Below are 55,192 nucleotides of genomic sequence, written 5' to 3' on the forward strand. Positions count from 1 at the left end.
AGCATCAGACTACGAATCTGAGGGTCGGACGTTCGAATCGTTCCGGGCGCACCACTCTTCCTTCCGGGGGTGATGTGGTCCTTGTTTGGGTTGAAAATGGTAGGCGCCCGTAGCTCAGCTGGATAGAGCATCAGACTACGAATCTGAGGGTCGGACGTTCGAATCGTTCCGGGCGCACCACCATCCAAAACGAAAAACCCCGCCCTCACCGGCGGGGTTTTTCGTGTCTGCTCTTAGCTCTGTTGCCGCTCGCGCCGCACGAAAAGACCGGATGCAGCCATTGCCGCACCCGGTCCTTGCTGCGCCCCGCCAGAGCGACGGGGCGGCATATGCGAAAGCTTACTGAGCTTCGGGCGTGGTGGCCGCAGCCGCGCCACCGGCAGTCGCAGCGGCGTCGGCGCCCGGCTGACCGGCAGCGGCCGACTGGGTCGCCTTGGCGAAGTCGGCAGCGCTCATGCCCAGGGCCAGCGAACCGTCGGCACCGAGGCCGAGGTAGGACTTCTTGAGCTGCGCGGCCGAACCACCGCTAAGGGCCACTGTGACGTTGTCACCTTCCACCTTGCTGACGGTGCCGAGCACGATGCCGTCGCTGCTCTTGATCGGTGCGTCGGCGACGATCGCAGCGTCCTTGGCGGCGGTGTTCTCGGCCTTCGCGCCGTTGACGGCGGATTCCAGTTCGGCCTTGGTCATGCCGATGGTGAGGCCCTTGTCGCGCATGACGAAGGCGTTCTGGGGGAGACCAGCGCGCGCGGTGCCGGTGGAGACGGTGACGATACCGCCCTGAACCGCTTCGACGGTGCCGACTTCTGCGCCTGCGGCGTCGAAGACCTTGGCGCCGGTGGTCGGATTGACCGCAGCGGTCGCCGACGCGGCGGGAGCAGCTGCCGGGGCAGCCTGCGCCATCACGGCGGCGGGAGCGAGGGCAGCCGCAGCGATGGCGGCGGTGATGAGGGTTTTCTTCATGGCGTACTCCTTGTTTGCCGGACCCGCGGGAGGACGAGCCCGGAACAAGCCCCCTGAAGGGGCGAGAAATGCGGCCCGGCGAACCCGGGCTGAGGTTACCCCGTCCGACTTTCGCCGGCCCCGCCGCAGCGAAACTTCGCACACGGCAGACGGGGTGAGGGACAGGTATAGTCAGGCAAATCCATCGCAGGGTGAACGGTTGCCTGAACAAGGGGCGAGCCGAGCCATTCCCGCGATGAGCCGGTCCAGTCTTGTGGAAAAGTGCGGATTTCAGCCGTTCCTGTCACCGGGCCATGCACGTCTGGTTGTTGATATGACCACCAGGCGAGAATTCTGGGCCGAATCCCCGGGCGCCGCCGGTGAGGCGCCACCCTGCACCGTGCACGGCGAAGCGGTCCTTTGGCGCGCAGCGGGACGGATCGCCAAGAGTGGTGAGACGAACGCTTCTTCGTATCGGGCGAAGTCCCGTTCCATGTGCACAAGTTGACATTCGGGCGGAACATTCGCGCGTGTCGGCGCTTGAACCGGCCGTGGTGGAAGCTCCGGCAGGATCGACGATGGATGAACAGAGCGACGAGGGTGCCAAGCCCTCGGTCTGGCGCTATGCGAAGGCTTCGCGCGCTTACGTGGTGATCGATGCGGCAGACTATTTCGAGGTCATCCGCGAAACGATGGAGAACGCGCGCCAGCGCATCTTCATGATCGGCTGGGACTTCGATTCCCGCATCCTGCTGACTGCCGGGCGGCGCTGGTGGCAGCGCGGGCGCAAGCGCAGGTTTCCGGCGCGGCTGGGTTCCTTCATGCTCTGGATGGTGCGGCGCAATCCGCAGCTGGAGATCAGGCTGCTCAAGTGGAACGTCGCCATGCTGAAGTACCTGTTCCGAGGTACGATGCTGTTCGACGTGGTGCGCTGGGCGAAGCATCCGCGCATCGACTTCAAGTTCGATTCCGCCCACCCGGTCGGCTGCAGCCATCACCAGAAGATCGTCGTGATCGACGATAAGGTCGCGGCCTGCGGCGGCATCGACATGACGTCCGACCGTTGGGACACGCCCGACCATCTGCCGCATGACCCGCGCCGCAAGCGGCCGACCGGGCGGCTCTACGGTCCCTGGCACGACGTCACGATGATGATGGAGGGCGAAGTGGCCGCGACGCTTGGCGAACTGGGACGCGAGCGCTGGAAGGTGGCAGGCGGCGAGGAGATCGCGCCCTGTCGCCCGCAGCAGGAAAGCCCCTGGCCCGAGGGCCTCAAGGCGGAGTTCGAAAATGTCGAGATCGGCATTGCCCGCACCCGCGCCGAATATGGTGACTGCCCGCAGGTCAGCGAGATCGAGCAGCTCTTCGTAGAGCAGATCGCCCGCGTGAAGCGCTTCATGTACGCCGAAACGCAGTACTTTGCATCGCGCGCGATAGCCGAAGCCATCTGCAAGCGTCTGACCGAGGAGAATCCGCCGGAGTTCTTCATCGTCAATCCCGTCACCGCGGACGGCTGGCTGGAGCAGAAGGCGATGGATACCGCGCGCGTCGAACTGGTCGAGACGCTGCAGGCAGCGGACACGCACGGCGCTTTTCGCATCTTCACGCCCTCCAACGCCGCGGGGGAGCCTATCTATGTCCATGCCAAGCTTACCATCATCGACGATGAGGTGCTGCGCGTGGGCTCGGCCAACATGAACAACCGGTCGATGGGGCTCGACAGTGAGTGCGACGTGTTCATCGACGTCACCCGGCCCGCCAACGCCCATGTCGATCCGGCCACGATCACCGCACTGCGCTTGCGCCTGCTGGCCGAACACTGCGGGATCGCGGAGGGCGAAGTCGCCGTCGGGATCGACAGGCACGGCTCCATGGCGGCCATGGTCGACGCGCTCAACAGGGACGGACCCAAGGCCGGAAGGAAATATCTCGAACCCTTGCCCTTGAAGAACTTGTCGGAAGCTGAAAGAGCACTCGGCCAAAGCGGGGTGCTCGATCCGGAACGCCCCGGCGAAATGTTCGAGCCCATCGAGCGACGCGGGTTGTTCCGACGCAAGGGACACCTGATGCGTATGCGCCTGATGAAGAGATTGAGAAGGAGCAAGTCGGATGAGCAGCCTGGTCGGTCCTGATGAGGACAACCCGCTCGGCAAACCGGACGTGCCCGGCCACGTTCAGGATGCCATCCGCACGCTGATCGAATGGGCGGGCGACGACCCCACGCGCGAGGGCCTGATCGACACGCCCAAGCGCGTGGCGCGTGCCTGGCTTGAATATTGCCAGGGCTATCAGGAGGATCCGGCGATCCACCTGTCGCGGATATTCGAGGAAGTGGGCGGCTACGACGAAGTCGTGCTGCTCAAGGACATTCCGTTCCAGTCGCACTGCGAACACCACATGGCGCCGATCATCGGCAAGGCGGCGATCGCCTACCTGCCGCGCAACCACGTCGTCGGCATCTCCAAGCTGGCGCGCGTGCTGCACGGTTTCGCCCGCCGCCTGCAGATCCAGGAGCGCCTGACCGCCGAAGTCGCGCAGTGCATCTGGGAGCACCTCAAGCCGCAGGGTGTCGCCGTCGTCATCGAGGCCAACCATGCCTGCATGACCGCACGCGGCGTGCGGACGCCGGGCGTGGGCATGATCACCAGCCGCATGATGGGCACTTTCCTGGAGGACGAGCGTTCCCGCAAGGAAGTGCTCAGCCTGATGGGCTACTGAGGCGGAACTGCAGGGAGGATGCCATGGGCCATGCGCAGGTTCTCGAGGGCGGCTGCCGCTGCTCGCGCCTGCGTTTCCGGCTGACGGCGCCTCCGCTGATCGAAGGTCTGTGCCACTGTACCGGCTGTCAGCGGATGACTGGCAGCGCCTTCTCGACGACCATCGCGGTACCGCTGCCGGGCTTCGAGGTCGTCACCGGCGAGACCGAGATCGGCGGCATCCATGGCGACGAGGCGCATCACCACCACTGCATCTGGTGCAAGTCCTGGGTCTTTACCCGCGTCGATCCGTCGATGGGCTTCGTCAACGTCCGCGCGACGTTGCTGGACGATGCCCATGCATTCACGCCCTTTATCGAGATGCAGGTGGCGGAAAAGCTCGCCTGGGTCGAAACGCAGGTAGAGCGGCGCTACGACCGCTTTCCCGCGCTGGAGGATTACCCGGCACTCATCGCCGACTACGCGGCATGGCGGGCAGCACGATAATCCCGAAAGATTGCGCTTGAACCGGGCCGTGTCTGAGGCAAGAGACGCTTCACTCCGGGGCGGACAGGCAGATGATCGAGAAAGGTAACGGGGCAGTTCGCGAAAGGTCTGGCGAATGGCCTCGGGAGAGGGGGGCGGGCGTCCGCCTGCTGTTGCCGCTCGTCCCGGCGGCGATGCTGCTGGTGCTCCTGTTGCGTCCGGTCTGGGACGTCGACATCTTCTGGCAACTGAAACTGGGCGAGCTTATCCTCGACCGGCCGGGACCTGTTCCTACCGAGCCCTTCGCCGCGCTTCATGCCGGTGAGCCGCTGCCTGCCGTTGCCTGGGCCGGGCAGGCGACGATGGCCATGGTGCGAAGGATCGGCGGCTGGGACCTGCTGCGCGTGTTCGACGCCCTGTGCTGGCTGGGCGGCTTCTGGGCCGTCGCCGCCGCGTCTCGCTGGAAGGGGGCGAGCCTGCAGGCGGTCATGTTCGCGCTCGCGCTCGTCTTCGTGGCCGCTCTGCCGACCGCCAGTATCCGTCCGCAGAGCTTCGGATGCCTGTGCTTCGGACTTCTGCTGGCGCTGCAGCGGCTGGACTTGCGCCCGGTGACGATGATCGCGCTTGGCCTGCCGGTACTGTTTGCGTGGCAGAACCTGCATCCGTCCGTGAGCGTGGCGGTGGCGGCCCTCAACCTGGCGGCGGTGCCGGGCTGGTATCGCTGGCTGCGCGGTCGCAGCGCTTCGAGGCCGATCGGATTGAGCGCGCTCGGCTTGCTGTCCGTGGTCGCGATCTTCGCCACGCCGGACGGCGCTTCCGTCGTGGCGACTTCCGCTGCCAATGCGCAGGCGAGCATCGCCATCGGCGCGAGCGAGTGGTTCCCGATATGGATACCGGCCAACCATGCCAACGCTGTCCCGGTGCTTGTGGTCAGCGTGCTGACCATCTGGCTGCTGGTGCGGCATCGCGGACGGGTCGATGCGGCCGAACTGGCCGTTGCCATCGGTCTTTCGATCATGACGCTGACCGCCTATCGCTTCGTGCTGTTCTGGGCGGTGGCGATGGTGCCGGTAATCGCCCGCGCCGCGAGCGGGGAGGGCGCAAGGCCCTCGCACTTCGAATGGCGGCGCGAATGGCTGGCGCTGATCGCTCCGATCATCCTGGTGGCCGTCGCCGCGCCCTTGCTTGCCCCGACCCGCTTTGCGCCGAACCTGCCGCTGGGTGCGGCGCAGCACTTGCGCAAGGCCGGGGTGAGGGGAACCGTCTACGGCGATTTCCCGTTTGGCGGCGTCCTCGTCGATACCGGCTATCCGGACTGGAAAGTCGCCTACGACGGTCGCTACTATCGCTACTCGCGCGAGGAATGGCAGTACAACGGCGGCATTGAGAACGGCATCGTCCCGCTGGTCGACGTCGTGCGAAAGTGGAACCCGGCCGCTTTCGTGCTCGACGAGGATCACAACGCGCCGCTCGTCGAAGCGCTCGGCCGCAGCCGCGCCTGGCAGCGCATTTACGCGAAGGGCGGGATCGTCGTCTACGTGCCCCGGATCATCCGCCGCGCGTCACCGGGATCAGCGCGCCGCTGATCGCCCGCGCGGACGGGGAGGCAAGGAACACGATCACGTCCGCGATCGCAGCCGGCTGCACCCAGGTCGAGAAGTCGGCGTCGGGCATGTCGGCGCGATTGGTCGGCGTGTCGATGGTGCTGGGCAGGATCGCGTTGACGGTGACGGCGGTGCCGGACAGTTCCTCCGCCAGCGCCTCGGTCAGCCTGTGCACGCCGGACTTCGACGCGGTGTAGGCGCCCATGCCGGCGGCTGCCTTTCCGGCCGCGCCGGCGCCGATGTTCACCACGCGGCCTGCCCCGGAGGCCTTGAGCGCGGGCAGGGCGAGCTTGGTGATGGTGGCCCCGGTCAGCAGGTTCATGGCCTGCATCCTGACCCAGGCATCGATCGAGCCGTCTTCCAGCGTCTCCCAGGTGAAGCCGCCCGCAACGTTGACGAGCACGTCCACGCCGCCATGCGCCGCTGCGACCCTGTCGAGCGCGTCTTGCGTCGATGCTGCGTCGGTGAGGTCGATCCCGCCGATGTCGAGCGAGCCGGTCAGCGGCTCATGAGGCTCATTCGCGAAGTCCACGCGGGCCACCTTGTCCCCCGCTGCGGTGAAAGCCTGCGCCACCGCCTGTCCCAGAACTCCGAAACCACCGGTGACGATAACCGAGCGCGCCATGATCTACCCCTGACTTGAATCGTAAGGGAGCGTGCTAGCCGCAGACGCCCCGGCCGCCAAGTGCGCGCCCATTCCAACGCCCCGCCGATCAACATAGAGCCCGATACGAAAAAGGCGCCCTTCCGGGGAAGGACGCCCTTTCGGTAACGCAAGATGTTTCCGGCTCAGAGCTGGCCGAGCATGTGCTCCGCCGAGCTGACTTCGAACGAGCCGGGTGCCTCGACGTTGAGCTGTTCGACGACGCCGTCGTTGATGACCATGGAATAGCGCTGGCTGCGCGTGCCCATGCCGAATCCGGTGCCGTCCATGGTAAGGTCCACGGCCCTGGCGAAGTCGGCGTTGCCGTCAGCCAGCAGCGTCACGTCCGAAGCCTCTGCGGCCTTGCCCCAGGCGCCCATGACGAAGGCGTCGTTGACCGAGGTGCACACGATCTCGTCGATGCCCTTGGCCTTGAAGTCTTCGACCTTGTCCACGAAGCCGGGCAGGTGCTTTGCCGAGCAAGTCGGCGTGAAGGCGCCGGGGACCGCGAAGAACGCGACCTTCTTGCCCGCGAAATATTCGGCGGACTGCACCGGCTCGGGGCCGCCTTCACCGACCTTGATGAGCTTTACGTCAGGCAGCTTCTCGCCAACGGAGATGGTCATTGCATTCGTCCTTTCCATTAAGGTGAATCGCTTCGCGCGCCAGATATAGGGCTGGACCGCAAGGCGGCAACGAGTGAGCATATAAAGATATCTTTATATTTGCTTCGATCGGGTCGAACGGGTAGGGAGGCGCGATTGTCGGCGTCCTGTACCGTTTTCGATGCCGACCCTTCACGACCAGGAGTTTCCCCCGTGGCCACCACCACCGCCCCCGACTACGCCATCGCCGACATCGCGCTCGCCGATTACGGCCGCACCGAGATCGCCATTGCCGAAACCGAAATGCCGGGCCTGATGGCGCTGCGTGAGGAATTCGGCGCCGCGCAGCCGCTCAAGGGCGCGCGCATCACCGGCTCGCTGCACATGACGATCCAGACCGCAGTGCTGATCGAGACGCTCGTGGCTCTCGGCGCCGACGTGCGCTGGGCCACCTGCAACATCTTCTCCACGCAGGACCACGCCGCCGCCGCCATCGCGGCGCAGGACATCCCGGTCTATGCCATCAAGGGCGAATCGCTGTCGGACTACTGGGACTACGTCGGCCGCATCTTCGACTGGGGTACGGACGAGAATCCCGACCAGACGTGCAACATGATCCTCGACGACGGTGGCGACGCCACCATGTTCGCGCTGTGGGGCGCGCGTGTCGAAGCGGGCGAGAAGCTGTTCGAGCCCAGCAACGCCGAGGAAATCGAGTTCGTTCGCGCACTCAACGCCTTCCTGAAGGCCAAGCCGGGCTACCTCTCGCGCACTGTCAACGCGATCAAGGGCGTCTCGGAAGAGACCACCACCGGCGTCCACCGCCTGTATCACCTGGCGAAGGACGGCAAGCTGCCGTTCCCCGCGATCAATGTGAACGACAGCGTGACCAAGTCGAAGTTCGACAACCTCTATGGCTGCAAGGAATCGCTGGTCGACGCGATCCGCCGCGCCACTGACGTGATGCTGGCCGGCAAGGTCGCCTGCGTCGCCGGCTTCGGCGACGTCGGCAAGGGTTCGGCCGCTTCGCTGCGCAACGGCGGCGCCCGCGTGATGGTGACCGAGATCGACCCGATCTGCGCCCTGCAGGCCGCCATGGAAGGCTACGAAGTCGTCACCATGGAAGAAGCCGTGACCCGCTGCGACATCTTCGTCACCGCGACCGGCAACGATTCCGTCATCACCGGCGAGCACATGGCCGCGATGAAGGACAAGGCGATCGTCTGCAACATCGGCCACTTCGACAGCGAGATCCAGATTGCGGCTCTCGACAACTACGAGTGGAAGGAAGTGAAGCCGGGCACCGACCTTGTCACGTTCCCGGACGGCAAGCAGATCATCGTCCTCGCCAAGGGCCGCCTGGTGAACCTGGGCTGCGCCACCGGCCACCCCAGCTTCGTGATGTCGTCGAGCTTCACGAACCAGACGCTCGCGCAGATCGAACTGTTCACCAAGAACGACGAGTACGAGAACCGCGTCTACGTCCTGCCCAAGCACCTCGACGAAAAGGTCGCAGCGCTGCACCTCGAAAAGCTGGGCGTGAAGCTCACCAAGCTGTCGAAGAAGCAGGCCGACTACATCGGCGTGCCGGAAGCGGGTCCGTTCAAGCCGGACCACTACCGCTACTGATCACGGTTTGATGTCGATGCAGAAGGGGCGTCTCTTTAAAGGAGGCGCCCTTTTTGCGTTTCCGCAGTCATTCGAAGTGCAAAAGCCTAAATAATGGCTGATCAATTCTTACATATGAATACGGTGAACGGTCCGATGTCATCAAGGCGGACGAGTGACATCGCGCGGGGTAAACAATCTCCCGGCAAACGTTCGGATTGGTCCACCTGGAGGTGCGCCAACGCGAAATCGCGCGCGGCCTCCTGCCGATTGTTCTTTCCCATACGCACAATGGCTTCTCGCAGGTGATTATCCACCGTCGATGGCGAAAGATCGAGTTGCCGGGCGATCTCCTTTGAGGTCATCCCCTGATTTACCAGGGCCAGGCACTGACTTTGCCGGCGTGTCAGGCCGTTGTAGCCGCGGTTGTTCGTCATTACCCATGGGGTTCCCTTATGATTTTGGGAACATTGGAAATTTTTATCCGTGAGACACAGTGAAGATTTATTAACTGTTCCATCAAAATGAAAATTCTCTTTTGATGATATAGTCTTATTTCGATTGCCTAGTTATTTTGCCTATTCATTTGGGCAGCCGCAGGCTTCGACGCCGCACCATGCTTTCTCCATATTGTGCGTGGCGATCGGCGGATTGGCCATAGCTCCGGAGGGGTAAGGAAAGGCGAGGGCGTCTTCCTGACCTGCTATCCGTGGGAATCCACTTTCCCACCCGCCCTAACCTGTCGCCGATAATTTTCGTGAATGTCACGCATGATGGACGGGAGGGGCTTATGACGGTGTCGTAAACAAGAGGGCGTGAACGTCCATCCGTCGGCCACCCCGCGTATCTACCGCTTTCGCGCCATCCCCCATTGTCAGGGCCATCCGCGCGCAGCATAGCCTGTGGCGATGGAATTCTCGCGTTTCCTGCCTCTCCTGATCGGTCTGCTGCTCGGCGCCTGGACGATTGCCGCCGCCTGGGCCGTGCTGTCCGCCCGCTCGCGCCAGAACCGCGCCGAGGCGCAACTGCGCTCCGCCCGCCGCCTCGGCCGCATGGTCGAGGAATCGCCCGCGCTGCCGCTGCTGGTGCGCACCGACGGCCGGATCGAGGCTTCTCCGCGCCTCGCGCAGTGGCTGGGGCTGGACGAAGTGCCGCAGTTCCTCTCCGAACTGGATGGAAATGATCGCGGCCTGCCCGCCGAGAAACTCGCCGAACTAACCGAGGCCGTTCGCCGCTGCCAGAAGACCGCCGCGCCGTTCCGCATGGCAGTCACCCCGCATGGCTCCAGTCGCAGCCTCGCCCTGCGCGGGCATCTTTCCGACCCTCAGGTCTCGCCCGGCGGCGCTGCGCTGGTCTGGGTCTTCGACTTTTCCGACAGCGAGACCGAACTCGTCCGCCTGCGCGACGAAGCCGCCCGCGCGCGCGGTGACTTCCACGCGCTCGTCTCGCTGATCGAGGCCGCGCCGATGCCGATGTGGTTCCGCCGCCCGGATGGCGAGTTGCAACTGGTCAACCACGCCTACGTCGCCGCCGTGGGCGCCAAGAACGCCGACGACGTGGTCGTCAAGGGAATCGAACTGATCGAATCGGTCGATGGCCTCGCCCCGGGACAAGTCGCCCGGAAGGCGGCGGAAAAGGGCATCCCGATCGAGCGTATCGTCTCGACCACCATCGACGGCCAGCGCCGCGCCCTGCGTGTCAGCGACCTGCCGCTGGGGGACGACGGCGTCGCAGGCTATGCCGTGGACATCGAGGACCTGGAGGAGATGTCCCGCTCCTTCCGCGCCTTTCGCGAGGCGCAGCGGGCCTTGCTCGACCAGCTTTCCGCGGGCGTGGCGCAGTTCGACGCCAAGCGGCGGCTCGCTTTCGCCAACCAGCCGTTCCAGCGCCTGTTCAAGCTCGACGGCCGTATCCTCGTCGACCCGCCCGCCTTCGAGCGCCTGCTCGATGCCGCGCGCGATGCGGGCCGCGTGCCCGAGGCGCGCGATTTCCCGGCATGGCGGCGCGAGAAGGCGGGCTGGTTTTCGGCAGGCTCGACGCAGGAGGAAAGCTGGACGCTGGCGGACGGCACGCACTTGCGCATCGTCGCCCAGCCGGTGCCTGACGGCGGGCTGCTGTTGATCGTCGAGGACCGCACCGAACAGCTGCGCCTTTCCGCCGTGCGCGACACCCTGCTGCGCACCCGCACCGCCACGTTCGACAGCCTGTTCGAATCGGTCGCGGTGTTCGCGCCCGATGGCCGGATGCAGATCTGGAACCGCCGTTTCGCCGCCGACTGGGGGCTGGAGAGCGAATTCCTCGACACCCATCCGCATGTGGAAGCGCTGCTCAAGAAGATCGCCTCGCGCCTCAAGCGCCCGGTCGAGGCGGAAACCGTGGGCAACGTCGTGCGCGCCGCGACGCTCGACCGCACGCAGACCGGCGGGCGCATTACATTGGCGGATGGGCGCGTGCTCGAATATGCAGGCGTGCCGCTGCCGGACGGCAACGGCCTGCTCGCGGTGCTCGACATCACCGATTCGATGAAGGCCGAGCAGGCCCTGCGCGAAAGCAACGCCGCGCTGATCGAGGCGGATGCGATCAAGACCCGCTTCCTCGCCAACATGAGCAAGGAACTGCGCACGCCGCTGACCTCGATCGGCGGTTTCGCCGAGATGCTGGACCTCGGCATAGGCGGCGACCTCAACGATTCAGGGCGCGATTACGTCGGCTCGATCATCGAGGCGTCGCAGCAGCTGGGCGATCACATCGACAGCCTGCTCGACCTGTCGCAGAGCGAGGCGGGCCTGCTCCCGCTCAAGTTCGAGGAGATCGACCCGATGCCCTTCGTGCGCGCGGTGGTCGAGGAGAGGGCAGGGCGGCTGCAGAAGGCGGGCCTCACGCTGGACCTTCAGGCGAAGGGTCTGCTCCGCCCGCTCGTTGCCGACCGGCGAAGGCTGGCGCGCGCGGTCGGGCATATCGTCGATAACGCCATCGCCGCATCGTCGCGCGGTGGGCGGATCCTTGTGCAGATTTCGCGTCGCAAGGCCGGAGAAGGCGATGCGATCCAGATACTCGTGCAGGACAAGGGGGCCGGAATGGACAGCCGCACGCTCGCCCGAGCGCTCGACGGGATGAAGGTCAGCGCCGACGGGAAGGTGGAGAGCCGCGACGGCCTCGGCCTGCCGCTCGCCCGCCAGCTGGTGGAGGCGCACGGTGGCAGCCTGCGACTCGAATCGGAGCCGGGCAAGGGCACCAGCGCGCTGATCGAACTGCCATGAGACTCGCGCTGCCCGACCTCGCGGCGATGGACGCATGGGGCCGCAAGCTCGCCGATGCGCTGCTCCCCGGCGACGTGATCGCGCTGACCGGCGGGCTCGGCGCGGGCAAGACCACGCTGGCGCGCGCGATCATCGCCGGGCTCGGGCACGAGCGCGAAGTGCCGTCGCCCAGCTTTGCGATCATCGAGCCTTACGACCCACCAGCGGTTCGCCTGCCGCTGGTCCACGCCGACTTCTACCGCCTGAACCACCCCGACGAAGCGCAGGAGATCGGCCTCGACGACTACCGCGAAGGCGCGGTGCTCATCGCCGAGTGGCCCGACCACGCGGGCGGCTTCGCACATGAGCCGGGCTGCCTCTCCATCACGCTGGAAGTTGCGGAAGAGGGCAGGATCGCCATTGTCGAAGGCGGGCCGGATTGGCTAGGGCGTATACCTGTATGACGCCAAGCACCGTTGATCTTCCCGAGGGCCTTGATGCCTTTCTCGCCGCCGCCGGTTGGGGAGGCGCGGCGGTCGAGCCGCTGCCGGGCGATGCCTCGTTCCGCCGCTACTTCCGCATCCGCAGCCTCGATGGCGCCACCGCGATGCTGATGGACGCGCCGCCGCCGCAGGAGGACATCGGCCCGTTCCTGCGCGCCGCGCACTGGCTCGACGACAACGGCATGCGCCCGCCGCGCATCCTCGCGGAGAAGCCCGACAAGGGGCTCATCCTGATGGAGGACTTCGGCGATGCGCGCATGCGCGACTATCTCGACCAGTGGCCAGCGGACGAGGCGGCGGTCTACTCCGCCGCGATCGACGCGCTGGCGAAGCTGCACCAGCTGCCCGCCGGGCCGTTCCTCGATTACTCGCTGGCGGAATATATCCGCGAGGTGAAGCTGTTCATCGACTGGTACTGCACCGCGCAGAGCCTCTACGTCGATGCCGCAGGCTTCGTGAGCGCGTGGGAGCAGGCGCTCTCGCCGCTGCTGCCGCGCCAGCGTCCCGGCGTCACCGTGCTGCGCGACTACCATGCCGAGAACATCATGCTCCTCGGCAGCCTCGAAAAGCAGGGCCTGCTGGACTTTCAGGACGCGCTCGTCGGTCATCCGGCCTATGATCTCGTCTCGCTGCTGCAGGATGCCCGGCGCGAAGTCTCGCCCGAGCTGGAAGCGCAGATGTTCGACCGCTACGTGCAGAAGACGGGCACGGACGTCGATGCCTTCCTCGCCGATTATGCCCGCCTCGGCGCGCAGCGGAACGCCAAGATCGTCGGCATCTTCGTGCGGCTGTGGCGGCGCGACGGCAAGCCGCGCTACCTCGACCTGATCCCGCGCGTCTGGGCTGCGATGGAGCGCGACCTTGCGCATCCCGCGATGGCGCCCGTCGCCGCGTGGTTCGACGCCAATATCCCCGCCGCCTTGCGCGAGGCGAACGGCGGGGAGTTCGTCCGGTGAAACAGCTCGCCAGCGATACCGCGATGGTCCTTGCCGCGGGCCTCGGCAAGCGCATGCGCCCGCTCACCGCCACCCAGCCCAAGCCGCTGGTGCGCGTCGCGGGCAAGTCGCTGATCGACCATGCGCTCGACAAGCTCGGCAATGCGGGCGTGACGAAGGCGGTGGTCAACGCGCACTACATGGCCGACGCGCTCGAAGGCCATCTCAAGGTCCGCAAGACCGCGCCTGCCGTCACCCTGTCCGACGAGCGTGAACTGCTGCTGGAAACCGGCGGCGGCATGGTCAGGGCGGCCTCGCTGCTGCCCGACCCGTTCTTCTGCCTGAACAGCGACAACATCTGGCTCGACGGCCCCAAGGACGTCTTCGCCGAACTCTCGCAGGCGTGGGATGCGGAGCGGATGGACGCGCTGCTGCTGATGGTACCGCACACCCGGGCGCTGAACTATCGTGGCGAGGGGGACTTCCACCTCGATCCCGAAGGCCGCGTCTCGCGCCGCCGTCAGGGCCGGGTGGCGCCGTTCATCTACACCGGCATCCAGCTCGTGTCGAAGCGCCTGCTGCGCGATGCGCCGGAGGGTGCGTTCTCCACCAACCTGCTGTGGAGCCGGGCGATCGAGGAAGGTCGCCTCTACGGCATCTCGCACCAGGGCCTATGGTTCGAAGTGGGCGAGCCCGCTGCCATCAGGCCGACCGAGGAATGGCTGACCCGTGCCTGACCGGACAGGTCCGAAAGTCTACTCCATTGCTGCGCATCGTGGTTTTGCCGACGCCCTCGTCGCCGGGCTCATCCCGCGCTATGCGAAGGACGAGATCGCCCTTGCGCGGCTGACGCTGCTGCTGCCGAGCCGCCGCACGGTGCGCACGATGACCGAGGCTTTCGTGCGCCACTCCGGCTCGGGTATGCTGCTGCCGCGCATGGCCGTGGTGGGTGACCTTGACCTCGATGAGGCGCTAGGCCCGCTGCTCGATCCGCTGGGCGCGGCGGACATACCGCCTGCCGCCGATGCCACGCGCCGCTGGCTGCGTCTTGCGCACTACTTGCGCGACGTCGAAGGTGATGCTGCGGGAACCGGCGCAGCATTGCTGCGCCGCGCCTTCGAGATCGGCCGCACCATGGACCGCCTGATGGCCGAGGAGATCGCCCCGATCGATCTCATGTCCGAGCGCGTCATCGGCATCGTCGGCGACCTTGCCGGTCACTGGAGCGACAACACCCGCAGCTTCCTCAAGGTGCAGCAGCACTGGATCGCGGAGCTGGCCGCGCGCGGCGAGATCGACGCGCCGGACCGGCGCAACCGGCTGTTCGATCACGCTGCGGCGCGCTGGCAGGACCAGCCTCCGCCGCACCCGGTCATCGCGGCGGGCGTCACCGGCGCCTCGCCCGCGCTGGCGCGATTGCTGCGCGTCGTTAGCGAGATGCCGCAGGGCCTCGTCGTCTTGCCCGACCTCGACTTGTCGCTGGCGGACGAGGTCTGGGGGGAACTGGGCACCGCTGGCGCTCCTGCGCAGCCGGATGACCCGCCGTTCGGCCGCGCCGATGCGGTGACGCACCCGCAATATCACCTCAAGCTGCTGCTCAATCGGATGGGGCTTGCGCGCGGGGAAGTGCAGCCGTGGCACCGCTCGGGCCTTGCCGCCGCGCCGCCCGAGCGCAGCCGCGCGATCTCCAACCTGTTTTTGCCGCCGCGCGCGTCCGCCGCCTGGGTCGATCTGCCCGCCGAGCAGCGCCGCCTGAGCGAAGTGCGCCTGATGGAAAGCACGCATCCCGGCGAGGAGGCGCAGGCCATCGCCGTGCTTATCCGCGAAGCGCTGGAAACGCCGGAGCGCCGCGTCGCGCTCATCTCACCCGACCGGGGACTGGCGGCGCGCGTCGTCAGCCATCTGGAGCGCTGGGGGATCGAGGCGGACGACACTGCCGGTCGCCCGTTGCCGCAGACCGCCGCCGGTCGCCTGCTGCTGTTGCTGGCCGAAGTGGTCGCGCAGCAGGCCGCGCCGGTGCCGCTCGTCGCGCTGCTCGTCCATCCCCTCGCCGGGAACGGGCCGGGGCGTCCGCGCTGGCTGGAGAATGCGCGCAAGCTTGACCTCGCGCTGCGCGGGCCGCGCCCCGGTGCCGGACTGGCACCGCTGGCGGCCAGGGCGGAAGCCGCGAAGCTGGGCGGATGGTGGGCCGGGATCGAGGCGATCCTGACGCCACTGTCGGAACTGGGCGAAGCGGAACCGCTTGAGCGCCTGCTCGGCCTGCTTGCCGATGCCGCCGAAACGCTGTGCGGTGAGACGCTGTGGGGCGGTGCGGATGGCCGCGCGCTCAGCGCCTTCGTGGAGGAATTGCGCGGGGCAGCAGGAGCGGCAGGCACCTTGCTTGACCCGCGCGAGATCGGCGCCGTGCTGCGCGATGCGATGGACCGGGTCTCGGTGCGCCCGCCGTGGGGCGGGCATCCGCGCGTGTCGGTCTATGGCCTGCTTGAAGCGCGCATGAGCCGCGCCGACCTCGTTATCTGCGGGGGCCTTGTCGAGGGGGTATGGCCGGGCAGTGCGGCGCTCGATGCACTGTTGCCGCCCGCCGTCCTGCGCGCGCTCGGAGTGCCGGGCGCGGACTTTCGCATCGGTCTTTCCGCGCATGACCTTGCCGCCGCGCTCGGCGCGCCCGAGGTCGTGCTGAGTTGGGCGCAGCGGGATGAGGGCGGGCCGGTGATCCCCTCGCGCTTCGTGCTGCGTGTGCGCGCGATGCTGGGCGACCAGCTGGAACGCCATCTCGAGAGCGAGGCCGTGCGCCTCGCGCGCCTGCTCGACGATGCAACGCCGGTCGCGGCACATCCGCGCCCGCAGCCGATGCCCTCGGCCGAGCAGCGCAAGGTGGACGTCTCGGTTACCGGGCTCGACCGTTTGCGCGGCGATCCCTACCAGTTCTACGCCAGCGCTATCCTCGGTCTGCGCAGCCTCGACGGTCTTGATGCCGAGCCGAGCGCTGCCTGGAAGGGCGAGGTCGCGCACCTCATCATGGAGCGCTGGCACAAGGCAGGTGAGCCAGCGGGCGGCCTCCATGCCATCGCGCAAGGCGTGCTGACCGAGCAGAACGCGCATCCGCTGATGCGCGTGTTGTGGTGGCCGCGTCTTTCCGCTGCGCTGGAAACGTTCGAGAGCATGATTCTTGAAGGCAAGGGCACCGGCCGCAAGGTCGCCGCGGTCGAGAAGTCGGGCGCCATGCGCCGCCGCGACGTGCGCATCCACGGCCGCGCCGACCGCATCGACCGGCGCGAGGACGGCAGCCTCGCCGTGGTCGATTACAAGACGGGCCAGCCGCCGACCGGCAGCCGCGTGCAGGAAGGCTTCGCGCTGCAACTCGGCCTCATCGCGTTGATCGCGAAGGACGGTGGATTCGATGGTGTCGAGGGCGTGGCCGATTCGTTCGAATACTGGTCGATGGCCAAGGCCAAGGATGGCACCATGGGCTACATGTTCGAGCCGGTTCTGAAAGGCCGCAAGAAGTCCGGCATCCCGCGCGAGGACTTCCTGCCCGAGACGCTGCGCTACCTCGACGACGCGCTCGACCGCTGGATTCTGGGCGATCAGCCCTTCACCGCGCGCCTGAACCCGGAACTGGGCAGCTACGCCGATTACGACCAGCTGATGCGGCTGGACGAGTGGATCACCTCGCTCGGCAACAAATCCGAGGGTGCAGCATGAGCGGTCCCGCCGCCGTCCATCCGCTTCACGGAAACCAGATGCGTGCGGTCGATCCGCGGGAGACGGTGTGGCTTTCCGCATCGGCCGGGACAGGCAAGACGCAAGTGCTGTCCTCGCGCGTGCTGCGGCTTTTGCTGCAGCCGAGCGTGGACCCCTCGCAGATACTGTGCCTGACTTTCACCAAGGCTGGCGCCACCGAAATGGCGGCGCGCATCAACGGTACGCTGGCCGAATGGGTGCGCCTTGGCGAGTTCGACCTGCGGGCGCGCCTTGCCGCGATCGGCGCGCAGGCGAGCGAGGAGAACCTCGCGCGGGCGCGCACGCTGTTCGCCTCGGTGCTTGACAGTCCGGGCGGGGGGCTGCGGATCGACACGATCCATGCCTTCTCGCAATGGCTGCTGGCGACTTTCCCGCTGGAAGCCGATCTCATCCCCGGCAGCCGCCCGATGGAGGATCGTGAGCGCGACCTCCTGGCGCGGCAAGTGCTGGCCGACCTGCTTGTGGATGCCGAGAACGGTCCCTTCGGCGACCCTGCCTTGCTGCAGGCGGTGGAGCAATTGTCGCTGCGGCATGGTCCGGACGCGGTGATGGCCTTCCTGCTGCGCTGCGCTTCGGCGCGCGAGGCGTGGTTCGGCCCCGGCAGCTGGCAGGCAGGCGACATGCGCCTCAATGTGCTGCGCCTCCTCGGCCTGCCTTCCGACGCGGATCGCGAATGGCTTTGTGCGCGGTGCGAGGATGCGGCGTTCGACGTGCGCTCGCTTCGGCACTGCATGGCGGTAAACAATGAGTGGGGGACCAAGACCGGGCTCGCCGCCGTCGATGCGATCAGCGAGTGGCTGCTGGGCAATGGGGCGCAGCGACTGGACAGCCTCGACGCGCTGGCCAGGGAGTTCCTGACTCAGAAGGGTGAGCCCAAGGCCAGCAAGTCGCAGGATAAGCTTGACCCCGGCTACGCGGATTCCGCCGCGCGGGTGGTTGAGTGCATCGTTGAGATCAGAGCGATGCGGGCGCTGCTGGCGCTGGCGGACAGGCTGGTCCCGGCACTGCGGCTCGGCCGTGCCTTTTCGGTGGCTTGGGACGCGGCCAAGCAGCGCGAGGGGCTGATCGACTTCGACGACCAGATCCGCCGCGCTGCCGACCTGCTGGCCAATCAGGCGCAGGCGGACTGGATTCGCTACAAGCTGGACCGCCGGTTCGACCATATCCTCGTCGACGAGGCGCAGGATACCAACGCGGCGCAGTGGGACATCATCTTTGCGATGGCCGGCGAGTTCTGGGCGGGTCTGGGTCAGCATGAGGACCTGATGCGTACCCTGTTCGTGGTCGGGGACTATAAGCAGGCGATCTTTCGGTTCCAGGGCACAAGCCCGGAGAACTTCCGCCGCGCCGCCGATCGCGTGCGGCGTGAGATGGGCGAGGCGGCGCAGAATGCGGCGATGCTGCGCGACCGCTTCGAGCCGCCCGAGTTCCGCGAATACGGCCTCGACCGCTCGTTCCGCACCGCGCAGACGGTGCTGGACTTCGTGGACCGGGCCATCGCCGGGATCGGGCACGAGAATTTCGGCCTCGACCGTCCCGCTGAACGCCATCAGGGGCAGGAGCGTCCGGGGTACGTCGCGCTGTGGCGCCCGGTGAGCGATCTCGCCGACGACGAGGATGACGACGCTTCGGGCGACGAGGAGGGCACCGCGCCCGACTGGCTCTCGCGCCCCGACCGCCAGATGGCCGAGCGCATCGCGCTGCAGGTGCGCGACTGGCTGGACGATCAAGGGCCGGGCTTCACCCTCGTCAAGGGCACGCCGCGCCGGGCGCGGGCGGGCGACATCATGGTGCTGGTTCGCCAGCGCAAGGAACTGGCCGGGCTCATCGTCGCGCGGCTTCATGCGGCCGGTGTGCCGGTGGCGGGCGTCGATCGTCTGCGCCTGGGTGCGCCGCTGGCGGTCAAGGATCTCGTCGCCGCGCTGCGCTTCGCGGTGCAGCCGCTGGACGACCTCAACCTTGCCGCGCTGCTGGTGTCGCCGCTGGTCGGCTGGAGCCAGGAACAGCTTCTTGCGCATGGCTATCGGGAAAAGCACACGCGGCTGTGGGATCACTTGCGCCGCTCGCGCGAGCCCGAGGTCGCGGCGGTGATGGAGCAACTGGGCGAGGTGCTGCGGCTTGCGGATTACGAACCGCCGCAGGACTTGCTGCAGTGGCTGTTGGTCGGCCCCTGGCAGGGGCGGCGGCGACTGGTGGCGCGGCTGGGCTCGGAGGCGAACGATCCGATCGACGAACTGATCAACGCCGCCAAGGCCTATGCCGTCACCGACACGCCAAGCCTTGCCGGATTCCTGGCATGGTTCGATGCGGGCGATGGCGAACTGAAGCGTGAGGCGGACAATGCGGCGGGCCTCGTCCGGGTGATGACGGTGCATGGCTCCAAGGGCCTGCAGGCGCCGATCGTTATCCTCGCCGATGCGACCAGCAATCCCGACAACGCGCGCGAGCGGGGCATCGACTTGCCCGATCCCGCCAACGAAGCGCGCACGATCCCGCTGCCGCCGCTCTCGAAGGATGAGAAGCAGGGCCGCATCGCCGACCATCTGGAGGAGGGCAGGCGCGGCGACGAGCAGGAGCATTGGCGCCTGCTGTACGTCGCCATGACCCGGGCGGAGGAAGCCCTGTTCGTCGGCGGCGCGCTAAGCAATCGGGACAAGGGCGAGCCCAGTCCCAAGAGCTGGTATGCCCGGCTGCGCGCCCTTTTCCCGGTCGAGGCGGAACTGGGCGATCCCATTTGGGGTGCGCGCTGCGAACATGGCGAGCCGGCCGCTCCGGTGCCGGTTCGCGCGGCGAAGGGCGCGGGCGGCCCGATGCTGGACTTGCGCGAGCCGTTGCCGCGCTGGCTGGAGCGTGCGCCGCCCGCCGAGCCGCGTCCGCCGCGTCCGCTGGCGCCGTCATCGCTGGGTGAGGAAGACGCGCCCGATCCCCCGTTCCCACCGGGTGCGGGGCGCGATGCGGCGCGGCGTGGTACGCTGGTCCACAAGCTGCTGGAGCGATTGCCGGATGTGGCGGCAGCCGCGCGCGAGGATGCCGGACGGGGCTGGCTGGAGCGGCACGCCGCCGATCTTCCGGCGCAGGATCGCGATGCACTGCTGGGGAGCGCGCTGGCGGTGCTCGGCAATCCGGGCTGGGCAGACCTCTTCGGCCCCGACAGTCTCGCCGAAGTGCCCGTCGCGGCAGTGGTCGGCGGTCAGGTCGTGGCGGGCACGATCGATCGGCTGGTGATAGAATCGGGCCGTGTGCGGCTGGTCGACTACAAGAGCGCGCGGCGTCCTCCCGACCGGATCGACGCGGTGCCGCGTGGTGTGCTGCGCCAGATGGGCGCCTATGCCGCCGCGCTGGAAGCGACCTTCCCGGGGCGGGCCGTCGAGGTGGCGCTGCTCTACACGGCCGTACCGCGCCTGATCGCGGTTCCGGCCGATGTTCTCGCAGTCCACAAGCCGGACTTGGCGCCGCGCGAGTAAAGCTTTCACCGCTCCGGCGTTGCGTCGCCGGGTTTCGTCCTTAAATTGTCGCCCAATTCTAAAGTTCAGGAGTCAATCGATGTCCACCATTGCCGTCACCGATGCCAGCTTCGAGGCCGACGTCCTCAAGTCCGACAAGCCCGTCCTCGTCGATTTCTGGGCGGACTGGTGCGGTCCGTGCAAGATGATCGCCCCCGCCCTCGAGGAAATCGCCGAGGAACTGGGCGAACAGGTCACCATCGCCAAGATGGACATCATGGCCAACACCGACACGCCCGCCGCGATCGGCGTGCAGTCGATCCCGCTGCTGGTGCTGTTCAAGGACGGCCAGCCGGTCGCCAAGAAGCTCGGCGCGGCGCCCAAGAGCGCGCTCAAGGGCTGGATTGAAAGCGAGCTCTGATCGCTTTGGTTTCGGTTTGAAGAGGCCCCCTGCCGTGCGAACGGCGGGGGTTTTCTTTTGCGTAGCGCGCGCGGCTGGGGGCTTCGACAAGCTCAGCCTGAGTGGAATTTGAAGACCTGCTCTCAACACCGGTCAGGCTGAGCTTGTCGAAGCCCTCGCCGCAAAGGCTGCCAAGGTATTTATGCCAGCCTCGCCACTACGTCCGCAAAGGCATCCCACAGCGCCGGGCTCGACGCGCCGATCAGGTCGCGGCGTTCGTATTCGTCCACGCGGTAGGCGCTGCCGTCCGGCCTTGCCGCCTTGCCGCCTGCTTCGTTGAGGAACAGGACGCCCGCCGCGTGGTCCCACGGCAGGGTGCGGTTGAACACGGATATGTCGTTGGTGCCGTTTACGAGACGGGGGTACTGCTCCGCCGCGCAGCGCGGGATGTCGACGAGGGTGTAGTGCGGCGCGATGTGCGTGAGCACCTTCTCCCGCGCGCCGTCATCGAGGAAGATCGTCGAGATCGCGGCGACCGGTGGTTCCTGTCCGGTGGTGCGCGCGGTGATCCGTTCCCCGTCGATCCACGCGCCGCCGCCGAGGTCGGTGCGGCAGAAACGTCCGGTCAGGCAGTCGAGAATCCAGCCGCCGATCGTCTCGCCCTTGTCCGCCAGCGCGACCAGAACGCCGAAAGGCGGCTTGCCGGCGGCAAAGTTGTTGGTGCCGTCGAGCGGATCGACGATCCAGCACAGGCGGTCCTTCAGGCACTCCATCACCGATGTGTCGGCGAAGACCGCTTCCTCGCCCACCACGTCCGCTTCGGGGAGCAGTGCGGAGAGCCGTTCGGTCAGCAGCGCCTCGGCCTGCTTGTCGGCGATGGTCACGACGTCGTCCGGGGCCTTGGCGTCGATCTGGCTGGCGGCGAGCTTCTGGTAATGCGGGAGGATCGCGTGCTCGCTCGCCTCGCGTATGACGCTCTCGACGGCGGCGTGGAGACTGGGCGTGATCATGTGAGGGGGATCATCACCTGCTCGGCGAAGCCGGGACGCTTGACGACGCGCGCGTACCAGTCGGCAATGGCGTGAAATTCCGGTCGCTCGATCCCGAAGGCGTCGAACTTCAGGTTGAACCAGGTGTAGGCGTAGACACCCATGGGAATGTCGCCGATGCCGAACTGCGCGCCCGAGAGCCAGGGCTTTTCGGCGAGGTATTTGTCCATCACCGCCAGCTGTTTTGCGCAGTCGGCGATGCCCTTGGCGATGGCAGCATGGTCCCACTGATCCGGCGACTGGCGTGCGGTGGCGAGGAACGGGGCGCGCTGAGCGTCGGCATAAGTGAACTGCCAGTCCATCCAGCGGTCGGCGAGGGCGCGGTCGATGGGATCGGCGGCGAACCATGCCGGGCCGCCGTATTCGGCCGCCATGTAGCGCAGGATCGCGTTCGATTCCCACAGCATCACCTTGCCGTCCTCGATCGTGGGGATCAGGCGGTTGGGGTTCTTGGCGAGGTATTCCTCGGTGAAGCCGAACTTCCCGCCGATGTCGTGGCGCAGGTACTTGAGGCTCAGTTCCTCGGCGAACCAGGCCACCTTCTTGACGTTGTGCGAGTTCAGGCGGCCCCAGATCGTGAAGAATGGTGCAGTCATGTCAGCTCCGGTAGTCCGCGTTGATCGAGATGTAGCCGTGCGTCAGGTCGCAGGTCCACACGGTCGCGGTGCCTTCGCCGAGGCCGAGATCGACCTCGATCGAGATGTCCTGACCCTTGAGATGCGCGGCGACGGGGGCCTCGTCGTAGTCCGCCAGCGGCAGCCCCTGCTGCGCGGCCCAGGTGCCGCCGAAGCCGATCGAGACCTTGTCACGGTCGGCGGGCTCGCCCGCCTTGCCCACGGCCATGACGACGCGGCCCCAGTTGGCGTCCTCTCCGGCGATTGCGGTCTTGACCAGCGGCGAGTTTGCGATCGCCATGCCGACTTTGCGTGCGCTTTCATCCGACACGGCGCCCGAGACCGAGACGGCGATGAACTTCTGCGCGCCTTCGCCGTCACGCACGACGAGGTGGGCGAGCTGGCGGCAGACGTCATGGATCGCGGCGGCGAAGGCGTGGGCACCGGGGCTGTCGAAGCCGGTTATCGGCCCATTGCCTGCCTTGCCGGTGGCGAAGGCCAGCACGGTGTCGCTGGTCGAGGTGTCCGAATCGACGGTGATGCACGAGAACGTGCGCAGGTTCGCGGCGGAGAGGCAGGCCTGGAGGAAGCCCGGCTCCACGGCGGCGTCGGTGAACAGGTACCCCAGCATCGTCGCCATGTCGGGCGCGATCATGCCGGAGCCCTTGATGATGGCGCTGATCGTGACCTTCGTATCGCCGACCATGGCGGTAGCCGTTGCGCCTTTCGCGAACGTATCGGTGGTGGCGATGGTGTTCGCCGCGTCTTCCCAGCTGCAGGGCTGCGCAGTGAGGGCCTTTTCCACGCCCTCGCGCGCCTTGTCCTTGGGCAGCGGCACGCCGATCACGCCGGTCGAGGAAACGAAGACCTGCTCCTTCGGACAGCCGATGTGCGCGGCGACCTGCTCCATGATCTGCTCCACCGCCTCGCGCCCGCGATAGCCGGTGAAGGCATTGGAATTGCCCGCATTCACCACCAGCGCGCGGGCACGGCCGAGCTTCACGTTCTCTCGGCCGAGATCGACCTCGGAGGAACAGCATACGTTCTTCGTGAACACACCCGCGACGGCGGTGCCTTCCTCGAGCGTGACGTAAGTGAGGTCGCAGCGGCCCCAGTCCTTGTATCCGGCGCGCACGACATGCGGGGTGACGCCCGCGATCTCGGGCAGGGCGGGGAAGGGCGAGGCGAGCGGGGAGACGGGGTAGGCCATGGCCGGTGCCTAGCGCGTGGACGTTGCAGGTCAAGGGTGGTTGAGCGCGCAAGGTGACAGGGTTTACACGGTTGACACGGTCCAGAGGGAACAAGGTGTCACCTTGGCCCGAAATGTGTCACCTTGCGGGGTATAAGGTGACACATTTTGCAGGCAAGGTGTCACCTTGCACGGCGAACCTGTCACCTTGTGCGTTGCACCTGTCACCTTGCAGCCGCGATGTGTCACCTTGCGGGACGCGGGCAAAGCGAGGCGCGGGAAGAGGCGGGCAAGGAGGTCCATCGCCCGGAAAGTACCGCTTCCTCTCGCCTGTAGGAAAGAAGCAACTGCGGCCCGAATTCGCGTGAACAGTGACAGGCTGCGCCAACACTGCTACAGCGCCGCCGCTGATGTCGCCCAGGTGGAATGTTGGGCGTTTCAATCGCACTCCCTTTTCCTCAGTGGCGCCCGGAGGCGCGGCTCGTACCACGCGGGTTCGAGGCCGTAGACGATGCGGATAAGGAATAAGATCATGATCACCGGAACTGTGAAGTTCTTCAACGCCGACAAGGGCTATGGCTTCATTGCGCCCGAAAGCGGCGGCGACGATGCTTTCGTGCACATCTCGGCCGTCGAACGCGCCGGTCTGCGCACGCTCGACCGTGATCAGCGCGTGTCCTACGAACTGGAAACCGATCGCCGGGGCAAGACTTCGGCAGTGAACCTCCAGGTCGCCTGAGCCATGTGGCAGGCGGGCGTCCGGCATTTCCGGTCTGCCCGCCTGACTTCTGAAAACGAGAACAAGAAACAGGTAATGGCAGCATACAAGGAACCGGGCTTCGACGCCCGCCGTAACGCCGCAGCCGAAGCGCGTGCGAAGGCGCTCGCAAGGCTCAAGGCCCAGGCCCCCATAGACCCCGCCGTCCAGGCCGAGCGCATCGCCAAGGCTGAAGCGCGCGAAAAGGCTCAGGCCGAAAAACGCCAGGCAATCAAGGAACGGCGTGAGCGGGAGGCCGAGGAAAAGGCCGCGCTGGCCATCGCCAACGCCCCAAGGCCCGAAACCACCGAGAAAGAGCGCAAGGCCGCCCGCGACGCCCGCTACGCGGCGCGCAAAGCGCGCCGTAAGTGATCCCGAAAAAGGCCGCCGCGCCTGCGGAGGACCATCCGGTTTTCGGGCGTCCGGTTTCCGGAACCGCTCCGCGTCCCGGTTCGCGGCCTGTGAGCCTCCAGCTTGAGGAAGGCGACGAACTGATCGACGTCGCCCAAGTGCCGAATGGCGATCGCCTGCGCCTCGTGCGCAGCGAGGGCGAGTTCGTCATCCTTCTCGATCACCACGAACTCATGAGCACTGACCTTTATGCGTCGGAAGAGGCGCTCGCGACGATGACCCGCGACCGGCTCGGGGAGTGCGCCGAGCCGCAATGGCTGATAGGCGGCTACGGCATGGGCTTCACCTTGCGTGCGGCTCTGGCCGTGTTGGGGGGCGACGCCGAAGTGACCGTGGCCGAGATCGTGCCGCAGATCATCGACTGGGCGCTCGGCCCGATGCGCGTCTACACCGGCGACTGCCTCGACGATCCGCGCGTGCAACTGGTCCAGGATGACGTGGCGATCCTCATCGCTTCGGCGCGCGGCGTCTACGATGCGGTGCTGCTCGACGTCGATAACGGCCCGGAAGGGCTGACCCGGCGCATCAACGACTGGCTCTATGCCCGCGAAGGACTGGATGCCGCGATGCGCGCCCTGCGTCCCGGCGGCATCCTCGCGATCTGGTCCGCCACGCCGGACGCCGCTTTCGCCGCGCTGCTGGCGGAAGCCGGTTTCGCGGTCGAGGTCGTGCCGGTCGAGGCGATGACCGGCGATACCGTGGGCAGCGATGCGCTGGAACATGTGATCCTGTTTGCCCGCAAGGCCTGAGGGCTTCGGCGTGCGGGCTTCGACGAGCTCAGGCTGAGCGGGGTAGTGCAAACCTCTCGACCCCGCTCAGCCTGAGCTTGTCGAAGTCCCCGGCGGCGTGGCGCAAGGTGACACCGTTTCCCGCCGCAATGCCCTTTCATCGCAAACGCATGTGGACACATCCCGTCATCAACCCTATCTGACCTTCCGATGGCCCATCGCCTGATCCTGACCCTGCTCGCTCTTCTGACCGGGCTTGCCGCCCACGTCGGCCCGGCCGAGGCGTGCGCGTCGCAGGTGTCGGCGGTGCAGGTGCTGGCCGCGCGCGAGGTCGCCGCCAAGGCGCCTCGCGCGCCCGTCGCCCTTGCGCGCTTGCCCGAGCCGGGCCTGCGCAATACACGCCTTCATGCGCCGTTGCAGCCGGTCGCCTTCGCGCCGGTCGCCGTGCCGGCCGTGCTTACCGGGATAGACCGCGCGCGCCAGTAAGCGCGCACCGCGGCAACTTTCGCACCTTCCGCGAGCTTATTCCCGCGCCCGGCCGTGTCGCCGTGAAGCGCGCATACCGATCATATCCAGTTCACGAAAAAACAGGGGTTCACCGCCATGTTCGGCGCACTCGTCAAGTCCATCTTCGGCTCGTCCAACGAGCGTTACGTCAAGTCGCTCGACAAGATCGTCGCCCAGATCGCCGCCTTCGAGCCGACGCTGGAGGCCATGAGCGACGAGGAACTCGCCGCGCAGACCCCCAAGTTCCGCGAGATGCTCGCGAACGGCTCCACGCTCGACGACATTCTCCCCGAAGCCTACGCCACCGTGCGGGAAGCCTCGAAGCGCGTGTACGGCATGCGCCATTTCGACGTGCAGATGATCGGCGGCATGGTGCTCCACCGCGGCGAGATCGCGGAAATGCGCACGGGTGAGGGCAAGACCCTCGTGGCGACCGCGCCGACCTACCTGAACGCGCTCGAGGGCAAGGGCGTCCACGTCGTCACCGTCAACGACTACCTCGCCCGCCGCGACGCCGAGCAGATGGAGAAGCTGCACGGCTTCCTCGGCCTGACCGTCGGCGTGATCGTGCCCAACCTCAACGAGTGGGAACGCCGCGAGGCCTACGGCGCCGACATTACTTACGGCACCAATAACGAATTCGGCTTCGATTACCTGCGCGACAACATGAAGCACGAGCGCAGCCAGATGGTGCAGCGCCCCTTTAACTTCGCGATCGTTGATGAGGTTGACTCGATCCTGATCGACGAGGCGCGCACCCCGCTGATCATCTCCGGCCCGACCGACGACAAGAGCGAGCTTTACGTCCAGGTCGACGCGATCGTGAAGCAGCTTCAGCCCGAAGACTACGAGGCTGACGAGAAGACCAAGAACATCAGCCTCACCGAAGACGGCGTCGAGAAGGCCGAGCGGATGCTCGAGGCCGCAGGGCTGCTCGAAGGCTCGAACCTTTACGACGTCGAGAACACGCAGGTCGTCCATCATCTCGACCAGGCCCTCAAGGCCGTGATGATGTTCAAGCGCGACACCGACTACATCGTCAAGGACGAGAAGGTCGTCATCATCGACGAGTTCACCGGCCGCATGATGGACGGTCGCCGCTGGTCGAACGGCCTGCATCAGGCGGTCGAGGCCAAGGAAGGCGTCAAGATCGAGCCCGAGAACCAGACGCTCGCCTCGATCACCTTCCAGAACTACTTCCGCATGTACCCCAAGCTTTCGGGCATGACCGGCACCGCCGCGACCGAGGCGCCGGAATTCTACGACATCTACAAGATGAACGTCGTCACCATCCCGACCAACGTGCCGGTGCAGCGCGTGGACGAGGAGGACGAGTTCTACAAGAACACGCTCGACAAGTTCGCTGCCATCGCCAAGCTGATCCGCGAGAAGTATGAGACCGGCCAGCCGGTGCTCGTCGGCACCGTGTCGATCGAGAAGTCGGAACTGCTGTCCGACTTCTTGAACAAGGAAGGCGTCAAGCACTCGGTCCTGAACGCGCGTTTTCACGAGATGGAAGCGCATATCGTCGCGCAGGCGGGTTCGCTCGGCGCGGTGACGATCGCCACCAACATGGCCGGTCGCGGCACCGACATTCAGCTCGGCGGCAACGTGGAATTCCGCGTCGAGGACGAGCTGCGCGACATGCCCGAAGGGCCTGAGCGCGACGCGGCGATCGCGAAGATCAAGGCGGAAGTCGGCGAGCAGAAGCGCCTCGTCCTCGCGGCGGGCGGCCTCTGCGTCATCGGCACCGAGCGCCACGAAAGCCGCCGCATCGACAACCAGCTGCGCGGTCGTTCGGGCCGTCAGGGCGATCCGGGCCTGTCGAAGTTCTACCTCTGCCTCGAAGACGACCTGCTGCGCATCTTCGGCCCCGACACGCTGTTCTCCAAGATGATGAACAGCAATCTGGCCGACGGCGAGGCGATCGGCTCCAAGTGGCTGTCGAAGGCGATCGAGACGGCGCAGAAGAAGGTCGAGGCGCGCAACTACGAAGTCCGCAAGCAGGTCGTCGAATACGACGACGTGATGAACGACCAGCGCAAGGTGATCTACGAGCAGCGCTCGGACATCATGGACGCCGAGGCGGTGGACGACGTCGTCGTCGACATGCGCCACGACACCATCAACTCGCTCGTCGCCGATGCCTGCCCCGCCGGTTCCTACCCCGAGCACTGGAACGTCGCCGGCCTCAAGGAGAAGGTGCAGGACATCCTCGCCATCGACGCCCCGATCGAGGCGTGGATCGAGGAGGACGGCCTCGAGCCCGAGGACATCGAACAGCGCATCACCGAGCTGGCCGATGCCCACATGGCCGCGAAGATGAGCCAGGACGACCCGGCAATCTGGCGCCAGGTCGAGAAGTCGATCCTGCTCGACCGGCTCGACCACTACTGGAAGGAGCACCTCGCCACGCTCGACGCGCTGCGTCAGGTGGTGTTCCTGCGCGCCTATGCCCAGAAGCAGCCGATCAACGAGTACAAGCAGGAAGCCTTCGGCCTGTTCGAGCGCATGCTCGACGGCATCCGCGAGGACGTGACGCGCATCATCTCGGTCAGCGAACTGCGCATGCCCGAGCAGACGCAGCTTCCGGAACTGCCCGACTTCCTGACCGGCCACATCGACCCGTTCACCGGCTTCGACAATTCGGCGGACGGCGACGGTTCGGCGCAGATGGCGCAGTTGTTCGGGAATCTCGCGGGCAGCCCGGAAGGCGTCGCTGCGGGTGCCCCTGTCGAGGGTAACCCCTGGGTCGATCTCCAGATCAGCCGCAATGCGCCGTGCCCCTGCGGTTCCGGCAACAAGTACAAGCACTGCCACGGCGCTCTGGTCTGATCGCAGCGCAGATTGTTCGAAAAGGCGTTGCCGTATCCCGGCGGCGCCTTTTTGGTATGTGTTCCAGAAACTTGGGATTTTGAATGTATCTAAGTATGCATAAGTAAAAGTCTCTCTGTTAATAAGATAACCAGCCTTGTAATTTTCCTGACAGGGTTGATTACTATTCCCCTGACTTTGCGTGAGTTAGTCCCTCTGTCTGAGGCATCTTTGCTTCGTCATGAGGGGGACATCATGTTTGGTAGTGCGACACTCAACACGTTTGCCGTGAACCCGATCCGTGCGCGCATGGGCGTCAGCGCCATGGCGCTCGCGGCTTCGCTGGCGCTGGCGGCGCCGGCCCTGGGGCAAACAGTCGTCAACCCGGGGTTCGAGAGCGGCGACACCACCGGCTGGGTCCTCACCGGGGGCACCTGGACCAGCACGGCGCAGTGGCCGCCTGCGGACTCGACCTGGTCCGGCGCGCCCAATTCCTACACGATCACCAATGCGGGCGACCTCGATCCGTTCACCGGCATGCCGACCGTCTTCGCGGGCAACCACGCGATCCGGCTCAACGACATGAGCCCCAACTACGGCGTCACCGCGCTCTCGCAGTCGGTCGCCAACTACACCGGCAACAAACTCTACTACGCCTGGAATGCGATACTCGAGCCGTCGCACGGAGCGACCGACAGTCCCTCGTTCATCATCAAGGTGGTGGACAAGACGACCGGCAAGGTCATCAACAACATCGCCTACAGCGCCTATACCGCGCAGAACACGACGATCTTCCGCCAGGCCGGGCGCTACGTGACGAGCGACTGGAAGGTCGAGGACATCGACATGGTCGCGGGGCATGACTACGACCTGCTCTTCGTGGCGCTCGACTGCCCGTATGGCGCGCACTCGGGCTATGTCTACGTCGACGGCTTCGGCAACGCCATTCCCACTGCCAACGCGAACGTCGACTTCGACCCCGCGACCGACCTGACGCGCGGTTCCGACGTGCTGATCCCGATCGGCGGCGACATTCCCGACATCGATCTCGCCAAGGCGTTCTACACGACGCAGGAGGTGAACGACGGCGACGTCAATCCGAACTTCGTGGGCGGCACGCTCCAGTTCGCCTCCGGCGGTGACGTGGCCACCGCGTTCACGGTCCAGAGCCAGGGCGGCACGATCGACAGCAACGGCTTCGACGTGGGGCTGAGCGGCGGCCTGACCGGCGTGGGCGGCATGACCAAGACCGGCGCGGGCGCCCTGACCCTGTCGAGCGCGATCAGCACCCTCAACGAAGGCTTCGTGGTCGATGGCGGCGCACTGCTGGTCAACTCCGCGCTTTCGGCCGCGAGCGTGACCATCAACGACGGCGCGCGGCTGGGCGGCAGCGGCACGATCGTGGCCGACGTCACGGTCAACTCCGGCGGTACGCTGGCCCCGGGCAACAGCCCCGGCACGCTGATCGTGGCGGCGGGCGACGTGACCCTTGCCGACGACGCCACGTTCGAGGTCGAGATCGACGGCCGCACTTACAACGCGGCGGGCGGCGCGGGCACTTACGATCGCCTTGCGCTGACCACCGGGGCGACGTTCCAGCCCAACGGCATCCTCGCGCCGACCTTGCGCGGGATCACCGGCGGGAACAACACCTTCACCCCGGTGGTGGGCGATACTTTCGTGATCGTGGACGGCGGCGCAGTCGGCTCGGGAGCCTTCGATTCGGTGACGCAGCCGAGTTCGGGACTTGCCGCTAACACGCGCTTCGACGTGATCTATCGCCCAACGCAAGTGCTGGCGGCGGTGACCCCGGCCAGCTTCGCCACCTTCGGCGCAGGCGCGGGATGGAAGCGCAACGCGGTATGGGCGGCGGCCGGGCTCGACGGGGTCCGTCCGGCGGCAGGTGCGCGCAGCGGCACATACTACCCGTTGTTCAGCGGCCTTTACGGCTACGATGGCGAAGAACTGGGCTACGCCTTCTCGCAGATCAGCGGCGAGATCCATGCCGATACCATGCAGATGGCGCTGAACTCTGCACGCGATATCAGCCAGACCGCGCTGAGCGCCGCGCAGGAACCCTGGGGCTGCTCGCCCGCCGTGCAGGCGCCCGGGCAGTTCACCGACCCGGCGCCGCAGGGCACCGACGACGGCTGCGGCGTCGAATCGACCCGCAAGGGCCCGACCGCATGGGGCCGCTATATCGGCCAGTCGACCGAAGTGGGCGAGGACGGCATTGCCTACGGCTATGATCGCAAGTCCCACGGCGTGATCGCGGGCGTAAACGCCGTCAACATCGACGGCACCCGGATCGGTATCGGTGGCAGCTATACCGATGGTGACATGTTCAGCGACGTCGGCAGTTCGGCGGACATCAAGACATGGTCCGCCTTCGCGTATGGCGCGCATCGTTTCGGCGCGCTCTCGCTCGGCCTCGTGGTAGGCTACAACGAGGCGAGCCTGGACACGGTCCGCAACGTCGGCCTGACCACCGGCAACCTGAGAGTGGCTGACAGCTACAAGATCAGGACGCTGACCGCCGCCCTCGAAGCCAAGGTGGATGTGAAGCTCGGCAATCGTTCGGTGATCCGGCCGGTCGCGGGGATCGAGATCGCGCGCAGCAAGGCCGGTTCGGTGTCCGAAACCGGCTCCGCGGTCGTTGGTCTCACCATGCCCGGCGAGAAGTGGACGAGCGCGCGCACCAAGCTGGGTGCGGAACTGGCGATCGGCGTCGGCAATCCGGTCGAGGCCGGGCTGTTCGGCAACTGGCGCCACGAACTCAAGGACGCGACCGCCGTGCGCACTGCCGAACTGGGCGCCGCCGACTGGCTGGTGTCGAGCGTCGGCGCTGACAAGGACTCATTCGAGGCCGGCGGCCAGCTGGGCATCAAGGTGACCAACGGCATCAAGATGCGTATCGAATATGCGATCGTCCGACAGGGCGACTACCATACCGACCGCGCAACGGCCGGTGTCTCGATCAAGTTCTGATTGGCAGTTTGCGATTGGCGGAGGAGAGGGGTGCGGCAAATGCCGCGCCCCTCTTTCGCCTGACCATCGTAGTTGAGGGTTCGCGAAGCACGTTACCTTGCTATTGAAAATTGCTCGCATTAGTTCCCCTGTAAGAGATAGGGGACCTGATGCGCGCTTTTCGATTCTTCTGCCCGGGCAGCCAGCGGTGACCAGCGGCGATGTTTTCCTGGCGATGGCCTCGGCGGCGGGCGTGGCCGGTGTCGTGACCTTGCGGCTCGCATGGGCGCGAAGCCGACGCTCCATGCCCTTGAACGCGCTTGGCTGGGCGCTGTTGCTGGGCTCGGCAATAGTTGGCTGCATCGCCGCGGGGGCATGGGGCACGTCGGTTGCCGCGCTCTGGGCGATGGGGGCAGCCTTCGTGCTGCTGGCCTACGCCGGGTTCGCTTCCGTGCCCGCGAAGGCAACCGCGTCCAACCGCCGCGCGGGGATGCTTCCCGAAGGCGGGGAGCCGCTGCGTATCGGCGGACGGTTCCTGACGTTCCTGCTCGTCGGCCTCGTATCCGCATTGCCCTCGGTCGGCGTGGCACTGGCGCTGGCGGCGCTGGGGCGCCTGCTGGGCTGGAGCACGGCCAATGGGCTGGCGCTGGCCTTTTTCGCAGTGCCTCTGGCGTGGATGCTGATCGCCTATGCAGCGCTGATGCAGCCCGCGCGGAGCGGGCAGATCAAGGTGTTGGCCATTTCCAGCCTCCCGACATGGCCTGCACTGGCCGCTGGACTGCTTTCATGACGACCGCTCCCGAACCTTCGACCGTCAAGCGCGCGCTTTCGGCCCACGCCGCCATCGGCCTGGTGGCGGGCGCGCTGCTCTATATCGTCAGCCTGACCGGGACGATCGCAGTGTTCTATGCCGAACTCCAGCGGGTCGAACAGGCGAGGGCGCCGGAGATGACCGCCATCGCGCCCGCTGCCGTACAGCGCGGTGTCGAGGCTGCGCTGAAGGCGGAGCAAGGCGGGCCGACCACCACGCACCTCTACGTCCACATGCCGGTTGAGGAACTGCCGCGCACGACCATTACCACCGATACCCGCGCCACCCATGTCGAAGCTGACGGGCGCCTTGCCAATGCCGAGGAGATCGGCTGGTCGGATTTCCTGGTCGAGCTTCACTACACGCTGAACCTGCCCGCGCTGGTGGGCATCTCGATCGTCGGCATCCTGGGCGTGATGATGCTGGCGCTGGCGCTCAGCGGGGTCATCGCGCATCCGCGCATCTTCCGCGATGCCTTCCTGCTGCGGGCGCGCAACCAGACCGGGCTCGGGCTGGCGGACTGGCATAACCGGATGAGCGTATGGTCGCTGCCCTTCACGGTTGCGGTGGCGCTGACCGGTGCGGTGATCGGCCTCGGTTCGATCACGGCCTATGCCATCGCCTCGCTCGACCATGGCGGCAATGTCGAGGCTGTCTACGAGCCCCTGTTCGGCGAGGAAGGCAAGCCCGACAAGCGCCCCGCTCCGGCACCGAACGTGGCGGCGGCGCTCGACTACATGGCGCGCCATTATCCGGAAGCGACGATCACTTACGTGACATTGCACGATCCGCTGACGCGCGGGCAGGAGATACAGGTCTCCGCGCTTCATGCACGGCGGCTGATCTTTGGCGAGACTTACCGCTTCGATGCGGGCGGACACTTCCTCGGCGTGGCCGGGCTGGCGGATGGAGAACTGGGGCAGCAGGCGGCGGCGTCGAACTATCGGCTGCACTTCGGCAACTTCGGCGGGCTGCCGGTAAAGCTGGCCTATATCCTGTTCGGCACGGCGCTGACGGCGATCTGCGCTACCGGCACCTACATCTGGCTCGGCAAGCGGCGGCGGCGCGGCCATGAAGAACCGGGCCTGCTCAAGGCCTGGGATGCGGTTGTCTGGGGAAGCCCCGCCGTGCTGGCGCTGACGCTGGCGGTGCGCTTCGCCATCGGCAACGGCGCGCCGTTCGCGGCGATCTTCTGGATCGGATCGGCGCTGGTGCTGGCGGCGGCCTTCGCGCCATTCGCACCGTCGCGCTTCCGGCGCGTGCTTCAGCTTGCTCTGGTCGCTTCCTGCCTTGGCGCCGGAGGGCTGGCGCTGGCCTGAGCCTTCAGATCACCGGCACGAATGGCAGCCGTGCGGCCTTGGCCTGATAGAGCGCGGCATCGGCTCGCTTCACGGCATCGTCCAGCGTCGTATCCCCGGCGGCGACGTGTGCGATGCCGATACTGACGCCCCAGCCCGATCCGGCGCCGTGGTCCGCAAGATGCGTCTTGAGTGCCAGGGCGAAAGCATCTGCATCCTGAGAGGGCGGCAGCAGCACCAGGAACTCGTCGCCGCCATGGCGGATCACCTGGCCGGAAGATTTCGCGGCGAGTTGCCGCGCTTCCTGACCGATCGTCGCCAGTACCTCGTCTCCGGCGGCGTGGCCGAAGCGGTCGTTGATCGACTTGAAATGATCGACATCGAGCGCGACGATCCCCGCTCCCGTGATCAGGAAATCCGGGGCGACATGTTCCAGCCCCGCGCGGTTCCACACGCCCGTCAATACGTCGCGCAGGGCCGCGTTCCGCAGTCTGTTCTGGACCAGTTCGACCGGGATCGCCAGCAGCCCCAGGTTGAGCACGCCCAGCAGGATCTGGTCCGAAAGCATGGCGAGCAGGGCAACCCATTCTCCGCCGGGCGTCGTCCAGATCGTCGCGATGACCGACAGGGCGTAGCCGGGCAGGTATGCCAGCATCGAAAGCCCCGCCATCCGTCGCCCCGAAGATTCTCCTGCGTTACCCGTGAAAGCGAGAACGAAGCCCGAAAGTCCCATCGAGATCGACAGCCCGAGCGCATCGTCTGCCGTCTGCCAGATGCCATCAGGCTGGATAAGCCGCGAAGCTCCCAGCAGCAGCGGCAGGCCATGCCCGATGGCCGCGCTGGCTATGGGAATGATCATCCACCTGGCGAAAGCACTGCGTCCCTCCAGAAGCCGCGCGCCCGCCACCGGCAGCACGTTGGTCACTCCAAGCACTGCATAGAGCAGGGTGACGACAACCGGCTTGCCCGGCGGCGTGAACGCGAAGGTGAGGATCGCGCCACTGTAGAGCAGCGAGGACATGCCCCAGCACAGGAAGTGACGCTCGCTGCGGGCGCGCAGGAACAGCACCGTGAACACGATGCCGAACGCCATCGAGGCCAGGATGCTGCAAAGGCGCAGCGTATCGACGTCCGGAAGGCTCATTCGCGGCCCCTTATGGCCGGGGCCGCCTGGGCGCAAATGGTTAATTCACGGTAGCGCAGGTCACGAAGCAGGGTGTCATGCTTGGGGTGATCAGCGCCGCGCAGGCTCACGGCTCAAGCGGGTCATCAGCAGCGCCGCGCGCTTGATCTGGCGGGGAAAGCTGGAAAGGTCGACGCGCTCCTCCGGCGTATGGTCGCCGCTGCTCGACGGGCCGAGCCCAGCGAGGCCATCGACGTACCGCGCAACGAAACTGATGTCGCCAGCGCCGCGTTTCAGCGGGTCGAGCGCGGGCATGACCTTGAGCCCGAGATCGGCATTTACCGCATTGAGGCGGTCCAGCAGCCTCTGGTTGCCGGGCGTCGGAGCCATCGGCGGATAGCCGTCCTTGAAGCGGATGGTGGCCTGTGTGCGGGGCAGGTGGCGGGCAACGATCGCCTGCATTTTCGCTTTCACCCGCTCGACCTGCTCGGGCGTCAGCGCGCGGTAGTCGCCCTTGGCGATGGCTATCGGGGGAATGATGTTGGTCTTGCCGGTCGCCCGCACTTCCGCCTCGTCCGCACTGAGCGCCGCCGTGGCGCCGCCTCCGACGAGCCCGATGTTGAAGGTCAGGTTGGGCTCGGGCAGCTCTTCGCGGAAGGCGTTGATGATGCGGGCGAGTTCATAGACGGCGCCGTCGCCTGCCTCGGGCGAGAATATGCCGCTCGAATGCGCGGTGATGCCGCTGGCGATGATCGTGTAGTCTCCCGCCGAGCGTCTGGCGACCGAGCCGAAGTCCTGCCCGTCGACGATCACCAGCCCCTCGAAGTCGAGCGCGACGTCGGCGCGCTTGCCCGCCGCGATCAGATCGGCGCGGGCAAGGCTGACGGGCTCTCCCGCCGCTTCCTCGTCGCCGGTCAGGACCACTTCGATGTTCGCACCGGCCAGTGTGCCCGCCGCCTTCATCGCCTTGAGCGCAGCCAGCATGACGACGACGCCGCCCTTGTCGTCCGCCGCGCCGGGGCCGTGCAGCATGTTGCCTTCGCGCCGGGCGGTCTGGAATGGAGAGCTTGGCTCGAACACGGTGTCGAGATGGCCGATCAGCAGCATCCGCGTGGTGCCGGGCCTGCCCTTGTGGGTCGCCACGAGGTGCCCGGCACGGTTCACCGCATCCATCGGCACCCAGCGGGTCTCGAAACCCAGCGCGGCAAATTCCGGTGCGACCATGGCGTTGACCTTGCGCACGCCCTCCAGGTTGCGGGTGCCGCTGTTCTGGGCGACCAGCTTCTCGAGCAGGACGATGTCGCTTTGCGTGCCTGCATCGGCCGCGGCCACGATCTTCTTCTCCGGCGCCGAGAGGGCGGCCTGGGCGGGCGTGGCGGCGATCGCCAGAGGAAGCAATGCGGGCAGGACTGCGAGGGAGGAACGAGGCATCGCGACACGATAGCCGGGACGCGGGCCGGCGCAAGGCTCACGGTCGTGAGTAGACAGGCCCTGCGGCGGCGGGCATCGTCCCACCTTCATCAAGGCGAGGTCGAACGATGCGCATCGCAGTCTATGGCACCCGCAGTTACGACCGCACGTTCCTTTCCGCCGCCAACGCGGACTACGGGTTCGATATTCAGTTTCTCGATGCGCCGCTGACGCTTTCGACTGCGCGGCTGGCCGAAGGCCACGAGGCCGTCTGCGTCTTCGTCAACGACATCGCCGATCGTGCCGTCCTGGAGGTGCTTGCCCGGATGGGCGTGCGCCTGCTGGCGCTGCGCTGTGCCGGTTACAACAACGTCGATCTGGTCGCCGCCGGACAACTCGGTATCGCGGTTGTGCGGGTTCCCGCCTACTCGCCGCACGCGGTAGCGGAGTTCACCGTGGGTCTGCTGCTGTCGCTCGACCGCAAGATCCATCGCGCCTGGTCGCGAGTGCGGGAGAACAATTTCGCCCTCGACGGGCTGGTCGGTCGCAACCTCCACGGGCGGGTGGCAGGCGTCGTCGGCACCGGCCAGATCGGTGCGCTGGTGGCCCGCACGCTCAGGGCCGGATTCGGATGCGAGGTGCTGGCGAGCGACCCGGTGGAGGACGAAGGGCTGATCGAGATCGGCGTGCGCTACGTCCAGCGTGACGAGTTGCTGCGCGAATCGGAAATCGTCACGCTGCACTGCCCGCTGACCCCGGATACGTACCATCTGATCGATGCTGCGGCGCTGGCAGCCGCCCGATCAGGGCTCGTCGTCGTCAACACCAGTCGCGGCGCGCTGATCGATACGGCCGCACTGATCGAGGCGCTGAAGCAGCGGCGGGTGGGCGGTGTGGCCCTCGACGTCTACGAGCAGGAGGCGGGCGTCTTCTTCGACGACCTTTCCAGCGAGATCGTCGACGACGACTTGCTGCAGCGTCTGCTGACGTTCCCCAATGTGCTCATGACCGGCCACCAGGCCTTCCTGACCGAAGAAGCGCTGGACGCGATCGCGCGTACCACGCTGCAGAGCGTAAGCGACTTCGCTGCCGATCGTCCGCTGGCGAATAGAATCGAGCCTGCGGTGGCAAGGGTCTGATGTTTCTAGGGAATGTCCGCTCGGGGCCGGTGGGCCGATATGATCCCGGGATCGTGATCCGGAGCGGAAGAAAGTTGGCTCCCCGAGTAGGATTCGAACCTACGGCCATTCGATTAACAGTCGAATGCTCTACCGCTGAGCTATCGGGGAGCAGCCTGTCAGTGTTACCACCGCCGGGCAGGGGTGCGCCAATAACAGCTTCCTCAGCCTTGGCAACCCCGTGATGCAGAAAATCTGATCGATTTTCGAAATTTCTTCCTCAGACCTGGAATTGCTCGGCGAAGATGCGTTCTTCCAGCGTGAAGCCGGGATCGAACAGCAGTGTCAGTTCCTTCTCGGCCGTGGCGCCGATGCGCACGATGGCGACGTCGCGCACTTCCTTGTGGTCCGCCACCGCTGCGACGGGGCGTTTGCCGGGCTCGAGAATGCGGAATTCGACTTCGGCGCTTTCTGGCAGGATGGCACCTTTCCAGCGGCGCGGGCGGAAGGGGTTGAGCGGGGTCATCGCCACCATGCGCGATCCGAGCGGCAGGATCGGGCCATGCGCCGACAGGTTGTAGGCAGTGGAGCCCACCGGCGTCGCGAGCAGGATACCGTCGCCCGCCAGTTCCTCCATGCGCACGCGGCCGTTTATGCGGATCTCCAGCTTGGCCGTCTGGCGAGTCTCGCGCAGCAGGGAGACTTCGTTGAAGGCGTAATAGCTGAAGCGTTGCCCATCCTGCGTGACGGCATTCATGCACAAGGGACGCACCGGAACCGGATGCGATTCCGCCACGCGCCGGGCGATGGTCTCGCCGTCTTCCAGTGGGCCGTTCATCAGGAAGCCGATGGTGCCCAGGTTCATCCCGTAGACGGGCTTGATCGAATCATGGTCCAGCAATTCGTGCAGGACGTGGAGCAGGAAGCCGTCGCCGCCCAGCACGACCAGCACGTCCGCTTCCTGCGGCGATACCCATGGATGGGAATCGTGGAGCGCTTTCGCTCCGGCCTGCGCCTTGGCGCTGTCCGAAACGATGAGCGCCAGTTTCGCGTCGTTACCCATCACGTTTTCCGAAGGTCCCATTCCGGGACCGGGGCTCGCGAATTTTGAAGGGTTTTGCAAGGGGTTTGGGTTATGGCGGCGTGATGGGCGTAAAACTGTACGATAAAGTCCGCAATCCTGCGAAGCGGATCGAGGACCGCCTGTCCGGCATTCCCGGGCTCGATGCGGTCCACGATCGCGTCGCCGCGTGGCGCGAAGACCCGGCGCTTATGCCGCACATGGCACACGTCCACGCCATGCTGCTCAGCCTGCGCCGCCTCGACGCGATCAACATGGCTTATGGCGAGGCGGCCGGGGACGGCGCGCTGGAGGAAGTCGCCGCGCGCATCGGTCACTTCGCGGAGCAGGAACTCGACGGCCCGTGGCTGCTGGCGCGGGCAGGGGGCGGCAGCTTCCTCCTCGTCGCCAACGAGGCCTGCAGCCGCGAGCGCTGGCAACTGGTGGCGGACCAGCTGGCCGACATGATCGCGCGGCCAATCCCGGTCAGCACCGGCATGCTGCGCCTTTCCCCCCGCGTCGCGCTGATCCGTGCGCTGACTGGCGAGAGCGTCGAATCGATGCTCGACCGTCTCGGTCACGCACTGGGCGAGGCCTATGAGCAGGCTGGCACCCGGCTCGCCTGGGCGGACGGTGAGGTGACTCCGCCCGGTCGCTCGGCGCAGCAGCTGGAAGCCGACCTCCTCGTCGCCATCGATCGCGACGAGATCGAAGTGCTGTTCCAGCCCCAGTTCAACCTCGCCGACGACCGCCTGACCGGCGCCGAGGCGCTCGCCCGCTGGAACCACCCGGAACTCGGTCGCATTGGCGCCGGCGCGCTGTTCGCCATCGCCGAGCGCGCCGACCACATCGGCCCGCTCTCGCGCCACATCGCGCGCAAGGCGATGTGGGCCGCGCGCGACTGGCCCGGCCAGCTGCGGCTATCGATCAACGTGACGCCCGCAGACCTCGCCTTTGCCAGTTACACCCGGCAGATGTTCGAGCTGATCCGAGAAACCGGCTTCCCGCTGCGGCAGCTGACGCTCGAGATCACCGAACAGGCCCTCATCGCCGACATCGAGATGGTCGCGCAGACGATGGCGGAATTCTCGGCGCAAGGCATCCGCATCGCGCTGGACGACTTCGGGGCGGGGTTCTGCAACTTCCGCTACCTCAAGGTGTTGCCGATCCACTACCTCAAGCTCGACCGCTCGATGATCGACGGCGTGACCACCGACCGCCGCGACGTGGCCGTGCTGCGCGCGATCGTGGCGATGGCGAAGGCGCTGGATCTCGAAGTGATCGCCGAGGGAATCGAGGAAGAAGGCCAGCGCGAAGTCGCGGCGCGCGAGGGTTGCGCGTACTTCCAGGGGTTCCTGCGCGCGCAGCCCATGAGTGCGGCGATGTTTGCCAAGCTGGCCCGGGCTGAAGGGAAGAAGGACAAAAGCAGGGGAGCATAGCCCCCCTGCACCCCCAAAACCTGTCGGCGTTGTGCGTGCAGCGACATGGGGTGCGCATTACCGCCTGATTTATGGCCTGCGGCGCTTCCTTTCCACAATTTTCCTCGTCACCCTGAACTTGTTTCAGGGTCCATCGGGCCGTGTAGCTCTGCCGTGGCGCAAGCAAACCGAGGGGGCAGGTCTGCGGCACTACCTTCCAGCCAAAGCTGCCTAATGGACCCTGAAACAAGTTCAGGGTGACGAAGTGCCAAAAAGCGCCGCAGGGTATCTCTTCGAAACATCGCAGTGAGAGCACAACGCTCCTGCGCGCGCTACCTCGACGGTATACGGAGTGCAGGGGTGGTAAACCCCTGCGTAAATCACCCCTTCCGCGCCACCGCACTCAACCCCTTGGTCAATTGCAGCAACCCGTTGAGCCTGCTCTTCGGATCGCCCCAGGCACGCTGCAGCACCAGCTTGTTGTCCGGCCGCAGCTTCACCGCGCCGTTCAGCCGCTCCGCATAGGCGATCAACCCAGCCGGGTTCGGGAAGCTATCGTTGTGGAAGCTGACCAAAGTACCGCGCGGGCCGACGTCGATCTTGGCGATGTGCGCCTCGATCGCCTGCCGCTTGATCTGGATAAGCTGCACGAGGTTCGCAGTCGGCTGGGGCAGGGGACCGAAGCGGTCGATCATCTCGGCCGAGAGCGATTCGATCTCGGCGCGCGAATCCGCGTCGTTCAGGCGGCGGTAGAGGGCCATGCGGACGGCGAGGTCCGGCACGTAGTCTTCCGGGATCATGATCGGCGCTTCGACGGTGATCTGCGGGGACAGGCCCGACGTGTCCTTCTCCAGCCCGACGCCGCCGGCGCGCGCGGCAAGGATCGCGTCTTCCAGCATCGACTGGTAGAGTTCGAAGCCGACTTCGCGGATATGGCCGGATTGCTCGTCACCCAGCAGATTGCCTGCGCCGCGAATGTCGAGGTCGTGGCTGGCCAGCTGGAAGCCCGCGCCCAGCGAATCGAGATCGCCCAGCACCTTGAGGCGCTTTTCGGCCACTTCGGACAGAGCGCGGTCGGCGGGCGTCGTAAGGTAGGCATAGGCGCGCAGCTTGGATCGGCCCACGCGCCCGCGCAGCTGGTAAAGCTGGGCAAGGCCGAAGCGGTCGGCGCGGTGGATGATGATCGTATTGGCGCGCGGGATGTCGATGCCGCTTTCCACGATCGTGGTGGAGAGCAGCACCTCGTACTTGCCTTCGTAGAAGGCGCTCATGCGCTCTTCCACGTCGCCCGCCGACATCTGGCCATGGGCGGAGATGTACTTCACCTCGGGCACGTTCTTGTGCAGCCAGTCCTCGATCTCAGGCATGTCGGAGATGCGGGGGACGACGATGAAGCTCTGGCCGCCGCGGTGGTGTTCGCGCAGCAGGGCCTCGCGCATCACCATCTCGTCCCATTCCATCACGTAGGTGCGCACCGCGAGGCGATCGACCGGCGGGGTCTGGATGGTGGAGAGTTCGCGCAGGCCGCTCATCGCCATCTGCAGGGTGCGAGGGATCGGCGTGGCGGTGAGCGTGAGCACATGCACGTCGGCGCGCAGCTGCTTCAGCTTCTCCTTGTGGTTCACGCCGAAACGCTGTTCCTCATCGACGATGACGAGGCCGAGGCGCTTGAAGCTGACCGTCTTGGAGAGGATCGCGTGCGTGCCGCAGACCACGTCCATCGTGCCGTCGGCCAGCCCGTCGCGGGTGGCCTTGGCTTCCTTTTCGGGCACGAGGCGCGAGAGGCGGCCGACGTTGAGCGGGAAGCCCGCGAACCGGTCCGCGAAGCCGGAGAAGTGCTGGCGCGCCAGCAGTGTGGTCGGCGCGACGACAGCGACCTGCTGGCCCGCCATCGCCGCGACGAAGGCGGCGCGCAGGGCCACTTCGGTCTTGCCGAAGCCGACGTCGCCGCAGACGAGGCGGTCCATCGGCCTGCCGCTGGAGAGGTCTTCCAGCGTATCGGCGATGGCGGCTTCCTGATCTTCGGTTTCAGCCCAAGGGAAGCGGTCGACGAACTGGTTAAAGCTCGATTCCTCGGCGACGAGCGCGGGCGCCTCGCGCAGCGCGCGTTCGGCGGCGGTCTTCATCAACTCGCCCGCAATCTCGCGGATACGTTCCTTCAGGCGGGCGCGGCGCTTCTGCCATGCCTCGCCGCCCAGTTTGTCGAGCGCGACGCCTTCCGCCTCGCTGCCGTAGCGCGAGAGGACGTCGAGGTTCTCGACCGGGATATAGAGCTTGTCGCCGCCGGAGTAGGTCAGCATCACGCAGTCGTGCGGGCTCTTGCCGACCGGGATCGACTGCAGGCCTTCGTACTTGCCGATGCCGTGGTCCATGTGGACGACGAGATCGCCCGGCGTCAGCGCCGCCAGTTCGGCGAGGAAGGCGTCGGAATCCTTCTTCTTTTTCTTCCGGCGGACAAGGCGGTCGCCAAGGATGTCCTGCTCGGTGATGACCTCGACCGAATCATTGGAGAAGCCGGTTTCCAGCGGCAGCACCAGCGCGGCGGAGCGTCCCTGCACGGCAAGGCCCAGCGCTTCCTGCCATGTCTCGGCGACGCGCGGCTCGGGGCCTTTCGCTTCGCCGAGGATCGAGACGAGGCGGGCGCGGCTGCCGGGCGAGTAGGCGGCCAGGATCGCCTTGCGGCCCGACTTGGCTATGGCGTGAAGGTGCTTGGCGGCGGCCTCATAGGCATTGTCGCCGCGCGCGCGTTCGGGAGCGAAATCGCGTGCGTTGCCGAAGCCGAAGTCGATCACCTTGCCGCTTTCCGGCTGGGCGAAGGGATCGGCGCGGTGGACCGGGTGAGCGGCGATCAGTTCGTCCAGCTCGTCCTTGCCGAGATAGAGCGAATCGGTCGCCAGCGGGCGGTAGGAGCCGGCCTTCTGGCCCGAGGTTTCGAGGCGGGCCTTGTGGTAGTCCGCGATGTCGGTGACGCGCTCGTCCACGGCACCGATCGCGGCGGTGTCCATCACGATCAGGTCGTCGGGGCCGAGGTGGTCGAACAGGGTGACCAACCGGTCCTCGAACAGCGGCAGCCAGTGCTCCATGCCCGCAAGCCTGCGGCCGTCACTTACGGCCTGATAGAGCGGGTCGGCCGTGGCGTTGGCGCCGAACATCTCGCGGTAGCGGGTGCGGAAGCGCTTGACGGTGTCCTCGTCCATCAGCGCTTCGCTGGCGGGCAGCAGCAGGTGGTCGGGCACGGTGCCGCTGGAGCGCTGGGTGCCGGTGTCGAACAGGCGCAGCGTTTCCAGCTCGTCTCCGAAGAAATCGAGGCGAAGGCCGCCTTCGAGGCCGCTCGGCACGATGTCGAAGATCGAGCCGCGCACCGCGAACTCGCCCGCGTCGATCGCGGTGTCGGTGCGCTGGTAACCCTGGCGGCGCAGCAGGCCGATCAGGCTTTCGTGGCCGATCTCCATGCCGGGCTTGAGCAGGCGCACCGATTCGCGGATTCGGAACGGGGTGAGCACGCGCTGGAGCAGGGCATTGGTGGTGGTGACGAGAAGCTGCGGTCCCTGCCGCTTCAGCTGCAACGCATGGAGCGCGGCAAGGCGGCGGGCACTGACCGAAAGCGCGGGGCTGGCGCGGTCGTAGGGCAGGCAGTCCCACGCGGGGAATTCGATGACCTCCAGTTCGGGCGCGAAGAACTGCGCGGCGCTGGCGACGGCGCTCATCGCCTGGTCGTTGTCCGCGACGAAGACGGCGCGGCCTTTCGGAGCAATGGCGCGGGCAAGGTCGGCCATGACCAGCGGCTGCGAACCGCGAGTGACCGAAGCGAGGGTCAACGGCGCCGAGGCCGTGATGATGCGGGAGAAATCAGTCATGACAGGGGTGACTGGCGGGATATGCGGGGCCGCGCGGAAATACAATCGTCTTCCCGCGTCGTCCCGGACTTGATCCGGGACCGCCGGCGGTCTTTAGGTAGGAGCTTGCTGCGCGCGCCGATGAGGTGGGCGGTTCACCGCCAGCGGTCCCGGATCAAGTCCGGGACGACGAGAGGAGAAAGCAATGCAAGGCAAGCGCGTACTGATAACCGGCGCTTCGAGCGGCCTCGGCCGCCACTTCGCGCAAGTCCTGAGCGCCGCCGGTGCCCATGTCGTGCTCGCGGCCCGGCGCATGGATGCGCTGGAGGAACTGGCCGCCGAGATCGGCGATGCCACCTGCGTATCCCTCGACGTCACCGACCCTGCCAGCATCCGCGAGGCCGTCCAGCAGGCCGGCCCCATCGACGTGCTGGTCAACAACGCGGGCGTATCCAGCGCCCAGCCGGTGCTCGATGCGACGGTGGAGGACTACGACCACATCATGAGCGCGAACCTGCGCGGCGCCTTTCTCGTGGCCACCGAAGTCGCGAGGCGCATGCGCGATCGAGGAGAAGGAGGGGCAATCGTCAACATCGCCTCGATCCTCGGGCTCGCGCAGGGCGGACAACTGGCGGTCTATGCGATGAGCAAGGCGGGCGTGGTGCAGATGACCAAACAGATGGCGCTGGAACTGGCGCGATATGGTATCCGCGTGAATGCACTGGCGCCGGGCTATTTCGCCACGGACATGAACCGAGATTTCCTCTCCAGCAAGTTGGGCGAGGCGATGTCCAAGCGCATTCCGCAGCGGCGCTTCGGTAATTTCGAGGATCTCGACGGGCCGCTCACGCTGCTGTGCTCGGATGCCTCGCGCTACATGACCGGAGTGGTGATCCCGGTCGATGGCGGGCACCTGCTGGGCGGTCTCTAGTCGCGCCCGTTCAGTCTCTGGGTATCTCGACGTAATCGAGCTTCATCATCCGCTCGATCATTGGGCCGCGATATTCCTCAGGCACGGACATCGTGCCGAGCGCCCAGCCCATGATGTCGACGTCTTCCTCTTCGATGATCGTCTCGAACAGGGTGATTTCCTCGTCAGACCATTCCGCGTGGAAGCGGTCGAAGAAGCAGCCGATCATATAGTCCGCCTCGCGTGTGCCGCGATGCCAAGCGCGGAACTTGAGGCGGGCGAGGCGAGGTGAGAGTTCGGTCATGCCCGCGCCGTTACAATGCGGCGTCCGGCTCGGCAACTCCTGTAGTGCGAAGCGGAGGGGGCTTCGACAAGCTCAGCCTGAGCGGAATAGGGAAGTTTATACTTACCTCCGCTCACCCTGAGCTTGTCGAAGGGTCAGGCACGGCCCGTCGAAGCCCCCTCGATCAAGGATCAGCCGTGAAGGATGCGGGTGATCTCCTGCGCGGGGCGCCCAGCAAGGTTCTTTGGCACCTCGGCCACCAGCACGTCCTTGAGCTGCTTGTGGTAATGCCTGCGCATCTCGCCCAGCGAGCGCGGATCGGCGACGACGACCAACTGGTCGATCTCGTGCGAGAGCACCTGGCTGTTCAGCCACCCGGTGACTGCCGCGACATGCGCGCTTTCGTCGAGCGCGTCGTTGCTGCCGTCGCCGGTGCGGGCCTGATGGCGGGTGGGGCCGTCGAGGCGGCGGGCGCCGGCGCTGAAGTTGGTGGCCTCCAGTTCGGGTACGTCCATCGCCGCCAGTCGGGGTTCGGCTTCCGCCCCCGTGTTGCGATAGAGTTCGAAGTTCTCTCCGTCGACGATCGCGAACACGGTTCCGTTCGGCAAGAGCATGGGCTTCTCCTTCATTGTTACAGGGGAGCCAACCGCACGATGACGGACAAGGTTCCGCCCGCTCTGGCGAAACGGTCCCCACTCGCGCTAAGAGGCGCTCGTCATGCGGCCTGAAGCTCTCAATTCCCTGTTCGTCGAAGTCGAGGCGCTGGAAGGCGTCGGTCCCAAGCTGCGCAAGCCGCTGGAAAAACTGGGGCTTACCCGGATCAGGGATCTTGCGTATCACTTGCCCGACCGCTTCGTGGAGCGGCGCGCCATCATCAATCTGGACGAGGCGGGCGTGGGCGAGAACGTCATCGTTGCGCTCACGGTGCGCGAACACCGCTCGCCCAGCGGACGCGGGCCGTTCCGTGTCATCGCGGAGGATGCAGCGGGCAACATCTGCACCGTCACATACTTCGGCCGCGCCTCCTATACGGGCAAGAAGCAGTTGCCCGTCGGCGAGACGCGCTGGGTGGCGGGGCGGATCGACCAGTACGGCCAGATGCTCCAGATCGTGCATCCCGAACATGTGTCGGAGGATTCGTCCGCGCCGATCGGGCAGTTGTGCGAGGCGGTCTATCCCCTGTCCGAAGGTTTGACGCAGGGCCGTGCGGCCTCGCTGGTGGCGCAGGCGCTGAAGGCGCTCCCCGAGCTTCCCGAATGGATCGAGCCCAGCCTCACCGCGAAGACCGGCTGGCCGCTCTGGCGCGAGGCGCTGACCGAGGCCCATCGCGGCGTCAACGGCCCCGCGCGCGACCGGCTGGCCTACGACGAACTCTTCGCCAACGCGCTGGCGCTGATGCTGGTGCGCGAAAGCAACCGCTCGCAGCGCGGCACGCCGCTGGTCGGCGATGGCTCGTTGCGGGCCAAGCTGAAACTGCCCTTCGCGCTGACCGGCGCGCAGGCCCGCTCGATCGGGGAGATCGAGGGCGATCTGGCGCAGCCCTCGCCGATGCTGCGGCTGTTGCAGGGCGACGTGGGGTCGGGCAAGACAGTGGTGGCTCTGTCCTCGATGCTGATCGCGGTGGAGGCAGGGGCGCAGGCGGCGCTGCTGGCGCCCACCGAAATCCTCGCCCGCCAGCATTACGAGACGCTTTCGCGCATGCTGCAGGGCACCGGAGTCGAGATCGCGCTGCTGACCGGGCGCGACAAGGGGAAGGCGCGCGAGGCGATCCTGATGGGCCTGCTGGGCGGCTCGATCCAGATCGTCGTCGGCACCCATGCGATCTTTCAGGACAGCGTGGCATACAGGAACCTCGCGCTGGTGGTGATCGACGAGCAGCATCGCTTCGGCGTCGGTCAGCGGCTGATGCTGTCGCGCAAGGGCCGCCGCGCGCCGCATACGCTGGCGATGACAGCGACGCCGATCCCGCGCACGCTGACATTGGCGCAGTACGGCGAGATGGAAGTCTCCAAGCTCGACGAGCTGCCGCCGGGCCGTCAGGCGATCGACACCCGCGTCGTTGCGGTGGAGCGGCTGGACGATGTGGTCGGCGCCCTGTCACGCCATATCGAGACGGGCCAGCAGGCCTACTGGGTCTGCCCGATGGTCAACGAAAGCGAGACCGACGATCTCGCCGCTGCCGAGGCGCGCTATGCGGCGCTCAAGGAGCGCTTCGGCGATACCGTCGCGCTCGTCCACGGCCAGTTGCGGCCGGAGGTCAAGGACGCGGCGATGGAGCGCTTCGCACGGGGCGAAGCCAAGCTGCTGGTCGCGACCACGGTGATCGAGGTCGGCGTCGACGTGCCCAATTCCACGCTGATGGTGATCGAGCAGGCGGAACGCTTCGGCCTCGCGCAGCTCCACCAGTTGCGCGGGCGCGTGGGGCGCGGTTCAGGCAAGTCCACCTGCCTGCTGCTGCGCGGCAACCAGTTGTCCGAAACCGGCCGCCAGCGCCTCGCCCTGATGCGCGAGACACAGGACGGCTTCCGGCTGGCGGAGGAAGACCTGCAACTGCGCGGCGGCGGTGAGCTGCTCGGCACCCGTCAGTCGGGCGACACGCCGTTCCGCATCGCCAGCCTCGAACAGATCACCAAGCTGCTGCCGCTCGCCCACGACGACGCGCGCCTGCTGATCGAGCGCGACGGCGGCCTTGCAGGGCCGCGCGGAGAGGCGGCGCGGCTGCTCCTCTATCTCTTCGAGCGCGACTGGGGCGTGCAGCTTCTGCGCTCGGGCTGAGCCTGTAACGGCAATCTGCCTTGCCTGTGAAGGAGCACCGCTTGTCCCGGCTCAAGGCCAACTGGTAAGACAGATCCTGCGAAACCGGAACAACCGGTCGGACCGCAGGGAGGGATGCCGTTGGACCAAGCAAAGGACGAATCGCCGTCGCCGCGCCTCTATCGCAAGGTCGCGGCGCGGCTGATCGAGGAGATTCGTGCCGGTCTCCATTCCGTCGGCGCGCGCATGCCCGCCGAGCGGGACTTGTCGCTGACCATGGGCGTCAGCCGCCCCGTCGTGCGCGAGGCGTTGTTGGCGCTGGAAGTGATGGGCGTGGTCGAGGTCCGCATAGGGTCCGGCGCCTATGTCCTGCGACTGCCGGAGGACGAGCCGCGATCCACGGCCGAGGTGACGCCCATGGAACTGGCACAGGCGCGCCTGATCTTCGAGGGCGAGGCCGCATCGCTCGCGGCCGCGAACATCACCGACGAGGAACTGACGCGGCTGGACGGCGCCGTCGCCGCGATGCGCCGGGAGGATGGCTCGTTCGAGGACTGGCAGGCGGCGCTGACCGATTTTCACATGACCATGGCCCATGCCACCCGCAACCTCGCGGTGGAGCGCAGCGTGCGCGACTTGTGGGACATGCGCTCGCGCTCGACCGAGTGCCGCCGGATGCTGGAAGAGGCGCGCAACCACAACTATCGCTACAGCCTGCAGCAGCACGTGGAGATTCTCGCTGCTCTGAAGGCGCGCGATCCGGCGCGGGCACGTGCTGCGGTGCGGATGCATCTGGAGGGCTCGATCGAGCACGTGCTAGTAGCGATCGAGGAACGCGCCGTCGCGGATGCGCGGGCGAGGGTGGCGGAAATGCGTTCGCGCTATTTTTCGCGCTGAGACGTGTAAAAGTGGGGGCCTGAAACGACGAACGGCGCGTCTTGCGACACGCCGTTCTCGTATAAATTGGTCGGGGAAAGAGGATTCGAACCTCCGGCCCCTGCCTCCCGAAGACAGTGCTCTACCAGGCTGAGCTATTCCCCGACCAGAGGGGCAATCCGAAGACCGCCCCGGGCAGGAGGGCGCCTATATAGGGCACTTCCGGGGGTGGCAAGGGGGCTTTTGGGAAAAACTTCAACCTTGTGAAAATGGTGGCGGATTGCGCTGGGGAGCATCGGGCGCAGGTGCTTTCGCTGGCGCGCCCGGACGGATAGTCTGATGCCATGACCACCACCGCGCTTCGCACCGCCTCCACCGCAACCCCGCACTGGGAGTGGCAGTACCTCGACCTCATGCGCCGCATCTGGGAGCAGGGCGACGAGCGGCTTGATCGCACGGGCGTGGGCACGCGGTCGGTCTTCGGCGCGACGATCCGGTTTGATCTTGCGGGCGGGGCGATGCCGCTGCTCACCACCAAGCGCGTCTACTGGAAGACCGCCACGCGCGAGATGTTGTGGTTCCTGACCGGCAACACCAATATCCGCCCGCTCTGCGCGCAGGGGGTGGAAATCTGGACCGACTGGCCGCTCGATCGCTACCGCCGCGAAACGGGCGAGGAGATCAGCCGCAAGGACTTCTCCGCGCGAATCGTGGCGGACGAGGTCTTCGCCGAGGCTTGGGGCGATCTCGGCCCGGTCTACGGCAAGCAGTGGGTGGACTGGGAGACGTATGAGCCTGTCGGCGAAGGTCTGTTCCGGCGCGGTCCCGGCATCAACCAGGTGGCGCAGGTGATCGAGAGTCTGCGCAAGAACCCCGGCAGCCGTCGCCATATCATCGAGGGATGGAACGTCGCCGAACTCGATTCGATGGCGCTGCCGCCGTGCCACAAGACCTACCAGTTCCACGTCGCGGACGGGCGGCTCTCGTGCCTGCTCTATCAGCGCAGTTGCGACCTCGGCCTCGGCTTCGCCTTCAACATGTGGTCGCTGGCTTTGCTGACGCGGATGATGGCGCAGCAATGCAACCTTGAACCGGGTGAGGCCGTTTGGACCGGTGGTGATGTCCACTTGTACCTCAACCATTCGGCATTGGTCGAAGAACAGCTCTCGCGCGCGCCGGAAGGCGAGGCGACGATGGCGATTCTCCGGCGTCCCGATTCGATCTTCGACTACCGGATCGAGGACTTCGAAGTCGCCGGATATGCCCCGCAGGCGCATATCGCCGCGCCGGTTGCGGTGTAATTGACATTACCAAGGTTTGAAATAATATGACTTAACCGTGGAATTTTGCTTCGCCTGTCGCGGGGCGGGTTCCGACGGCCCGACCTTGGCGGGAGAGTGTTGAAATGGCCGAAAAAACGGCACCAGATACGGGAAGGGCGCGCGGGAATCTCCCGCCCTTGGAACTCTACGTACCAGAGCCGCGCTACCGGCCCGGCGACATCGTCGACTATTCGCACCTGACGGTGCCGCCTGCAGGACAACTGGGGCGCCCGGACGAGAGCTGCCCGGCCAGCGAGACCTGGCCGATGACCACCGACATGATTCGCGTCCTCGATGACGATGACCGCGCGGTCGGCCTCTGGAACCCGGGCCTCGATGCCGAGACGCTGAGGCGGATGCTGCGCACGATGGCACTGACCCGCGCCTTCGACGACCGGATGTACCGCGGGCAGCGGCAGGGCAAGACCAGCTTCTACATGAAGTGCACCGGCGAGGAGGCGATCTCGGTCGCCCATGCCCACGCGCTGGCCCACGACGACATGGTGTTCCCGACCTATCGCCAGCAGGGCATCCTGATCTCGCGCGGGTATCCGCTGGTGGAGATGGTCAACCAGATCTACTCCAACCGCGCGGACAAACTGAAGGGCCGCCAGTTGCCGGTCATGTACTCGGCCAAGGATTACGGGTTCTTCTCCATCTCGGGCAACCTCGCCACGCAGTACCCGCAGGCGGTGGGCTGGGCGATGGCCAGCGCGATCAAGGGCGATACCCGCATCGCCACCGCCTTCGTCGGCGAGGGATCGAGCGCCGAAGGCGACTTCCACGCGGCGATGACGTTCGCTGCGGTCTACAACGCGCCGGTGGTGCTGAACGTCGTCAACAACCAGTGGGCGATCTCCAGCTTCTCGGGCTTCGCCGGAGCCGAGCGCACGACTTTCGCGGCGCGTGCGGCAGGCTACGGCATCGCGGGACTGCGGGTGGACGGCAACGATGCGCTGGCGGTCTATGCCGCCTCGCGCTGGGCCGCCGACCGTGCCCGCGCCAATCAGGGGCCGACCCTGATCGAGCACTTCACCTACCGCGCCGAGGGGCACTCCACCTCGGACGATCCCAGCGCTTACCGCTCCGCGCAAGAGCGCGAGGAATGGCCGCTCGGCGATCCGATCATGCGGCTCAAGAAACACCTCATCGCCCTTGGCGAATGGTCCGAGGAGCAGCAGGAGGCGATGGACCGCGAACTGGTCGAGCAGGTGAAGCTCGCCACCAAGGAGGCCGAGAAGAACGGCGTCCTCGGCCACGGTCTGCACCATCCGTTTCACACGATGTTCGAGGACGTCTTCGAGGAACTGCCCTGGCACCTCGAGGAACAGGCCGCGCAGGCCATCCGCGAGCGCGAGATCAAATGGCCCGAATGGAAGGGAGAAGGCGCATGACCGAAGAGAATGCGTTGAGCCTCCACGACGCGCCGACCCGCTCGATGAACATGATCGAGGCGATCAACGACGCGCTCGACATCATGATGGGGCGCGATCCCGACATCGTCATTCTCGGAGAGGACGTCGGTTATTTCGGTGGCGTCTTCCGCGCGACGGCGGGCCTGCAGAAGAAATACGGCCGCAACCGCGTGTTCGATTCGCCGATCAACGAATGCGGCATCGTCGGTGCGGCGGTGGGCATGGCCGCTTATGGCCTGCGTCCGGTGCCGGAGATCCAGTTCGCGGACTATATCTATCCCGGCCTCGACCAGCTCGTCTCAGAGGCGGCGCGCATGCGCTATCGTTCGGCGGGCGAGTTCACGTCGCCGATCACGATCCGTTCGCCCTTCGGCGGCGGCATCTTCGGCGGGCAGACGCACAGCCAGAGCCCCGAGGCGCTGTTCACCCACGTCGCGGGCCTGAAGACCGTGATCCCGGCGACGCCGCACGACGCCAAGGGCCTGCTGATCGCGGCGATCGAGGATAATGATCCGGTCATCTTCTTCGAGCCCAAGCGCATCTACAACGGCCCGTTCGACGGCTACTACGACAAACCCTCGCGCACCTGGAAGGGTCATCCCGGCGGTCTGGTGCCGGAGGGGTACTACAAGACCCCGCTCGGCAAGGCGCGGATCGTGCGCGAAGGTGCTGCGCTGACGGTGGTGTCCTACGGCACCATGGTTCACGTCGCCGAAGCAGTGCTGGCCGAAAAAGGCATCGATGCGGAGATCATCGATCTGCGCACGCTTGTCCCGCTCGACATGGCGACTGTGGAAAAGTCGGTGGAGAAGACGGGGAAATGCCTGGTGATACACGAGGCGACCCGCACTTCCGGCTTCGGCGCCGAACTGGTGACGCTGGTGCAGGAGCGCTGCTTCTACCACCTCGAAGCGCCTGTCGAGCGCGTGACCGGCTTCGACACGCCGTATCCGCACAGCCTCGAGTGGGCCTATTTCCCCGGTCCCGTCCGCATCGGCGAGGCGGTCGATCGGCTCATGAAGGAATAATTGGGATGGGACGCTATATTTTCCGCCTGCCCGACATCGGGGAAGGCATCGCCGAGGCCGAGATCGTCGCCTGGCATGTCAAGGTCGGCGACACCGTCGAGGAAGACGGTCGCCTGGCCGACATGATGACGGACAAGGCCACCGTCGAGATGGAAAGCCCGGTTTCGGGCACCGTGGTCGAAGTGGCGGGCGAGGCGGGCGACGTGATCGCCATCGGCTCGCCGCTGGTGGTGATCGAGATTGAAGGCGCCGGGAACGAGGAGGGGCGTGCGCCTGCTCCGAAGGCAGCGGTGGTCGAGGAACGGCTTGAAGCGGAAACGCCGGATGCGGGCGATGTTGAGAAGGTGGTGGCTGGTGCTTCGACAAGCTCAGCACGAGCGGATGTTGAGCCGGAACCTGTGAAGGTCGCCGAACCCAAACCCACTCCCGCTCGGGCTGAGCCTGTCGAAGCCTGCGCGCCCACGCTTGCGGCCAAGCCCGGCCCTCACGGCAAGGTTCTCGCAAGCCCCGCCGTGCGCCAGCGCGCGCGCGATCTCGGTATCGACTTGTCCGAAGTCCGCCCCGCCGATGACGGCCGCGTGCGTCATGGCGATCTCGACGCCTTCCTCTCCTACAACGCCAGCGGCGGCTTCCAGCCCGCAGGCATGAAGGGCAGGGACGAGCAGGTCCGCGTCATCGGCCTGCGCCGCCGCATCGCCGAGAACATGGCCGCTTCAAAGCGCAACATCCCGCACTTCGCCTATGTCGAGGAGTACGATGTCACCGCGCTGGAGGAGACCCGCGCGCAACTCAACGCCGGGCGCGGTGAACGGCCCAAACTGACGATGCTGCCGTTCCTCATCACGGCGATCTGCAAGCTGCTGCCCAAGTATCCGATGCTCAATGCGCACTATGACGACGAGGCGGGCGTGGTTACGCGCTACGGCTCGGTGCATCTGGGCATGGCGGCGCAGACCCCCGGTGGCCTCATGGTCCCGGTGATCCGCGATGCGCAGGACCGAAACTTGTGGCAGTTGGCGGCGGAGATCACCCGCCTCGCCAACGCCGCGCGCGATGGGTCGGCCAAGTCGTCGGAGCTTTCGGGCTCGACGATCACCGTGACTTCGCTCGGGCCGATGGGCGGCGTCGCCACCACGCCCGTGATCAACCGCCCCGAAGTCGCCATCATCGGTCCCAACCGCATCGTCGAGCGGCCGATGTTCGTGAAGGGTGCCGATGGCATCGAGCGGATCGAGAAGCGCAAGCTGATGAATATCTCGATGAGCTGTGATCACCGTGTGGTAGATGGCTGGGATGCGGCGAGCTTCGCACAGGACCTTAGGAAACTGATCGAGGCACCTGCGCTGATACTCGCGGGGTAGGAAGAGAGCAGATGGGCAGGGATCCGCGCGTAGACGAATATATCGCCAAAGCCGCGGATTTCGCCCGCCCGATCCTCGAACACTTGCGCGAACTGGCGCACCGCGCGCTCCCCGAGACGCAAGAGGCGATCAAGTGGGGGATGCCGCACTTCCTTGTGAACGGAAAGAACGTCGCCGGGATGGCGGCGTTCAAGGCGCATTGCACGTTCGTCGTTCACGGTGATGGACGGCAGGGCGACGCGATGGGCCAGTTCGGCCGCATCACCGCGATTGCCGACCTGCCGGGCGAAGCAGAGCTGGTGCAGAAGCTGCAGGCCGCGCGCGGGCGCGTGGAAACCAAAGGCACGGCGGTAAAACAGGTCCGCAAGCCCAAGCCCGAAATCGCCATGCCGGATGATTTCGCGGCAGCGCTCGAAGGCGTTCCCGCGGCGAGCGCGCATTACGAGGCATTCTCGCCCTCCGCGCGGCGCGACTATCTCGAATGGATCACCGAGGCGAAGACCGCCGCGACGCGCGCAAAGCGCATGGCGCAGGCGGTGGAGTGGATCGCCGAGGGCAAGAAGCGCAACTGGAAATACGAGAAGTGCTGATTCAGCGCACCACGCCCGCATAGGCGATGCGTCCCTGACCCAGCGCCGCGTAGCTGGCGGGGATGCGCCAGCGCACATGCGTGACGTCCTCGGGCGTCGCCTGCCGTCCATCGACCCGCATCGCCTCCAGACGCCCCCACGAGCGCCCGCCGTCGACCGAGACTTCCTGCATGTCGCTGGCGCTGCGCTGGTAGGCGAGGCGGGCGGGCAGGGGGTTGGTCAGCACGAAGCCGCCGGTCCCGCGCATCCGTCGCCACGTAACCACGGTCACGACCCGGTCCCCGCGTGCGAGCATGCTGGCAGGCTCCAGCCTGCGCCCATTAAGCGCATCGACCCGTTCGACGAAGACGGCGCTGGCGGTCGCGATTGCGCTGTTACAGCGGGCCTCGGCGGACAGGGCGCTGCCGGTGCAGGCGGCCGCTGTCAGGGCTAGCGTGCAGAGGATGCGCTTGGTTGTAACCACGGGTAATTCTCCCCCGGCCGCCCGGTGCGACCCCGAGGCAAGACTGCGTCGCCACTCGCGAAAATAAGGTTAATTTCCACCGTCGCCGAAAAAATGAAAAAGCCTTCCGCAAAGCCGTTGACAGCCCTGCGAGGCTGGCCTAGTGGCGGCGCTCCCAAGCGGACGCAACCGCAAGAACGCGGGTGTAGCTCAGTTGGTTAGAGTGCCGGCCTGTCACGCCGGAGGTCGCGGG

General features: G+C 66.4%; 44 protein-coding genes and 3 tRNA genes. 31 read left to right on the plus strand and 16 right to left on the minus strand.

Features of this window, described 5'->3' with window-relative positions:
- Positions 1–103: 103 nt before the first annotated feature.
- A tRNA-Arg gene (locus ACODRZ_RS21015) sits at positions 104–180 on the plus strand.
- A gap of 159 nt (positions 181–339) precedes the next feature.
- Here the strand turns inward: ACODRZ_RS21015 and ACODRZ_RS21020 are convergent.
- A complete protein-coding gene (locus ACODRZ_RS21020; RefSeq protein WP_488972376.1) occupies positions 340–963 on the minus strand; it encodes a hypothetical protein in 624 nt (207 codons plus the stop codon).
- Positions 964–1,520: 557 nt separating this feature from the next.
- Between ACODRZ_RS21020 and ACODRZ_RS21025 the strand changes: the two genes are divergently transcribed.
- The 4 genes from ACODRZ_RS21025 (at position 1,521) to ACODRZ_RS21040 (ending at position 5,710) form a co-directional block, all read left to right on the plus strand.
- A complete protein-coding gene (locus ACODRZ_RS21025; RefSeq protein ID WP_488972416.1) occupies positions 1,521–3,074 on the plus strand; it encodes a phospholipase D-like domain-containing protein in 1,554 nt (517 codons plus the stop codon).
- On the plus strand, positions 3,052–3,660 hold the full coding sequence (gene folE / locus ACODRZ_RS21030; protein ID WP_488972377.1) for a GTP cyclohydrolase I FolE: 609 nt from the start codon (positions 3,052–3,054) through the stop codon (positions 3,658–3,660). Before ACODRZ_RS21025 ends, folE begins: the two co-directional genes overlap by 23 nt.
- Positions 3,661–3,683: 23 nt before the next feature.
- Positions 3,684–4,145 carry a GFA family protein gene (locus ACODRZ_RS21035; RefSeq protein ID WP_488972378.1) on the plus strand — a complete coding sequence of 154 codons (462 nt, stop codon included), beginning with the start codon at positions 3,684–3,686 and terminating at the stop codon, positions 4,143–4,145.
- A 71-nt stretch (positions 4,146–4,216) separates the two neighbouring features.
- A complete protein-coding gene (locus ACODRZ_RS21040; protein ID WP_488972379.1) occupies positions 4,217–5,710 on the plus strand; it encodes a hypothetical protein in 1,494 nt (497 codons plus the stop codon).
- On the opposite strand, the gene ACODRZ_RS21045 is transcribed toward ACODRZ_RS21040, so the two are convergent.
- The gene (locus ACODRZ_RS21045) at positions 5,673–6,353 is read right to left on the minus strand and encodes an SDR family NAD(P)-dependent oxidoreductase (protein WP_488972380.1); all 681 of its coding nucleotides are present in this window, start codon (positions 6,351–6,353) and stop codon (positions 5,673–5,675) included. The genes ACODRZ_RS21040 and ACODRZ_RS21045 overlap by 38 nt on opposite strands.
- Before the next feature lie 164 nt (positions 6,354–6,517).
- On the minus strand, positions 6,518–6,997 hold the full coding sequence (locus tag ACODRZ_RS21050) for a peroxiredoxin (RefSeq protein WP_488972381.1): 480 nt from the start codon (positions 6,995–6,997) through the stop codon (positions 6,518–6,520).
- A 192-nt stretch (positions 6,998–7,189) separates the two neighbouring features.
- On the opposite strand from ACODRZ_RS21050, the gene ahcY reads away from it, so the two are divergent.
- Positions 7,190–8,605, plus strand: a complete 1,416-nt coding sequence (ahcY, locus tag ACODRZ_RS21055) for an adenosylhomocysteinase (protein WP_488972382.1) — start codon at positions 7,190–7,192, stop codon at positions 8,603–8,605.
- A 101-nt stretch (positions 8,606–8,706) separates the two neighbouring features.
- Here the strand turns inward: ahcY and ACODRZ_RS21060 are convergent, their stop codons facing one another.
- Positions 8,707–9,021, minus strand: a complete 315-nt coding sequence (locus tag ACODRZ_RS21060; protein WP_008829667.1) for a helix-turn-helix domain-containing protein — start codon at positions 9,019–9,021, stop codon at positions 8,707–8,709.
- Positions 9,022–9,492: 471 nt separating this feature from the next.
- On the opposite strand from ACODRZ_RS21060, the gene ACODRZ_RS21065 reads away from it, so the two are divergent.
- The 7 genes from ACODRZ_RS21065 to trxA all read left to right on the plus strand — a co-directional run bounded on the left by ACODRZ_RS21065 (position 9,493) and on the right by trxA (position 20,869).
- Positions 9,493–11,844: a PAS domain-containing sensor histidine kinase gene (locus tag ACODRZ_RS21065; RefSeq protein WP_488972383.1), complete on the plus strand. Its 2,352-nt coding sequence runs from the start codon at positions 9,493–9,495 to the stop codon at positions 11,842–11,844.
- Positions 11,841–12,287 carry a tRNA (adenosine(37)-N6)-threonylcarbamoyltransferase complex ATPase subunit type 1 TsaE gene (gene tsaE / locus ACODRZ_RS21070; protein WP_488972384.1) on the plus strand — a complete coding sequence of 149 codons (447 nt, stop codon included), beginning with the start codon at positions 11,841–11,843 and terminating at the stop codon, positions 12,285–12,287. Before ACODRZ_RS21065 ends, tsaE begins: the two co-directional genes overlap by 4 nt.
- The gene (locus ACODRZ_RS21075) at positions 12,284–13,282 is read left to right on the plus strand and encodes an aminoglycoside phosphotransferase family protein (RefSeq protein WP_488972385.1); all 999 of its coding nucleotides are present in this window, start codon (positions 12,284–12,286) and stop codon (positions 13,280–13,282) included. The genes tsaE and ACODRZ_RS21075 overlap by 4 nt, the downstream gene beginning before the upstream one ends.
- Positions 13,279–13,998, plus strand: a complete 720-nt coding sequence (locus ACODRZ_RS21080) for a nucleotidyltransferase family protein (RefSeq protein ID WP_488972386.1) — start codon at positions 13,279–13,281, stop codon at positions 13,996–13,998. The genes ACODRZ_RS21075 and ACODRZ_RS21080 overlap by 4 nt, the downstream gene beginning before the upstream one ends.
- Positions 13,991–16,966, plus strand: coding sequence for a PD-(D/E)XK nuclease family protein (locus ACODRZ_RS21085; RefSeq protein ID WP_488972387.1), 2,976 nt, complete (start codon positions 13,991–13,993; stop codon positions 16,964–16,966). Before ACODRZ_RS21080 ends, ACODRZ_RS21085 begins: the two co-directional genes overlap by 8 nt.
- Entirely contained in the window at positions 16,963–20,469 is a 3,507-nt protein-coding gene (addA, locus tag ACODRZ_RS21090) for a double-strand break repair helicase AddA (protein WP_488972388.1), read from the plus strand. Before ACODRZ_RS21085 ends, addA begins: the two co-directional genes overlap by 4 nt.
- A 79-nt stretch (positions 20,470–20,548) precedes the next feature.
- Positions 20,549–20,869 carry a thioredoxin gene (trxA, locus tag ACODRZ_RS21095; RefSeq protein WP_488972389.1) on the plus strand — a complete coding sequence of 107 codons (321 nt, stop codon included), beginning with the start codon at positions 20,549–20,551 and terminating at the stop codon, positions 20,867–20,869.
- 179 nt (positions 20,870–21,048) lie between these two features.
- On the opposite strand, the gene ACODRZ_RS21100 is transcribed toward trxA, so the two are convergent.
- From ACODRZ_RS21100 to argJ, 3 genes are read right to left on the minus strand one after another with little or no spacing between them, the layout of a single operon-like run.
- Positions 21,049–21,858: an inositol monophosphatase family protein gene (locus tag ACODRZ_RS21100; RefSeq protein ID WP_488972390.1), complete on the minus strand. Its 810-nt coding sequence runs from the start codon at positions 21,856–21,858 to the stop codon at positions 21,049–21,051.
- Complete coding sequence (locus ACODRZ_RS21105; protein WP_488972391.1) at positions 21,855–22,493, minus strand: glutathione S-transferase family protein; 639 nt, start codon at positions 22,491–22,493, stop codon at positions 21,855–21,857. The genes ACODRZ_RS21100 and ACODRZ_RS21105 overlap by 4 nt, the downstream gene beginning before the upstream one ends.
- A 1-nt stretch (position 22,494) precedes the next feature.
- Positions 22,495–23,721 (minus strand): bifunctional glutamate N-acetyltransferase/amino-acid acetyltransferase ArgJ, encoded by a 1,227-nt coding sequence (argJ, locus tag ACODRZ_RS21110; protein WP_488972392.1) that lies wholly within the window; start codon positions 23,719–23,721, stop codon positions 22,495–22,497.
- 511 nt (positions 23,722–24,232) lie between these two features.
- Between argJ and ACODRZ_RS21115 the strand changes: the two genes are divergently transcribed.
- The 8 genes from ACODRZ_RS21115 (at position 24,233) to ACODRZ_RS21150 (ending at position 34,014) form a co-directional block, all read left to right on the plus strand.
- Positions 24,233–24,439, plus strand: a complete 207-nt coding sequence (locus ACODRZ_RS21115; RefSeq protein WP_488972393.1) for a cold-shock protein — start codon at positions 24,233–24,235, stop codon at positions 24,437–24,439.
- A gap of 75 nt (positions 24,440–24,514) precedes the next feature.
- Positions 24,515–24,829 carry a DUF6481 family protein gene (locus ACODRZ_RS21120; RefSeq protein ID WP_488972417.1) on the plus strand — a complete coding sequence of 105 codons (315 nt, stop codon included), beginning with the start codon at positions 24,515–24,517 and terminating at the stop codon, positions 24,827–24,829.
- A gap of 89 nt (positions 24,830–24,918) precedes the next feature.
- Complete coding sequence (locus ACODRZ_RS21125; protein ID WP_488972418.1) at positions 24,919–25,617, plus strand: polyamine aminopropyltransferase; 699 nt, start codon at positions 24,919–24,921, stop codon at positions 25,615–25,617.
- A gap of 189 nt (positions 25,618–25,806) precedes the next feature.
- Positions 25,807–26,082, plus strand: coding sequence for a hypothetical protein (locus ACODRZ_RS21130; protein WP_488972394.1), 276 nt, complete (start codon positions 25,807–25,809; stop codon positions 26,080–26,082).
- Between the two features lie 117 nt (positions 26,083–26,199).
- Entirely contained in the window at positions 26,200–28,938 is a 2,739-nt protein-coding gene (gene secA, locus ACODRZ_RS21135) for a preprotein translocase subunit SecA (protein ID WP_488972395.1), read from the plus strand.
- A 234-nt stretch (positions 28,939–29,172) separates the two neighbouring features.
- Entirely contained in the window at positions 29,173–31,905 is a 2,733-nt protein-coding gene (locus ACODRZ_RS21140) for an autotransporter family protein (RefSeq protein ID WP_488972396.1), read from the plus strand.
- Positions 31,906–32,092: 187 nt separating this feature from the next.
- Positions 32,093–32,674, plus strand: a complete 582-nt coding sequence (locus ACODRZ_RS21145; protein ID WP_488972397.1) for a hypothetical protein — start codon at positions 32,093–32,095, stop codon at positions 32,672–32,674.
- A complete protein-coding gene (locus tag ACODRZ_RS21150) occupies positions 32,671–34,014 on the plus strand; it encodes a PepSY-associated TM helix domain-containing protein (protein ID WP_488972398.1) in 1,344 nt (447 codons plus the stop codon). The genes ACODRZ_RS21145 and ACODRZ_RS21150 overlap by 4 nt, the downstream gene beginning before the upstream one ends.
- Before the next feature lie 4 nt (positions 34,015–34,018).
- Here ACODRZ_RS21150 and ACODRZ_RS21155 read toward each other — a convergent pair whose 3' ends face one another.
- Together ACODRZ_RS21155 and ACODRZ_RS21160 are read right to left on the minus strand one after the other, a co-directional pair.
- Positions 34,019–35,137, minus strand: a complete 1,119-nt coding sequence (locus ACODRZ_RS21155; protein WP_488972399.1) for a GGDEF domain-containing protein — start codon at positions 35,135–35,137, stop codon at positions 34,019–34,021.
- 90 nt (positions 35,138–35,227) lie between these two features.
- On the minus strand, positions 35,228–36,547 hold the full coding sequence (locus ACODRZ_RS21160) for a M20/M25/M40 family metallo-hydrolase (protein WP_488972400.1): 1,320 nt from the start codon (positions 36,545–36,547) through the stop codon (positions 35,228–35,230).
- Between the two features lie 107 nt (positions 36,548–36,654).
- On the opposite strand from ACODRZ_RS21160, the gene ACODRZ_RS21165 reads away from it, so the two are divergent.
- Complete coding sequence (locus tag ACODRZ_RS21165; protein ID WP_488972401.1) at positions 36,655–37,665, plus strand: 2-hydroxyacid dehydrogenase; 1,011 nt, start codon at positions 36,655–36,657, stop codon at positions 37,663–37,665.
- 75 nt (positions 37,666–37,740) lie between these two features.
- Here the strand turns inward: ACODRZ_RS21165 and ACODRZ_RS21170 are convergent.
- Positions 37,741–37,815 (minus strand) — tRNA-Asn (locus ACODRZ_RS21170).
- Between the two features lie 109 nt (positions 37,816–37,924).
- Positions 37,925–38,707, minus strand: coding sequence for an NAD kinase (locus ACODRZ_RS21175; RefSeq protein WP_488972402.1), 783 nt, complete (start codon positions 38,705–38,707; stop codon positions 37,925–37,927).
- Positions 38,708–38,790: 83 nt separating this feature from the next.
- On the opposite strand from ACODRZ_RS21175, the gene ACODRZ_RS21180 reads away from it, so the two are divergent.
- Complete coding sequence (locus ACODRZ_RS21180; RefSeq protein ID WP_488972403.1) at positions 38,791–40,143, plus strand: EAL domain-containing protein; 1,353 nt, start codon at positions 38,791–38,793, stop codon at positions 40,141–40,143.
- Between the two features lie 359 nt (positions 40,144–40,502).
- Here ACODRZ_RS21180 and mfd read toward each other — a convergent pair whose 3' ends face one another.
- On the minus strand, positions 40,503–43,979 hold the full coding sequence (gene mfd / locus ACODRZ_RS21185) for a transcription-repair coupling factor (protein WP_488972404.1): 3,477 nt from the start codon (positions 43,977–43,979) through the stop codon (positions 40,503–40,505).
- 184 nt (positions 43,980–44,163) lie between these two features.
- Here mfd and ACODRZ_RS21190 point away from each other — a divergent pair, with 184 nt between their 5' ends.
- Positions 44,164–44,889, plus strand: a complete 726-nt coding sequence (locus tag ACODRZ_RS21190; protein WP_488972405.1) for a glucose 1-dehydrogenase — start codon at positions 44,164–44,166, stop codon at positions 44,887–44,889.
- 10 nt (positions 44,890–44,899) lie between these two features.
- Here ACODRZ_RS21190 and ACODRZ_RS21195 read toward each other — a convergent pair whose 3' ends face one another.
- Together ACODRZ_RS21195 and ACODRZ_RS21200 are read right to left on the minus strand one after the other, a co-directional pair.
- Positions 44,900–45,172: an FAD assembly factor SdhE gene (locus ACODRZ_RS21195; protein ID WP_488972406.1), complete on the minus strand. Its 273-nt coding sequence runs from the start codon at positions 45,170–45,172 to the stop codon at positions 44,900–44,902.
- Positions 45,173–45,342: 170 nt separating this feature from the next.
- Positions 45,343–45,765, minus strand: a complete 423-nt coding sequence (locus ACODRZ_RS21200; RefSeq protein WP_488972407.1) for a baeRF12 domain-containing protein — start codon at positions 45,763–45,765, stop codon at positions 45,343–45,345.
- 103 nt (positions 45,766–45,868) lie between these two features.
- Between ACODRZ_RS21200 and recG the strand changes: the two genes are divergently transcribed.
- Together recG and ACODRZ_RS21210 are read left to right on the plus strand one after the other, a co-directional pair.
- The gene (gene recG / locus ACODRZ_RS21205; RefSeq protein ID WP_488972408.1) at positions 45,869–47,926 is read left to right on the plus strand and encodes an ATP-dependent DNA helicase RecG; all 2,058 of its coding nucleotides are present in this window, start codon (positions 45,869–45,871) and stop codon (positions 47,924–47,926) included.
- A 120-nt stretch (positions 47,927–48,046) separates the two neighbouring features.
- Positions 48,047–48,802: a FadR/GntR family transcriptional regulator gene (locus ACODRZ_RS21210; protein WP_488972409.1), complete on the plus strand. Its 756-nt coding sequence runs from the start codon at positions 48,047–48,049 to the stop codon at positions 48,800–48,802.
- A gap of 67 nt (positions 48,803–48,869) precedes the next feature.
- On the opposite strand, the gene ACODRZ_RS21215 is transcribed toward ACODRZ_RS21210, so the two are convergent.
- A tRNA-Pro gene (locus ACODRZ_RS21215) sits at positions 48,870–48,946 on the minus strand.
- Positions 48,947–49,125: 179 nt separating this feature from the next.
- Between ACODRZ_RS21215 and thyA the strand changes: the two genes are divergently transcribed.
- The 5 genes from thyA (at position 49,126) to ACODRZ_RS21240 (ending at position 54,497) form a co-directional block, all read left to right on the plus strand.
- Positions 49,126–50,082 carry a thymidylate synthase gene (gene thyA / locus ACODRZ_RS21220; protein WP_488972410.1) on the plus strand — a complete coding sequence of 319 codons (957 nt, stop codon included), beginning with the start codon at positions 49,126–49,128 and terminating at the stop codon, positions 50,080–50,082.
- 104 nt (positions 50,083–50,186) lie between these two features.
- Complete coding sequence (locus tag ACODRZ_RS21225; protein WP_488972411.1) at positions 50,187–51,497, plus strand: 3-methyl-2-oxobutanoate dehydrogenase (2-methylpropanoyl-transferring) subunit alpha; 1,311 nt, start codon at positions 50,187–50,189, stop codon at positions 51,495–51,497.
- A complete protein-coding gene (locus ACODRZ_RS21230) occupies positions 51,494–52,546 on the plus strand; it encodes an alpha-ketoacid dehydrogenase subunit beta (RefSeq protein WP_488972412.1) in 1,053 nt (350 codons plus the stop codon). The genes ACODRZ_RS21225 and ACODRZ_RS21230 overlap by 4 nt, the downstream gene beginning before the upstream one ends.
- 5 nt (positions 52,547–52,551) lie before the next feature.
- Positions 52,552–53,907: a dihydrolipoamide acetyltransferase family protein gene (locus ACODRZ_RS21235; protein WP_488972413.1), complete on the plus strand. Its 1,356-nt coding sequence runs from the start codon at positions 52,552–52,554 to the stop codon at positions 53,905–53,907.
- A gap of 11 nt (positions 53,908–53,918) precedes the next feature.
- Positions 53,919–54,497, plus strand: a complete 579-nt coding sequence (locus ACODRZ_RS21240) for a YdeI/OmpD-associated family protein (RefSeq protein ID WP_488972414.1) — start codon at positions 53,919–53,921, stop codon at positions 54,495–54,497.
- A gap of 1 nt (position 54,498) precedes the next feature.
- Here ACODRZ_RS21240 and ACODRZ_RS21245 read toward each other — a convergent pair whose 3' ends face one another.
- Positions 54,499–54,960 carry a hypothetical protein gene (locus tag ACODRZ_RS21245; protein ID WP_488972415.1) on the minus strand — a complete coding sequence of 154 codons (462 nt, stop codon included), beginning with the start codon at positions 54,958–54,960 and terminating at the stop codon, positions 54,499–54,501.
- Between the last annotated feature and the right edge of the window lie 232 nt (positions 54,961–55,192).

Source organism: Novosphingobium sp. FG90, from assembly GCF_057808725.1.

Coding starts and splice junctions, on each gene's coding strand:
- ACODRZ_RS21020 (WP_488972376.1), bottom strand. CDS start 963: ATGAAGAAAACCCTCATCACCGCCGCCATCGCTGCGGCTGCCCTCGCT.
- ACODRZ_RS21025 (WP_488972416.1), top strand. CDS start 1,521: ATGGATGAACAGAGCGACGAGGGTGCCAAGCCCTCGGTCTGGCGCTAT.
- folE (WP_488972377.1), top strand. CDS start 3,052: ATGAGCAGCCTGGTCGGTCCTGATGAGGACAACCCGCTCGGCAAACCG.
- ACODRZ_RS21035 (WP_488972378.1), top strand. CDS start 3,684: ATGGGCCATGCGCAGGTTCTCGAGGGCGGCTGCCGCTGCTCGCGCCTG.
- ACODRZ_RS21040 (WP_488972379.1), top strand. CDS start 4,217: ATGATCGAGAAAGGTAACGGGGCAGTTCGCGAAAGGTCTGGCGAATGG.
- ACODRZ_RS21045 (WP_488972380.1), bottom strand. CDS start 6,353: ATGGCGCGCTCGGTTATCGTCACCGGTGGTTTCGGAGTTCTGGGACAG.
- ACODRZ_RS21050 (WP_488972381.1), bottom strand. CDS start 6,997: ATGACCATCTCCGTTGGCGAGAAGCTGCCTGACGTAAAGCTCATCAAG.
- ACODRZ_RS21060 (WP_008829667.1), bottom strand. CDS start 9,021: ATGACGAACAACCGCGGCTACAACGGCCTGACACGCCGGCAAAGTCAG.
- ACODRZ_RS21065 (WP_488972383.1), top strand. CDS start 9,493: ATGGAATTCTCGCGTTTCCTGCCTCTCCTGATCGGTCTGCTGCTCGGC.
- tsaE (WP_488972384.1), top strand. CDS start 11,841: ATGAGACTCGCGCTGCCCGACCTCGCGGCGATGGACGCATGGGGCCGC.
- ACODRZ_RS21075 (WP_488972385.1), top strand. CDS start 12,284: ATGACGCCAAGCACCGTTGATCTTCCCGAGGGCCTTGATGCCTTTCTC.
- addA (WP_488972388.1), top strand. CDS start 16,963: ATGAGCGGTCCCGCCGCCGTCCATCCGCTTCACGGAAACCAGATGCGT.
- trxA (WP_488972389.1), top strand. CDS start 20,549: ATGTCCACCATTGCCGTCACCGATGCCAGCTTCGAGGCCGACGTCCTC.
- ACODRZ_RS21100 (WP_488972390.1), bottom strand. CDS start 21,858: ATGATCACGCCCAGTCTCCACGCCGCCGTCGAGAGCGTCATACGCGAG.
- ACODRZ_RS21105 (WP_488972391.1), bottom strand. CDS start 22,493: ATGACTGCACCATTCTTCACGATCTGGGGCCGCCTGAACTCGCACAAC.
- argJ (WP_488972392.1), bottom strand. CDS start 23,721: ATGGCCTACCCCGTCTCCCCGCTCGCCTCGCCCTTCCCCGCCCTGCCC.
- ACODRZ_RS21115 (WP_488972393.1), top strand. CDS start 24,233: ATGATCACCGGAACTGTGAAGTTCTTCAACGCCGACAAGGGCTATGGC.
- ACODRZ_RS21120 (WP_488972417.1), top strand. CDS start 24,515: ATGGCAGCATACAAGGAACCGGGCTTCGACGCCCGCCGTAACGCCGCA.
- ACODRZ_RS21130 (WP_488972394.1), top strand. CDS start 25,807: ATGGCCCATCGCCTGATCCTGACCCTGCTCGCTCTTCTGACCGGGCTT.
- secA (WP_488972395.1), top strand. CDS start 26,200: ATGTTCGGCGCACTCGTCAAGTCCATCTTCGGCTCGTCCAACGAGCGT.
- ACODRZ_RS21140 (WP_488972396.1), top strand. CDS start 29,173: ATGTTTGGTAGTGCGACACTCAACACGTTTGCCGTGAACCCGATCCGT.
- ACODRZ_RS21150 (WP_488972398.1), top strand. CDS start 32,671: ATGACGACCGCTCCCGAACCTTCGACCGTCAAGCGCGCGCTTTCGGCC.
- ACODRZ_RS21155 (WP_488972399.1), bottom strand. CDS start 35,137: ATGAGCCTTCCGGACGTCGATACGCTGCGCCTTTGCAGCATCCTGGCC.
- ACODRZ_RS21160 (WP_488972400.1), bottom strand. CDS start 36,547: ATGCCTCGTTCCTCCCTCGCAGTCCTGCCCGCATTGCTTCCTCTGGCG.
- ACODRZ_RS21165 (WP_488972401.1), top strand. CDS start 36,655: ATGCGCATCGCAGTCTATGGCACCCGCAGTTACGACCGCACGTTCCTT.
- ACODRZ_RS21175 (WP_488972402.1), bottom strand. CDS start 38,707: ATGGGTAACGACGCGAAACTGGCGCTCATCGTTTCGGACAGCGCCAAG.
- ACODRZ_RS21180 (WP_488972403.1), top strand. CDS start 38,791: ATGGGCGTAAAACTGTACGATAAAGTCCGCAATCCTGCGAAGCGGATC.
- mfd (WP_488972404.1), bottom strand. CDS start 43,979: ATGACTGATTTCTCCCGCATCATCACGGCCTCGGCGCCGTTGACCCTC.
- ACODRZ_RS21190 (WP_488972405.1), top strand. CDS start 44,164: ATGCAAGGCAAGCGCGTACTGATAACCGGCGCTTCGAGCGGCCTCGGC.
- ACODRZ_RS21195 (WP_488972406.1), bottom strand. CDS start 45,172: ATGACCGAACTCTCACCTCGCCTCGCCCGCCTCAAGTTCCGCGCTTGG.
- ACODRZ_RS21200 (WP_488972407.1), bottom strand. CDS start 45,765: ATGCTCTTGCCGAACGGAACCGTGTTCGCGATCGTCGACGGAGAGAAC.
- recG (WP_488972408.1), top strand. CDS start 45,869: ATGCGGCCTGAAGCTCTCAATTCCCTGTTCGTCGAAGTCGAGGCGCTG.
- thyA (WP_488972410.1), top strand. CDS start 49,126: ATGACCACCACCGCGCTTCGCACCGCCTCCACCGCAACCCCGCACTGG.
- ACODRZ_RS21225 (WP_488972411.1), top strand. CDS start 50,187: ATGGCCGAAAAAACGGCACCAGATACGGGAAGGGCGCGCGGGAATCTC.
- ACODRZ_RS21230 (WP_488972412.1), top strand. CDS start 51,494: ATGACCGAAGAGAATGCGTTGAGCCTCCACGACGCGCCGACCCGCTCG.
- ACODRZ_RS21235 (WP_488972413.1), top strand. CDS start 52,552: ATGGGACGCTATATTTTCCGCCTGCCCGACATCGGGGAAGGCATCGCC.
- ACODRZ_RS21240 (WP_488972414.1), top strand. CDS start 53,919: ATGGGCAGGGATCCGCGCGTAGACGAATATATCGCCAAAGCCGCGGAT.